Here is a 55,787-nt window from a genome sequence, read left to right as displayed (position 1 = left end):
GGCCCCGCTGGCAACCCCGCATGAAATTATGCCCAAATTCGGCTTGACGCCCCGCGTCACCACAATTATTCCCCTCCCACGCCGAATGGCTCGGCGGGCGACGTGCTGCAAGGTGCGGCAGCGGACTGTAACTCCGCCGGGGAGACCCATGCCTGGTTCGATTCCAGGGTCGCCCACCATCTCCAGCAAAAACAGCATCCTGAACAGATTTGCCGCCGGTGCGCCACATGAGTGAGCCACAGGATGCGTCTTGCCGCCTATCTGAGCCGTTCCCGTCACGGGGTGTATTACTTCCGCTGGCCGATCCCGAATCGTCTGCATCCAGAGCGTAAGCGCACGCATGTACGGCTGTCCCTGCGCACCAGAAGCCCTGACACAGCTAGGCGCTTGTCGCAGCGGCTTGTTGTGACTGGACAATCCGCCGTGGCTTCGGCAACAGCTACCGCCATGCGATACGATGAAGTCAGACAGCTTGTGCGCGAGGCAATCAATGACTCGCTGGAACGGTTCAGAGGCAAGGTCGCCGAGAATGGCCCGCCTACAGGGGCCGAATATGATGGTCTGACAAACACACTGGGCATAGCTGAGGAAGACTTTGAAAATTGGTTGAGCTTTCAACAGGGTGGAAAGGATGCCCTCATAAGCCATTTCTGCGGCTTTCGGGGCATCTCTGAGGAACGCCTGACCGCAGAGAGCCGCGAGTGGCTGGTGCGTGAGTTGCAGAAGGGCTACCGGGCTTATGCCGTCAAGGCGTTTGAACATCTCGCGACGTTGGACAATCTTGAGCTTGAACCGGACCCGCTGCCCGAACCTGCAAAAAAAGCAGGTGAGCCGGAACAAGCAACTGATCTGCCTGACTTTGACGATACAGTTGAACTCTACTTCAATGAGCTAAACCATTCAGAACAACTTGCGGCGAAGACAATGGCGTCCAAGCGTGAAGCACTGGAACTGCTGAGCGAGATCACAGACAAGAAGCCTATTGCTGCCATGACCAAGGCAGATGCGCAGGAAGTCAAAAGAGTGCTCATGAAGATGCCCAAGAACCGGAATAAGCTGGCGGCAACCAAGGGCAAGTCAATACACGAGATACTCGACATACCGGGTTTAGAGCCAATCGCAGCACGAACACTGAACGTTTATAACGGCAACTTGCAGAGCTTCTTTAGTTGGGCTGTGTCAAACGGACATGCAGACTCGAACATCTTTGAGGGAATGCGCGTCAAGCTCTCCAAGAATAAAAAAGATGATGAACGACCGGCCTTCACTTCTGCACAGCTTCAAACAATGCTCCGGCATATCACTGACGAAAAAGCCCGTATTAAACCTGACCACAAGTGGATCGCGCTTATCGGCATGTTCACAGGCATGCGGCTGAATGAGATCGCTCAGCTTGACCTTGCGGATGTGCAGCAAGACAGCGCAGGCTACGCCATCAATGTGACGAAAGAAGGTGGCGAGCATAAGAGCCTCAAAAACCACTCGTCTGCGCGGCTCGTGCCGGTTCACGAACGCCTGCTGGCGCTCGGCTTCGCGGACTTCGTGGAGGAACGCCGTAAAGGGCGATCTACGCGGCTGTTCCCTGATCTGCCCTACTGTACGAAGAACGGCTTTGGCCGGAACCCCGGACGCTGGTTCAACGAATGGCTTTTGCCCCAGCTAGGACTGGGTGATACCGGCCATGTGTTTCACAGCTTGCGCCATACAATGGCGACAGTGTTCGCTCAGGCTGATGTTCCCGCTCCACAGATCAGTGCTATCTTGGGGCATGGGCAAGTCGGTGTGACCTTCGGCACCTATGTCCACGGCTTCAAGATGGAACAGCTCAGGAAAGCTATCAATAGGTTCGACTTCTAGCCGTCATTCGAGAACCGGGCTTTACTGCGCTGTTATCTACCTTATCCGGTAGTATAGTCCCGGCCTGATAACCTATCAGTGCATGGTAGCATTGGAGCCTGTTGGTATGAACTTAATATGCCAATAGCAATTAATATACTGCATCAAGAGTTCCTACATTATGCATATGAGTTGATGCCTACAGAATAAACAATCACTGCATTACACTTAGTGGAAGATTACTGAGCATATATACTGTGATTATCAGGTATAGATACCCGTATGGACTTACCATCAACTACTAAGCTAAACACTTAGCAAGATAGTTAGACTATTAGGCCAATAGTATATAGTGGGTATGATCTACAGTATTGATATCTGATACTCGACTACAGTGTATCTATAGATATTGCACAATTAGTAACTACTAATAATATGTCTAGTCTTAGCATTCAGTTAATATACCCCAGGCCTACTATTAATAGTAACTGTTAGCATTCTATTCAGTATCTTCCTGTAATTTACTTGCACAGTATATACCCAGTGATGATCCGGAATCATTACTCAGATATTACTTATCTGTCTATATACTCAGTTATATATACTTAGTGTCTATATTCAGGGTATCTATTCAGTATTGATACTCTGGTATTCACTCAGCCTTGCACTCAGTCTGTCTACGTAGTGCTCTATTACTGTATGCAATCAGTTTGTTCTAACTGTATATATACTCAGGTGTATCTATTCAGGGTAAGTGTACAGGGTATCTATACAAGGTAGCTATTCCGTCTCTTCTATCCGGTATGTATTCGGTGCTGATACTCCAAGTATTTATCTGTCCGGTATGCACTACCAAGTATAACTGGGATAATCCTACAGGGGTAAACAGATACGACATATGCAGACATACAATCCGGTGTTTCTTGTTCTATGTACGCAGGGTTTAGCAATCCGGCTTATAAAAGTCATTCAAAAGCAAATAGATACACACAAAGACACATACCCCGGTTGGATAATCTAGCTATGCACTAGGCGCATACCTAATGCTGATAGCCATGCAATTCATGCCCGATCTGCCCTATCCGGTCTGCCATATCCGGTATGAATCCTCACACAGCCGCTGGAAGGCCCCTCACAGCGCGATCTCTGGCTCAGGCTAGGCAAGGACATAGACCGGCTTAAGTGCGCCTGTACGGGCCGCTCTGCGGCGCTAAGATGCAGGCAAAAGCAATATGCCGGGAACACCTAGGCCCAGCGTTCAAGGACAGCCTCTGCCGCTGCCGGGTCGCCCTTAATCCGTAAGACAGTTTGCCGGGAAAGGCCAGTGGCCCTTGCTATCACGCTTGTCCCGGCCCCCTCTGCCGACATGCTCAGCACCTGCGCCAGCTTAGCATGATCATAGCTTGGCTTCTTGCCAAGATACTTGCGTGGCTCAGCTTTCGCCGCCTCAATACCCGCCTTCTGCGCCGCCTTTGTTGCCTCTGCCTGAGCCTGTGCAGTTGCCGCCATGAAAGCGATAAGGGCATCTCTCACGGCCTGCTGCACCGGGTCAGTTGTGGCACCGTTAAATGTCATGCCGTTGATGACAGTGCGCACTACGACACCGCGCCGCATGAAGTGCCTTATGCAGTCAGTAACGTCGCGGTAGTCTCTGCCCAGTCGGTCTACCCAACGCACAACCAAAGTGTCGCCTGTGCGTAGCTTGTCGAACAGTCGCCTGCCCTCTGGTCGGTCTGCCAGCCTGCTTGTCACACCCGAGACACCGTGATCTGCGATCACTTCGTCAATGCGAAAGCCTGCCGCCTCTGCTTGCGTAAGTTGATGCTCTATCGTCTGATCTGCTGTGCTGACACGGGCATAGAGTATAGTTTGGGACATCGCTTGTGTTATCCTGCTGGGGTGGACATGCACTCAGCAGTGTCCATTAAGGTGATGTCCGCTGATAGGCGTGTCCGTTGATTGATGTCAACCCTTACGGACAAACGTAAGGGGGCGTCTATCGGTGTCCGTTTGGGTATACTCTTGCGGACACGTGATGCGCTGCTGGATTGCGATAAGTCCACGTCCAGTATTATCAAACCGTCCGGTGCGACAGTTGGGCAGTGCAGTGTTCAGCATCATCTAACCGATGGTTTCAGCGTTGAGTCGGTTTTGTTCCTAAGGGGGTATGGGGGGATACGGCGGGCGCGGAACAGCGAAGATGCTCCTTCGAAAAAATCTGCCGCAATTTTTCGGTTCGATTACGCCTTCAACATACTCTCAGCGCCGAGGCGGGTGGCGGGCGTTCAAAGATCAAAAAAGCTCAGGTCGACGGTGGAAGCCAATAGGCAAAGAAGTAACGTTAGCCACAGGATTTAACGGTGGCGATCTCGCCGCTTGGCCCAGATTCTCACTTGCTCAGGGGACCAGCACAGGTCTAGGGTAGCGAGAACTAGAGCATATCCCCACATTCGCCGAAGCGGAACAAGTAATTGAATTACGTTGAGCATGTTGAAATCGAGGGCTTCTGGGGGCGAAAAAAATGTATCGCTTAAGTTCCGTGAAGATTTAAATTTCCTTATCGGACCAAATGGCAGCGGCAAGACAACGATTATCAACCTTATCTCCGCAGTCTTAAGAGCAGACATTCCAGCTCTTTACTCCGTCCAATTTGAGAAGGTTGTAATCCGACTTAAAACCATCGGCGCCAATCGAAAGCCGGTAATTGAAGTAGCCAAGGTTGTTGACAGAAAGATGGGCAGCTTCGAGCTACGCTACACGGTGAAAGAAAAGTCTGGCGATAAAGGCCAGTCCTATGGTGTGGAAGGCCCGCATGATGAGAGAATCTATAAAGACTACAAATACACACGATTTTCCCGATACATGGAAGAAGGCGCAAGGTTAAGTAAAATTCTGTCCAACTTGGTCGAAGTCAACTGGCTATCGATTAATCGATCCAGTTCCGCAATCGATCGTCGAAACCGTCGAGATGAGGGCTACGAATCTTCGGTTGACCAAAAACTACACGATATATCACAAGCATTTTCGCAATACTTCTCCCTTCTGACATCAAAGGCCGAAGCCGAAAGTAAGAACTTCCAAGAGCATGTTTTTCTTTCGCTTCTAGATCAGAATCAGAGAGGTGAAGACGTACTTAATCAAGTTGTAGCGGAACCCGAAGATAAAGTTACAGTCGTTGGTGTCCTCAGAGACTTAGGCGTAAGCAATCAAAAGGCGACAAAGAGCGTGAACACGCACTTTTCCAGACTTGATGAAGCAAAGAAACGTTTCCAAGAGGACAGAGCTTTCACGCTAGAGGACGCGATCACGCTGTCAGATGCAAGGCGTGTAAGTGAGATGATCGACGAGTGGAGAGATCTTCAATCGAAGCGGCAATCAATTTTTGAACCTCGCATACAGTTCGAGCGTATCATAAACACGCTACTTTCCGGGAAAGAGCTTCACTTCGATGCAAGGAACAACCCAAAAGTTCATCTTGAGTCTGGTGACATAGTAGACATCGACGTGTTTTCGTCGGGTGAGAAGCAACTTTTTATTCTGTTAGGGGAAGCGTTGCTTCAGGAGGAACGTGCTGTAATCTTTATTTCAGATGAACCTGAATTGTCTCTGCATGTAAGTTGGCAGAGCTCACTATTCGAGAACATCCGTAGCCTCAACGGATCCTGTCAGATAATCTCGGCCACACATTCGCCAGATATTGTTGGCGCTTTTCAAGATCGAGTCATACGAATTGAGCAGTGCATGTCAGATGTTCACTAGGTCCAAACAAGGAATAGAGAACGAACACCTATTCTACAACGTAGACTTCGTTGTCTACTGCGAAGGTAAGAAGGTAGACGGCGAAGGCTCATCTTTAGACGAAGTTTTTTGGCAGCGGGTGTTTTCAGAGAACGGCTTATCCGTTCATTGTAGAAGCTACGGCAGCAAATCAGAGGTTATGCCTTTGGCTGAGAAAATTATCTCAGAAGAGATATCGCACGTCTTGGTCGCGATGGACCGCGACTACGACGATATGCGCGGCATCTCAATCAACCATCCTAAAGTTTTTTATACCTATGGATACAGCTGGGAGTCCGATGTTATCGCGGATTTTCAGTTCGCGGCAGCATTGTCTCTTTTTGCAACAACGAATAGGCGGCAAATTATCAAGAATGAGCTCCATGTGTTTCGGAATAATTTATCGCACAAGCTGAAGCGCGTTTGCGCGTTAGACTTTAAGTATATTGGACATAAGGATAAGTTGTTTGATCGACTTAAACCGATGTCGATAATTTCAACATCCGCGAATCAGGAACCGCATGTTAAAACTAGCGCCCTGCTCGATAAGGCGAAAAAAATGGGCTCGTTCCAGACTGGTGCCCTTCCAGCAGCTACTTATCGCGCACTTTGCGGCGTGCGGACTTTTTTCGGCAAAGTTGTCTCAAGGCTTATATTCCACTGGTTTGCATATCGTACAAAGCGGATCAATGGCTCTCGGAAGGTTAAATACGAAATGTTCATGAATTTGCTTTCAAGCACATTGGATATGAAGTCATTGAACGTTCCACGCAATCAATATTACTCTGCCTTAGTTTCAAGACTGTGATATTGGTGGCGAGAATAAAGCCACGATAACTTTCTGGACTGAAGATAGTCTCTCATATTCACCTCAGATGCAAACCGACATCCATCGAGCTATGCGGCACACCAATTATCGAGATGCTACCCTCAAACTCGACATAGAAGATCAGATGACTTCCCTCTGGAAAGCACCTGTAGCCCCTAGCAACATCATCCCTGCGCTTCCCAAGCTCCGGCGATGCCGCCAGCAATGCCATACGATCTGTCAAGCCTTTTAGATACTTCCGGGTCCGCACCCGACCCCATCGGTCCAGCGAGTATTCCGCAATAGCATCAAGATCAGCAAGCGCGCGAGGTGTGAGCCTGTAGCTACCCAAGCCGCTTCTCAGCACGGCTCAGGATATCGTCAACGCTCCAATCCTCGACATGGATGCCCTTCGCAGCCTGATCCGCACCTTCTGCAAGATGCGCCCGCAGCGCCTCTAGGGATTTCGACTTGTCTTCGAGTTGCCGCAGTGCTGCCCTCACGACCTCACTGGCTGAGGCATAGCGACCGCTGTCTATCTCTGATCTGATAAAGCTCTCCCAGTGCGGGCCAAGTGTCATGCTGGTTGTTGCCATAACTGCCTCCATATTCAATATGAATATACATGAAAGCAGGGCGACGACAATATCCGGTCTTGAACAGGCTTGATTTCAGCCGCATCCGATGCGACGCAGCGATGTGCCATATTGCAGCCCGCGTTCCGGCAAGGTTTAATGGTTTCAGGTATTTGCGATGTAAGTGGCCGATCCCAATCGTCTGCATCCAGAGCGTAAGCCCGCCCAGCCGAAGCACGGCGTTCCGGTTTAGTCACAAATCTTGGTTATCACGCACAAAGCGGCACAATCGGGCGGGACCGGCGCGCGCGCCCGGCTGACCCTGCCCGATCCCTGCCAATCACTAAAACGGCCCCGCAGCACAAACTGCGGAGCCGTCGAGCGGCATAAGAAGACCGCAGTGCTCAGACTGCCAAGACGCGGGCCTCGATTTCGCGCTGCACCTCACCCGTCAGCCGCCCGGAAATCGCGATTGCGGTCCGGCGGGAGAGGAGGTCGTCCAAAGACCCGACACGCTCGTTCTCAACCAGCCAGCGAAGCTCTTCGACGCTGTAGTCGGGCAGCGTCTCAAGCGGCGCCTCGCCCGCCAGAGCGTCGGCCATCAGGGCGGCGCGGGTGCCGTAGCGGTCCAGCAACTCACCCATGCGCGCCTCGGACAGATTGGTCCGGCGGGCATGATCGGCGATCCAGCCAGCACGGGCGTCGGCATCGGGGTAGCCCTTGCCGCCGCCGATCTGCATGTTTTCGGTGCCGGTCTTGCGCTGCCCGCCGACCATCGGCAGGATCTTGTCGGTCGTCTCTGCCGAGAAACCGCGGAACGTCGTCCATTTGCCGCCGATCAGACACAGGACCGGCGTGCCTTCCGGCAAGGCCAGTTCGGCGATCGAGTGATCGCGCGTGACCATGCCTATATCGCCCTCCGCATCCGGCAGGGGGCGCACACCGCTGAAACGATGCCGGACCTGATCTTCGGTGACGGGAATATCGGGGAAGATTTCAGCCACGACATTGCGCAGATAGGTCGCTTCCTCGTCCGAACAGACCGCCTCATCCGGGTCGTCGATCTTGATGTCGGTCGAACCGATCAGCACCCGGTTCATGAATGGATAGACCAGATTGACCCGCCCGTCCGCCGTGCCGAAATAGACCATGTGCCCATTCAGCACCTGATAAAGCCGGTCATTCTCCACCACCAGATGCGCGCCTTTGGAGCCGCCCATCAGTTTCGTCTCCAGTCCGATGGCGGCATTGACGCTGTCGATCCATGCGCCCCCGGCATTGACGACGACTTTCGGGCGCACATGGTGGGTCTCGCCGTTATGGCGATAGGCGATCACGCCGCCCTCCTGCCCTTCTATGGTGACGTGGTTCAGCCCTTTCGAGCCGGGGTTCAGCGCCTCCCCGTCAAGGATCAGCTCCAGCCCCAGCCGTTCGGCATGGCTGATCTGGCCTTCATAATACAGCCCCGCCCCGATGATGCCCGCGTCGAGACCGGCAACCGTCCGGTCCAGCTTCGCGCGCGATAGCATGCTGTGCGTGGGCATGGCGCGGAAGTTCCGGCCATAGATATCGTAAAGCGTCAGCCCCAGCCGCGTAATGACCGTGCCGCGATCATTCATCTTCGCCTTCAGCCGGAAGAAACGGAGCATCGAGGGGACGATCCCGCCAAGCCTGCTGCGCAGCGGCAGGATGGAGGGGAGCGGGCTGACATAATGCGCCGCGTTCTTCAGCAGCCGGTTCCGCTCCTCGGCGCTTTCGCGGACCAGCCGGAATTCGCCGGTCTCCAGATATTTCAGCCCGCCATGCATCAGCCGGGAAGAGGCAGCAGAGGCCCCGGCGCAGAAATCCGTGCGTTCCAGCAGCAGGCAGTCGACCCCCTGCGCCGACAGATCGCGAAATGTGCCGCAGCCATTGATGCCGCCGCCAAGGATCAGGACGTCCGTTTCGGCAATCTCACTCATCGAGGACCGCCACCTTGATCGCCGAGCCATCCTCGGCCGTGCCAAGCGCCTCGCCAATATCGTCGAGGGCGAAGCGATGCGTGATCATCGGCTTCACGTCCATCCGCCCGCTCGCGATCATGTCGAAAGCGTGGTCGAAGTCTTTGCGCGACAGGCCGAACGCGCCGGTCACCGTCAATTCGCGGTAGTGGATGCCGTTCACGTCCATCTCGGCAAACACGCCCTTGGAGAAACCGGCGAACAGGCTCACCCGTCCGCTGAACGCGGCGAGATCGGTTGCCTGCCGTGCGAGTGCCGGGATGCCGATGGCACAGATGACCACATCCGCCCCGTGACCGCCGGTCTCAGCCTTGACGCGCTCCACCAGATCCTCGGCTGTCGGGTCGATGGCGACATCCGCCCCGGCCTCCAGCGCCGCCGCGCGACGCTGCGCATTGGGGTCCGAGGCGATGATCCGCCGCGCGCCACGCAGTCGGGCCAGTTTGACATGCAGCAGGCCGATAGGCCCGACGCCCAGCACGACCACGCTGTCCGCGCTCGACACATCCAGCTTGTTCTGACCGTTGATGACACAGGACAGCGGCTCGACGAGTGCCGCCTCCTCATAGCTCATATGGTCCGGCAGATGACGCAGGTTTCCGGCCTCGACCGCCTGAGCGGGGATGCGGATGACCTCGGCGAAGGCACCGTCGATTTCGTAACCGACAGCGGTGCCCTGGGTGCAAAGATTCTCGTGTCCGGTCTTGCAAAGGCGGCAATGACCGCAGGCGATGAACGGACACAGACCGACGCGGTCACCGATCTTCAGTGAATCGTGGCCGCCATTATCCAGCACCTCGCCGGCGAATTCATGTCCCAGCACCGAAGGGTAGCGGACCCCCGCCGTCTTGCGCCCGCGATAGATGCGGATATCGGTGCCGCAGATCGTCGCAGCACGCACACGGATCAGAACATCGCCCTGATTCGTGTTTGGCATCTCAATATCGCTGAGCGAGATTTCATTGGGGGCGGTCAGGATAGCAGCTTTCACGATTATCACCTTTCGCGAACATATGTTCATGCAGAATTAGCACATAATGTGGAGAATATCTAGATGCGACAAATAAAATTACAGAATACAGTGTATATAGCCGAAAAATGCCGAGCATTGGACCAAACAAATCGCATCTGATCGAATCATTTGTATTGACGCCGCGCCTCTTGTTCGGGCAGGATGGCCGGAAGATCAGGGAGAGAGGCTTTGAAATACGATTATTCCTCAATGGGGTTCTACACCTTCGATTGTCTGGGTTGGCCGTTTGCAAGCGTTCCGCCGGGCGGAGGCACCGTATTGCTGGACGAGATCGCGATGGCTGTATCCGGCGCCGCCGGGGTGGCCACGATTGTCGCCGCGAAGATGGGGCTTTCCACCAAGGCGGTCGGCGGTCTGGGCCATGACCTGATGGGTGACTGGGTGCATGAGCGGCTGGCGCATTTCGGTGCCGATATGGAGGACCTGCGTCGCCTGGCGGACGTGCCAACCTCCAGCTCCATCGTGCTGACGCGCGATGACGGCTCGCGCCCTGCCCTGCATATGAAAGGTGCCACGGGCGCTTTCGTGGTCGAGCCTGACCGTTTCGATGCCGTCACTGACGCGACCGTCTTCCATCTCGGCGGTGTCGGGCTGATGGACGCGATGGACGGGGATCGCAACGCCGCGCTGATGAAGCACGCGAAATCCCGCGGCTGCATCACCACGGTCGATATCTTCGCCGGCTCCAAGGAAGACCTTGCCGACGTGCAGGCGGTGCTGCCGCATACCGATTACTTCATCCCCTCGGTCGAAGAGGCCGAGGCGCTGACCGGCATGACCGATCTGACCGATATGGCGACGTTCTTCCTCGACCTCGGCGCGCAATGCTGCGTGTTCACGCTGGGCGAGAACGGCGCATACTATCATCATCGCGACGGAACCGTGATCCGCGTGCCCGCGTTCCGGGTTCAGGTCAAGGACACCTGCGGATGCGGCGATGCATTCAATGCCGGGTTCGCAACCGGGCTGATCCGCGGAATGGAGGCGGAGGACGCCATCCGTTTCGCACAGGGCTGTTCGGCACTCAACGCAACCGGGCTCGGCTCTCAGGCCGGGGTCCGCGATTTTGCGCAGGTATCCGAATTCGTCAGGACGACGCCGATCCTCACCCCCGGGGCGGCATAAAAACCGGCGCGCAGACGGGCAGAACGCCCGCGCCGGACCAGTTTCAATTTTTCAAGACTTCTGAGGAGGAGAACCAGATGAAACTCAACGTCAAGAACGCCATTACCGCGACCTCATTCGCAGCACTCATGCTGCCGATGGCGGCAGCCGCGCAGGATCAGGCCGACCTGATCACGCCGATCGAAGACAAGCTGACCTTCGTGTTCATCCCGAAAGTCATCCACCCGTGGTATGACGTCGTGGCCGAGGGCGCGAAATTCGCCGCCGAAGAACTGTCGCAGCGCGGCATCGAGGTGGAAGTGATCTGGGACCAGCCGCCGCAGGCTGACGTTGTCGACCAGAACCAGAGGATCGAGGCGAATATCGGCCGCCAGCCGGACGGTCTTGCCGTGGCCTGCCTTGACCAGGCAACGAATGTGCAGCTTCTGAACGAGGCGGTTGAGGCAGGCGTGAACGTCGTCACCTTCAACTCCTTCTGCGACGACGCCTTCCCCTTCATCGGTCCGAAAAGCAGCGTCGAGGACGGCTATGATCTGGGCGTCTATCTGGCCGAGCAACTCGGCGGCGAAGGCAAGATCGCCATTCTGTCGGGCAGCCTGACCGCGACCGACCACACCCAGCGTATTCAGGGCTTCAAGGAAGCACTGGCCGATCATCCGGGCATGGAAATCGTCTTCGAACAGCCCGATGACGACATTCTGGAAAAAGCGGTCGAGCTGACCGAAAGCGTGCTTTCCGCGCACCCGGATCTGGACGGCATCTTCGCCTCGAACGCCTCCAACCCGATCGGTGCTGCCCGCGCGGTCGAAAACGCTGGCAAGGCCGGTGAGGTCAAGATCGTCGGCATGGACGACCTGCCCGAAGCCGTGGACTTCGTCTGTTCCGGCGTGATCGACGCGCTCAAGGCGCAGCGTCAGTGGGATATGGGTTACTGGGCGGTCAACTACATGGTCGCGATGAACGAAAACCACACCATCCCGATGTTCCACAACACCGGCTCGCGTCTGCTGACGAAGGAAGACTGCGAATAAGCTTCTCCCTGCCGGGCGCGCGCAACATCGCGCCCGGTTCCCCGAGGCTCCGGGTTCCTGACGGGATCCGGAGCCCCATATAGAGGCCGTTTTCATGAACAGCTCAGTTCCCGTTTTCGAAGCCCGGAACATTACCAAATCATTCGGTCCCGTGACCGCTTTGTCCGATGTCTCCGTCTCGCTCTACCCCGGCGAGATCCATTCGATCATCGGTGAGAACGGCGCGGGCAAGTCGACGCTGATGAATGTCATCTGCGGCAGGCTGGCACCCACGGAAGGCAGATTATTTGTCGACGGGCAGGAGGTGCGGTTCCAGCGCCCCAAGGATGCCCAGGCGCAAGGCATCGCCATTGCCCCGCAGGAAATCAACCTCGTCCCGCATCTGAGCGTGGCGGAAAACATCATGCTGGGCGCGCATTGCGGCCCGGCTGCGGCAATCGACTGGCGCAAGACGCGCGCGGAAGGCACCCGGCACCTGCACGAGGTCGATAACTCCATCGACCCTCGCGCCCGTGTCGGCGATCTGTCCAAGGCGCAGCAGCAGCTTGTCCAGATCGCCCGCGCCGCCGCCAGCGAAGCCCGTATCATCATTTTCGACGAACCGACCGCAACGCTGACCTATCGCGAGGAAGAGGTGCTGCTGTCCTATATCGAGAACCTTGCGAAGGAAGGCCGTTCCGCCTTCTACATCTCGCACCGTCTGGACGAGGTCCGGCGGCTTTCGCACCGGATCACGGCGCTGCGCGACGGTATTCATGTCGGAGAGATCACGCCGGAAGAGGCCACGCGCGAGCGTATGGTCACGATGATGGCGGGCCGCCCGCCGAAAACCGGCGCACAGGACTTGCGCGACATCGAGACGACCGAAACCATGCTTGAGGTTGCCGGGCTGACACGCAGCGGCGAGTTCAGCGATGTTTCGTTCAACCTGCGCAAGGGAGAGATCCTCGGCGTTTCCGGCCTGATCGGATCGGGACGCACGGAGATGGCGAAATGCATCTACGGCCTCACCCGCGCCGATTCCGGCAAAATCCGGCTGAACGGCGAGGAGGTCCGCTTCAGCGGCCCGCTCGACGCCATTCAGGCCGGGCTGATCTACCTGCCGGAGGAGCGCAAGCAGGAGGGGATTTTCCCGCTTCTGTCGATTGCCGAAAACACCGCCCTGCCGACGCTGGAACGATTCACCGGCCTGCTGCATCTGCGCAACCGCGAGATGCTGGCCGAGGTGGAGAAGCTGGCGCAGCAGATGAAGGCCAAATACAACTCGCTCAAAGACCCGATCACCACGCTGTCGGGCGGCAACCAGCAGAAATTCATCATTGCCCGCTGGCTGATGCGCGACGCCCATGTACTGATCATGGACGAGCCGACCCGCGGCATCGACGTCAACGCGAAATTTGAAATTCAATCCGTGCTGCGCCGCCTGACGGAAGAGCGCGGCCTGTCGATCATCGTGATCTCATCGGAAATGGAAGAGCTGCTCGACGTGGCTGACCGGATCATGGTCATGCATGAGGGCCATGTGAAAGGCGTCGTGAACCGGCGCGAAGCAACGCAGGAAGGCCTGCTTCAACTGGCGATGAGCTAAAGATCAGAAAGTGAGCTGACCAAATGAACACTGTGAACAACACTGAATCGGCCACGCAATCCCCGCGCAAGGGGCCGTCCCTTCTGAACCGTTTCTGGACGTGGGAAGGCAGCGGGGTGCTGATCGCGCTCGTCGTGCTGACGACGCTGCTGGCCTTCGCGACGGATAACTTCCTGTCGTCCTACAATGTCTCCGTGGTGATGCGGCAGGCGGCGTTTGTCGGCCTCGTCGCACTCGGGCAGACGCTGGTGCTGCTGGTCGGGGGCATCGACCTGTCGGTCGGCGCGGCGGCAGGGCTGTCATCCATCATCGGCGCGCTTGCCCTGACGCAATGGGGCATTCACCCCTATCTTATCATTCCGTTCACGATGGCCTTCGGCTTCCTTCTCGGCTCGATCAACGGGGTGTTCGTGGCGTGGCTCAGGCTGAACCCGTTCATCGTGACGCTGGCAACCTGGGAGATTTTTGCCGGTCTGACGCTGGTGATAACCAAAGGCTACCCGATCCGGCCGCTCGGCGATCAGTTCGGGGTCTTCGGCAAGGGCGAGATCTTTGGCATCCCGGTGCCGGTCATCACCTTCTTCGCCGTCGCGCTGATCCTGATCTGGATGCTCAGCCAGACGCGGCTCGGCCGGAACATCTTCGCCGTGGGCGGCAACCGCGACGCCGCCGTGCTGGCCGGTATCCGCGCCCGCTGGGTGGAGTTCGTGGCCTTCGGCATGGCCGGGATGCTGTCGGCGCTGGCGGGTATCCTGTTCGCCAGCCGGATGGATGCGGGCCAGCCCTCGGTCGGGGAAGGCTGGCTGATGGGCGCGATCACGGCAGCCATTCTGGGCGGCACCTCGCTGCGCGGCGGACAGGGTTCGATCATCGGCACGGTGCTCGGCGCCTTGCTGCTGGCGGTGCTGGCAAACGGCACGGTTCTGATGAACGTCTCCGGCTTCTGGCAGCGCGTCATCGTCGGCTGTGTTGTCCTGGTTGCCATTCTGGTTGACCTTCTGCGCAGAAGGGCCTGACGACACACCACGTTTGATGCTACAAGCAATCGGGCGTCCCTGATCGGGGCGCCCGATAAGGCAAAGGAAAGCACCAGTGGCTGACGTCGATATTGATGAGGATCTGAAGACCCGGATTGCATGGCTCTACTATATGGAGGGCATGACACAGGACGAGGTCGCTCAGTCGGTCGGCCTGACCCGCGCCCGGGTTCTGCGCATATTGGCCAACGCCCGCAACGACGGCTCCGTCCAGATCAGGGTGACCACGAAGCTGTCGGCCTGCGTGGAGCTGGAGCGGCGGCTGGAACGTCTCGGCGGGCTGGAACGCGCCATCGTGGTGCCGACACCCAGCGGCGGGGCAGACATCAATCCGATCATCGGCAAGGAGCTGGCGCGCTATCTCAACACCGCTGTCGGCGCCGATATGTCCATCGGTCTCGGCTGGGGATCGACCCTGACAAGCGGCGTTCCGACCATCGAGCAGCGCTCGCCCAACGGGCTGAAAGTGATCTCGCTGCTTGGCGGGCTGACGCGGGTCTCGCAGGTCAACCCGTCCGAATTCGCCTGGCGCGTCGCAGATAAGCTGTCGGCAGAATGCTTCCTGATGGCCGGCCCCGTATTCGCCCCGGATTCCGCCACGCGCGACGCGCTTCTGGCCCATAGCGGCATTGTCGAGCTGCTGGCGCGGGCGCGGTCGCTCGACATCGCCATCCTGTCCGTCGGTGACCTGACCCCGCATTCGATCTTCGTTCAGTACGGGCTGCTGACCCCGGACGAGATCATATCGCTGGAGCGTGCGGGCGCGGTCGGCGATGTGCTGTGCCGTTTCGTGAACGCGGAAGGGGAAATCGTAGATCACCCGGTGAATGACCGGGTGTTTGCCGCGCATCCGCATGATCTGCGGAAATCGCGCAAGCTGGTTCTGGCCTCGGGCGGGTGGCACAAATACACCATCATCCGCGCCGCGATGAAGATGATGAACCCCGCCGTTCTGGTCACCGATGAGGACGTGGCGCGGCGGCTTTGCGACGATCTGGAAAACGGCTGAGCAAAAGAAAAGGCCCGCATCCCTGACGGGTACGGGCCTGCAAGATCTCCTGACGCGGGACTACAGCTGCGAGCGGAGGATTTTTCCGACCTCTTCCGCCGCCTCAAGCTGCGGCATATGCCCGACCCCGTCGAACAGATGCAGCCCGACGCGTCCCGGTGCCCGCAAAGCGTGTTTCCACGGGATGATCTCATCCTGCCGCCCCCAGATCAGCCGGGTCGGCATCTGCACCCCGTCAAGGGCCGCGCGAAGATCGAAGGACTGGACCCCGTCGGGGAACAACGCATCCGACATCGCCGCCTGCGCCGCGCGCAGATTGGCATCGCTGCGGGCGGTCATGGCAAGGCGGACATAGCTGTCGGTCACGATCCGGTCATCCGCGACCAGCGATTTCAGCCACGGGCCAAGGCTCTCTGCCCGGCTGGCCTTGCAAATCCCGCCAAGCGCCGCGCCGTTCATATCCGGGCCAAGCCCAGCCGGCGCGATCAGTGTAAGCGAGGCGATATTGCGCGGCCGCGTATCGGCAAGCGCCAGACAGACCGCGCCGCCAAGGCTGTGCCCGACAAGATGCATCTCGTCGAGTTGCAGATCGTCGACCGCACGGCGTACCTCTTTCAGCAGGGTGACGAAATTCGGGATCCGCAGCTTGGGCGACTTCCCATGACCCGGCAGATCGATGCGGATGATCGGCCGGTCGCGGAACTGCGCCTCCAGCGGCGCCCAGGAGGTCGCGTCGCTGGCAAATCCGTGGATCAGCACCAGCGGCGCGCCCTTGCCACCCTTGGAGCGGCTGACGGCGAGCGGGCCGGTCTCCGGCGAGAAGCGGACCGGGGTGCTGGCCGCAAAGCCGCCTTTCAGGGCATTGCGCACATCCTCGGCCTGCACGCGACCGCGCGGGCCGGTGCCGGGAATATCCGCGACATCCATGCCGCCATCACGCGCCAGCGCCCGCGCCTTCGGGGTCGCGCGCGTCTTGTCGCCGGAAACCGCGACCGCTGCCAGAGGCTCCGGCTCGTCTGCGGTCTCCTGCGGTTCGGGCCGGTCTTCCCCGGCGGCAGGCGGCGTGTCGGCCGCGGGCGCGCCCGGCGCATCACCAATCGTCTCGAATGGCTGCGGCGGATCGCCCACCTCCTCGCCCTCGGCATAAAGCCAGGCGACGGGTTTGCCGATTGGGATCTCCGATCCTTCCGGCGCGGGATGGTGCAGGATGCCGCTATCGGGTGCCTCGACCTCCATCGCGGCCTTGTCGGTCTCAATGTCGAACAGCGGCTCGCCCTTCTGGACGGACTCGCCCGGTGCGATATGCCAGACGGCGATTTTGCCGCTGGCCATATCCATATCGACCTTTGGCATAATGACTTCTGTGGGCATCAGACGCGCCCTTCGGTCAGTTTGCGCAGCCCGTCGACAATATCGGGGATCTGCGGCACCGCGGCCTTTTCCAGTTCCGGGTTATAGGGGATCGGGCATTCCGCCCCGCCAAGCCGCAGGATCGGCGCGTCGAGGAAATCGAACGCATCGCTTTCCGCCACCATGGCCGAGATCTCCGCGCCGACGCCGAGCGTCTTGACGCCCTCATAGACGCAGAGCAGCTTGCCGGTCTTGCGCACCGACTCCAGCACCGTGTCACGGTCCAGCGGACGGACGGTGCGCAGGTCGATCACCTCAACCTCGACGCCGTTCTTCGCCAGTTCCTCTGCCGCGCTCATCGCCTTGTGCACCATCAGCGAGGAGGCCACCACGGTCACATCCTTGCCCTCGCGCCGGATCGCCGCCTTGCCGATCGGGGTGGTATAATACCCCTCCGGCACCGGGCCTTTCATCTTGTACAGGATCTTGTGTTCAAAGATCATCACCGGATCGGGATCTTCAAGCGCCGCCAGCAACATGCCCTTCATATCCTCGGGCGTGGAGGGCTGGATGACCTTCAGCCCCGGCACATGACCCAGCCATGCCTCGATGCTCTGCGAATGCTGCGCCGCTGCCCCCGTGCCGGAACCGGCGGGGAAGCGCATCACCAGCGGGACGGAAACCGCACCGCCCAGCATATAGCGGACCTTCGCGGCCTGATTGACGATCTGCTCCATCGCCAGCGCGGCGAAATCGGAGAACTGAAATTCAAAGATCGGGCGCAATCCGGTCAGCGCGGCCCCGACGGCAACCCCGGCCCCCCCGAGTTCGGAGATCGGCGTATCCATCACCCGGTCGGTGCCGTATTTATGCACCAGATCGCCGGTCACCTGAAAGGCGCCGCCATAGACGCCGATATCCTCGCCCATCAGGATCACGCGGTCATCGCGCTCAAGCGCGATATCCATCGCCTCGCGGATCGCCTCGGCATAGGACAGCTCGCGCGGTTCGGTCTTGGTCTGGGCGTTCATGCTGCGTCCTCTTCGGTGTAAACGTCGCGCGTCACGTCGCCGATTTTCGGGTCCGGCCCGCCAGCGGCAAACTCAATCGCCTCGGCAATGGTCTTCGTGGCGTCTTCCTCGACAGCGGCGACCTCGGCCTCGGTCAGGATGTTGTGGTCGACCAGCAGTTTCGACATGGCGACAATCGGATCGCGTTCCATCCACTCGCTGATCTCTTCCTTGGTGCGGTAACGGTTGCGGTCAGACTTGGAATGACCGCGCCAGCGATAGGTCAGGTTTTCCACCAGGCTCGGCCCCTCGCCCGCCCGCGCACGCGCCACGGCGGCGTCAACGGCTTCGGTCACGGCTGAGAAATCATTGCCATCGACCGTCACGCCCGGCATCGAATAGGCAACCGCACGATCGGCGATATTCTTCACCGCCGTGGACCGCTCCGTCGAGGTCGACATGCCGTATTTGTTGTTCTCGCACACGAACACGACCGGCAGCTTCCAGACCGCCGCCATATTCAGCGCCTCGTGAAACGCGCCTTCATTATTCGCGCCGTCGCCAAAGAAGCAGATCGTGACCGCGCCGGTTCCCAGCCGTTTGGCCGACAGCGCCGCACCGACCGCAATCGGCAACCCGCCGCCCACGATCCCGTTCGCGCCGAGATTGCCCTTGCTCGGGTCCGCAATATGCATCGAGCCGCCGCGCCCCCGGCAATACCCGGTTTCCTTGCCGAAGAACTCCGCGAACATCTTGCCCAGATCGGCACCTTTCGCCACGCAATGACCGTGGCCCCGATGGGTCGAGGTGATCTTGTCCTCATCGGTCAGCGACATGCAGGAGCCGACGGCAGACGCCTCCTGCCCGATGGACAGGTGCATCGTGCCGTGGATCAGGCCGCGCATATAGCTGTCCTCCGCCCCTTCCTCGAATTTGCGGATCAGGAACATCTTGCTGAGCGCGTCTTTCAACTGCTCCGCACTGTAATTGCGGATCGCGTAGGGAACATTGGTATCTGTCGCCGTATCAGCCATTGAGCAGGTCTTTCCCGTAAAGCATTTCATCCTGACGCCGGCGCAGCTCGACAATGCGGCTGGCGGGCAGCTTGGTGTTATGCGTGGTGATCAGCTCACCCTTTTTGATCGGCGCCGTCACCGTCGCGCCGGTCAGCATGCCAGCCGGAATCGCCTGTGCATCCTGCGCGCGCGACACCTCCATCGCCCAGGCGCGGTAGGTGTATTCCCCGATCTGGTCCAGCGTATCGCCAACCGCCAGATCCCGCTTCGCCACGGCGCAGACCTCTGCGACCGGCTTGTCCAGCGGGACCATGTCGGCCTTGCCATAGAGCACGGCACGGGCGCAGGTCAGCGGCACCTCCAGCGAGGTCAGGTGATAGGGGCGGATGAATTCGTAATACGGCCCGTCACCCATTTTCAGATCCGCCATACGCTCATGGATGCGGGGATGTTCCGCCTCGGCGATCACGAAAACCCCCGGCGAGACGCCCTTGCCGATGGAGTAATCGACGCGGCCGATATCGTTCAGAATGCCGCCATCCTTTTTCGGGATCAGCACCTTCGCCAGCTCCTTCGGGCCAGCGGCGGGGCCGTGCATGCCGTCGCAATCCGGGATCAGCCCGGTCGCGTTGCCGATGGCCGACATCTCAACGGCGGTTTTCGATCCGTCGACGAACTCCACCAGCAGGCGCGGGTTCATGTGACGCGCCTTCGCCTCCGCCGCATAGGCATCCGGCGTAGCGTCGATATTCAGCGGGTTGTTCTTGCCCTTGCCGGCGCAGACGATCTTGTGACCCATGGCCGAGACGAACTCGATCAGTTCCATGCAGGATGACGGCTCATCCCCGGCACCAAGGCTGTAGACCACGCCCAGCCGCTCCGCCTCGCGCCGCAGATATGAACCGATGGTGACGTCGGCCTCGACATTCATCATGACCAGATGCTTGCCGCGCTCCATAGCCTTCAGGCCCAGCTCCGCACCGACCGCCGGAACCCCGGTCGCGTCGATCACCACGTCGATCAGACCGGATTCGAACAGGGCTTCGGCATTATCGGTGATCGCGGTCTTGCCACTTTCAATCGCCGCATTCAGCTCATCAGCGCTTTTCGCGTCTTTGCTGTGGCCATCCTCCTGATGGGCGATGCTCACGGCCTTATGCGCGTTCGGCACGTTGATTTCGGAAATCGCAGCCACATCGACGCCGTCCATCATCGCGGCACGGGTGACGATATCGGTTCCCATTTCCCCCGATCCGATCAGACCGATCCGTACAGGTTTTCCGGTTTCAGCGCGGGCGGCCAGATCCTTGGCCAATCCGGTCAGTGCAATATTGGACGACATGTCGCGAGCCCCTCCAGCATGATGTTGGACTTATGGTGATGAACTTATGTGTTTGTGTCAATACTAATGTGTGGCAAACATGCGTAGTCTTTGACCGGCAAGGAGAGTTCGCAGCCCGCCACCCCGCCAAGGCGCCCGGAAAGCGTCAACAACCCGCTCCGCAGACCCGACATATGTCGAATCGAACTGACATCAGCCCGTGACCTTGCGCGAAAACCGTGGCAACTCAGCGGGCGAGCGATTAGAATAAACTGTGACCGACAGGAACCCGCGATGAAAAAACCGCCCCGCCCCAGCCCCTTGCACGGCCTTCCCATGCCACTTCGCGATGCGCTGCGCGGGATGTCGGGCTTTGCCGAAGCGGCGGAAGAGGCCCTCGCCCCGGCTGCAAGCATCTTGCCCGAACCGATCCGCTCGCGCTTCCGCGACGCGCTGAGATCGCTGGAGCGGCGCGGAAAGGGTCTCATCAACACGGCGATCTCCGCCGAACAGATTGTCATCGCTGGGAATTTCATCTCCGGCACGGCGCGCGGCGCAGATGCGGCGGCAAGCTGTGCGGCTGTGTTCTGCTTCGCATGGGACCACCTCGCGGAAAGCCGTCCCGGCCAGACATATCTGATCAGCGAGACGCTTCTGTCCGCCGCCATGCAGGAACATGCGCCCCCGCCGGATCAGCTGCCCTCCCTGTCCGCGGCTGCGCTGTATGACCGCATCCGCGCCTCTGCCGCGATCGGCAATATGCCGGGCTTCATTGCCACGCTGAGTGCGCAGTCCCAGCAGGAGATTGACCTGTCGCTTCTGGCCATCATCGTCTGGTTGCTGTCGGATCGCGCCGCAACCCTGGCGGAGGAGGAAAACCTGCTTGAGCTTTCGCTGGCACTTGTCACCGCGATTCAGACCGATGTTTCCGCCGCTCTTGGCAATTCCGAAAAATTGGCGCAAATAATCGAGAGTTCTTCCGAACATCTGTAAGGAGAAATTTCCTGATGTTGCCCGAACCGCCCGCCAACGAGCCGCCGCTCCATAAATCGGCCCAGCGGCTGCGCTGGTTTGTCGGTGCGTTCGAAAAACAGGTCGGGGCGACCGAGGCAGAGACCGGCAATCGCTTCCGCGTCGATACCGTCGCACTGGCAGAGGTGTTTGCTGAATGGATCCACGCCTTCGAAGCGCAAAAACCGATGCATGCCGAAGATAATCAGGCCTATGTCGGTTTTGCCGCCGGGCTGATGTTGCGGACGCTGATCAAGCGCAAGCCGGTCACGCTTCTCGACAAGCCGGACGATGCGGACGACACCAACCCGGCCTATTTCTGGCCCGAAGGCTATCTTTATGTCGCCTTCTGCCTGAATGTCCGCGGTCTGGTGCTGGAGCGTGACTATCACGCCGAACAGCAGCCCGCATCGGCCCTGTCGGCGGCCCGCAGTTGGTGGAGCTTCCGCGAAAACGTCGCAAAAGACCCATCCCTCGCCATCGCCTTTCTCGATCTTTTCGCAGGCGATGAACCCGAATGGTCCATGCCCGACCTGTTCCGCACCGGCAGGGTCCACGAGATCGCGGGCCGGTTCTACGCGAAGGATTTGATCGGGTCCTGAGGCGGGCAATCAGCATCCTGATGTGACCCTGCTTCACTTGCACGGATGATCGCGATGACCGGCGGGATATATCTCCGCCGGTTTTTTGACGATGATCCGTCAGCCCGATCACGGCCCCGGATTGACCTCACCCAGAAACACCAGAAAATCCGACCAGCTTCGCTGATCCGCGTCCTCGCGGTAGCGGTCGGAACCGAAGACGGTGAAGGCGTGGGGCGCACCGGCATAGACCTCCGCCTTGTAGGGGGTGCCGGCTTCTTCCAGTTCCGTCACGAAGGCGGCGAAGGTCGCCATGTCCGGCCCGGTATCCGCGCCGCCGTGATAGATGCGGATCGGGGCTGTCGCGGCGGAATAATCCTGCCCGTCCGGCGTTTCCAGCCCGCCGTGGAAGGTCGCATAGCCCGCCACGCCCTCCGGTGCCATCCGCGCCACTTCAAGCGCCACGGCCCCGCCGAAGCAATAGCCTGCCACGACCGGCGCGGTCACGTCCTGCCCCGCTGCCGCCTCAAGGCTTACGGTCATCAGCGCCCGCATCGTCTCGCGGTCGCTATAGAGCTTTTCCGTCTCGGCCCGGTTCTCCTCCATCGAGCCGGGGCGCACCCCCTTGCCGTACAGATCCACGGCAAAGGCGTTATAGCCCTGCTCGGCCAGCATATCGGCGCGTTGTTTCTCGTAATCGGTCAGCCCGTCCCAGTCATGGATCAGGATGACGGAGCCTTTGGGGTTGTCCGCCTTGGCGACATAGCCCTCGAATGTACGGTCGCCGGATGTGTAATCGACCGCCTCGCCTGCGAAAGCGGAACCGGCCATCGAAATCAGTGCAACAGATATCGTGAGTTTCATGGTGAATCTCCCTTCCCGGTGAAAGCGCAACTGGCGGGGATCAGGCCGGGTTCCGGCGCGTCAGGACTTTCCGCCGATCTTCGGCTCGTCTCCGCTGACAAGACGCGCGATATTCGCCTTGTGCCGCCAGAAAATCAGCGCCGCCATGAACAATGCGGCAGCCGCAATGCCGGGACGCCCCATCAGCAGCGCCAGCACCGGCGACAGCCCCGCCGCGACAAGCGCGGAGAGCGAGCTGATGCGGAAAATCGCGGCCATCACCGCCCATGTCGCACAGGCGGCCAAGCCGACCGGCCAGTAAAGCGCCAGCAGCGTGCCAAGGAAGGTTGCCACCCCCTTGCCGCCCCTGAAGCCCAGCCAGACCGGGAAACAATGCCCGAGGAACGCCGCGGCACCGGCGGCAATCGCGGCACCCTCCCCGCCCAGCCAGCGGGCCAGCAGAACCGCAATCGCGCCCTTGCCGCTGTCCAGCAACAGCGTCGCAAGTGCCGCGCCCTTATGCCCGGTGCGCAGCACATTCGTCGCCCCGATATTGCCCGAACCGATCTGGCGCAGATCGCCCAGACCAAGGGCCCGCGTGATGACGATGCCGAACGGCACCGAGCCCAGCAGATACCCCAGAACCGCCCAGATGATCGCGCTCATCCGAAAACCCTCTCGCCGCCGATCCATGTCCCGATGACACGGCCCTGCATCCGCGCCTCGTCATAAGGCGTGTTCTTGGATTTCGACTCCAGCTTGAAGCGGTCCATGATGAACGGCGCATCCGGATCGAACAGCACCAGATCGGCAGGCGCGCCCCTGGCGATCCGCCCCGTCTCCAGCCCAAGACGTTTGGACGGGTTCAGCGACATGGCGCGGAACAGCAGTGGCAGATCCAGCCCGCCCTGATGATAAAGCCGCATCGCCGCAGGCAGCAGCGTCTGCAACCCGACCGCCCCCGGCGCGGCCTCGGCAAAGGGCAGGCGCTTGGATTCCTCGTCCTGCGGGGTGTGGAAGGAGGCGATGACGTCGATCTCCCCGTCCGCGACGGCCTGCACCATCGCCAGCCGGTCATCCTCCGACCGCAGGGGCGGGGTGAAGCGGAAGAAGGTGCGGTAATCACCCACATCAAACTCGTTCAGCGTCAGATGGTGGATGGAGATCCCCGCCGTCACATCCAGCCCCGCAGCCCGCGCCCGGCCAAGCGCAGGAAGCGCGCCCGCCGTGGTGATCTGATCGGCGTGATAACGTGCCCCGGTCATCTCCACCAAGGCCAGATCGCGCTGAAGCCCGATCACCTCCGCCATGGGCGAGACGTCCGGGATCCCGTAAAGCGAGGCGAATTTCCCCTTCGTCGCCGCCGCCCCCTTCGACAGCGCCGGCTCCTGCGGATGGCCGACGATCAGCGCACCAAGCCCCCGCGCATAGGTCAGGCAGCGGGTCATCAGCCGCGTGTCGGACACCACCCGCACCCCGTCGGTAAAGGCGACCGCGCCTGCGTCATGCAGAAATGTCATCTCGACCATCTCCGCCCCGGCGCGCCCCTTGGTCAGCGCCGCCATGTGGCGAACCCGGACCGGCGCGTCCGCCGCCCGCTTGATGACGAAATCGAGGCTTTCGGGGCTGTCGACTGGCGGCAGCGTATCGGGCCGCACGATCATCGTGGTCACCCCGCCCGCAGCCGCCGCGCGACCGGCGCTGGCATAGGATTCCTTGTGCCGCTCCCCCGGTTCGCCGATCTTCACGCCCCAATCGACGATGCCGGGGGCCAGACATTTGCCCTTGCAGTCGATCACCTTTGCCCCCTCGGGCGCGGCGGCATCGCGGGCCGTGATCACACCATCCGCGACCGTCAGACTGCCCGGCGCATCGCTGCCGGTTTCCGGGTCGATCAGACGCGCGCCCTCGAAATGCAGCATCATGGGTTCCAGTCCTCCTGTTCGGGCAGTTCGCCGCGTTGAATGCCGCGGATCAGCGCCAGCACTTTCTCGGCCTCGGGGATGAAGGTGAACGCAGCGTCGTCGCTGCCACCGAAGCGGATCGAGGGCGGATCGCCGGCCACCAGTTCAATCGGCGTGGTGCTGTCGATGGGATAGCTGACCAGCCGCCGCCCCCTGACCGGAATATCGGTCGCGACAATCGCCCGCCGGTCGGTCAGCGTGTACCAGCTGCGCGAGCGGATATAGGCGGGCATGATCGCCGGTTTGAGAAGCTGGCGAATGCCGATGAACAGAAAGAACAGGCCGAACAGCGAAAACGCAATGCTCGCCTGCGCAGCCTGATACATCCAGAACAGCGAGAAGCAGACGAAGAACAGCCCCGGAAACGCCTTCGACAGATCGCCCGGCTCGAACCTCACGCGGCGATCCGGCTGGCCCTGCCACAGGATCCGCTCGCCATCGTCCAGAATGCCCTGCCAGCCGCCATAGCTCTCGGCCTTCCCGGCACGGGGGTGCTGCGCATCAGCCATTGCCGTTCTCTGCCGCGCGCGCGCCGCGCTCCGCCCGCAGATTGCGCGCCAGCAGATCCATCGCCGCCATGCGCACCGCCACGCCCATCTCCACCTGATCCTGAATGACCGAGCGGTTGATGTCGTCGGCGATGGTCCCGTCGATCTCCACCCCGCGATTCATCGGGCCGGGATGCATGACGATGGCGTCGGGCTTGGCATAGGACAGCTTTTCCGCATCCAGCCCCCAACGATGGTAATATTCCCGCTCCGACGGGATGAAACCGCCATCCATCCGCTCCCGCTGAAGGCGCAGCATCATGACGACATCGGCGTCGCGCAGCCCCTCGCGCATATCCTCATAGACCTCGACACCCAGATCGGCGGCCCCGGCGGGCATCAGCGTCGCAGGCCCGACCAGCCGGACGCGGTTTTCCATCTTACCGAGCAGGATCAGGTTGGAGCGCGCCACGCGGCTATGCGCAATATCCCCGCAAATCGCCACTGTCAGCCGCTGCAACCGCCCCCGGCTGCGGCGGATGGTCAGCGCGTCCAGCAGCGCCTGCGTCGGATGCTCGTGCCGACCGTCACCGGCATTGATGACCGCGCAATTGACCTTTTCGGCCAGCAGATTGACCGCGCCAGACTGCCCGTGCCGCACCACCAGCAGATCGGGATGCATCGCGTTCAGCGTCAGCGCCGTGTCGATCAGCGTCTCGCCCTTCTTCACGCTGGACTGGGCGACGGCCATATTCATCACATCCGCGCCAAGCCGCTTGCCCGCCAGCTCGAAACTGGACTGCGTTCGGGTGGAATTCTCGAAGAACATATTGATCTGCGTCATCCCCTCCAGCGCATCGCCATGCTTGATGGTACGCCGGTTCAGATCGACATAGGTCTCGGCAAGATCCAGAACTGTGGTGATTTCCTGCGGCGACAGGGGCTCGATCCCCAGCAGGTGGCGGGCACGGAACGACATTTCTAACCCCCATTCGGTCTTGCGCCCTTCTATCGCAAACCGGGGCCGTCCGGGCAAGGGCCGGGCTTGCCGGTTTCGCCCGCGAGCCATAGTTTCAGCGATAATGGAATCGGATGTGACATGGCGCGGCGTCGGAATCGACGGCTGGACGGCCCTTGCCCTGCTCGAATGGCAGGGCGAGATGGGCGTGGATGAGGCGATACTGGATGCGCCCATTGACCGCACCGACCTGCCCGCCCCGAAACCCTCAGCGCCCCCTGCAACCGTCACGGCAAAGGCTCCGCCACAAGCCGCCAAACCCGCAAGCGCGCTCGACCTGCGAGGCGAAGCCGTGGCGGCGGCGCGTTCGCTGGCGGAGGCGGCGCAATCCCTCGACGATCTGGCAGAGGCGCAGCAGGGTTTCGACGGGCTCGACCTGAAACGCGGGGCGCGGAATTTCGTCTTCTCCGACGGCAACCCGGCGGCGCGCGTCATGATCATCGGCGAAGCCCCGGGGGAGGAGGAGGACGCGCGCGGCAAACCCTTCGTCGGCCGTGCCGGGCAATTGCTGGACCAGATGCTTGCCGCCATCGGCATGGGCCGCGATCTGCCGGATGCGACACGCGCGGTCTATATCGGCAATGTGCTGAAATGGCGGCCACCGGGGAACCGCAAGCCGACCCCGGACGAGATTGCCCTGTCGCTGCCATTCCTGCAACGACAGGTGGAACTTGCCGATCCGGAGATCATCGTTCTGATGGGCAACACCCCTTGCGCGGCGGCGCTGAACCGGGAAGGCATTCTGCGCCTGCGTGGCAACTGGACAGAGGCGTTTGGCCGCCCCGCCCTGCCGATGACCCACCCGGCCTATCTGCTGCGCAATCCGATTGCCAAGCGGGAGGCATGGGCGGACCTGCTGTCGCTGGCCGACCGGCTGAAGCTCTAGACCGCCGGACCCAGACGGCGCTGACTGGCCTGCGATGACGCCGCATCTGCAACTTGCGTGACCGACGGGGCTGTCACCGGCGCAGGCGCGGCGGCAGGCTGCGGCGCCATATATTGCGGCATCACCGGATCGGGCTGCAGCTTCACCGGCTGGACCTGCGGCGCGGCCCCCTGCTCCGCCCGGCTCACACCCTGAAGGCGGCGCACACTGCCCGCGCCCTGACGCGCCAGCCGGTCGAGCGCATCGGCGTGGCGGCGCGTGTTGTGATAAATGCCGATCAAAACGATCAGAACCGCCATCCCGGCCCCGATCCCCAGCAGCCCCGGCGCGGCCATGTTCAGCATCGCCCGCCAGCCCTGCCCCTGCATCGCCCAGAGCCGCATGCCAAGCAGCACCAGCCCGGCAAAAGCGCCAAGCCAGAGGATGATTTCGAGGATCTGAATCAGGCGGTATCGGATATTCACGGTCATGCCGCGATCAATACGAATACTCGTCATAGATGCGAGTCAAATCTCCGTGCCATTCGCCGTGATACTTCTCCAGCAACTCATCCGCCGGAACCCGCCCGCTCTCGACGCTTTCCTGTAGCGCGTTGAGGAAATGCGTTTCATCCGGCACCAGACCGCCGGCACCGGGACGGGCGCGGTTCTTCAGTCCGGTTTCGGCAATCGCCACCGCCTCGCGCGCCAGATCGTGCAGCTTCACGCCGCCCGCCTCGCCCTGCAAAGCGTCGCGGGCGGCGGCCACCCGCAGCCCCTCCCGCGTCTCGGCGTCAAAACCCTTGACCAGATCCCATGCCGCATCCAGCGCGGTCTGGTCGTAAAGCAGCCCGACCCACAGCGCCGGCAGCGCACAAAGCCTGCGCCACGGCCCGCCATCGGCACCGCGCATCTCGATGAATTTCTTGACCCGCGCCTCGGGGAACACGGTCGTCAGATGGTCGGCCCAGTCCGACAGCGTCGGCACCTCTCCGGGCAGGGCGGGCAGCTTGCCCTCCATGAAATCGCGGAAACTCTGGCCGAGCGCGTCGATATATTTGCCGTCGCGATAGACGAAATACATCGGCACATCGAGCACATAGTCCACCCATGCGTCATAGCCGAACCCGTCCTCAAAGACGAAAGGCAGCATGCCCGTCCGCGCGGCGTCGAGATTCTGCCAGATATGGCTGCGCCACGACTTCATCCCGTTGGGTTTGCCGTCGAGGAAAGGCGAGTTGGCAAACAGCGCCGTCGCCACCGGCTGCAACGCCAGCGAGACGCGCAGCTTCCGGACCATATCCGCCTCGGACCCGAAATCGAGATTCACCTGAACCGTGCAGGTCCGGTACATCATCTGCGTGCCAAGCGTGCCGACCTTCTGCATATAGGGCGTCATCAGCGCATAACGGCCCTTGGGCATCATCGGCATCTGTTCCTGCGACCAGATCGGCGCGGCCCCCAGCCCGATAAAGCCCGCACCGATGTCGTCGGCCACCGATTTCACCTCGGCCAGATGCTGATTCACCTCGTCACAGGTCTGGTGAATGGTTTCAAGCGCCGCGCCCGAAAGCTCCAACTGCCCGCCCGGTTCAAGGCTGACATTGGCCCCGTCCCGCTCCAGCCCGATGATATTATCGCCCTCAAGCACCGGCTCCCAGCCGAAACGCGCGCGCAGACCATTCAGCATCGACTGGATGGAACAATCGCCCGCGTAAGGCAGCGGCAGGCGCTGCGCCTTGCAATAGCCGAATTTCTCATGCTCGGTGCCGATGCGCCACGCATTGCGCGGCTTCTCGCCCGCTGCGATATATTCGGCCAGTTGCTCGCGCCGTTCGATCGGGCCGCCGCCCTGCTGGGGAATGGACATCTCGGCCCCTTATGTTGCTTTGAATCACAGGTGGCGCGGCTGGCCGGGCAAGTCAACCCGGCTTCGCTGCCGCCCAGACGATCCTGAGCGAGGGCCCGTCCTTCTGCATCAGCGCGGCAGAGACCCGGCCCATATCCAACCCCGGCAGCGCCGCGAAGGCATTGGCCAGCCCCTCTGCCCCTTTCGCCTCCACCGGGATCAGCAGCGCCTGACCGTCCCGCGTCTTCAACCGCCAGTGGTCATGCCCGTTCAGCCGCAGCAGACGGATTTCGGTCAGATCGCGCAGCGCAATCGCCCCACCGAGACCACGCGCCGCGAAATAGCTGATCTGCCCCTCGATCACCTCCACCACGCCGGGTGCCGCAACGTCATGGCGAAACGCCAGCCTGCGCCAGCTTCCGACCGCAAGTGCCGCACAGACCGCCGCGATCAGCACCCCGAGGCCAAGGAAGAACCAACCGCCCCAAGTCGCCACCCAGATGCCGAACAGAACCCCGGCGAGGGATGCCAGAAATTCCCGCCGCGACCCGATCCACGCGGAAAGCTCCGGCCGGATCAGTCCCATCTCGTCAGCGCATCCTCATCCGCCGCCTTCGCCGCGACCCAGTCGCCCGGACCGGCAGGGCCGATTTCGCGCTTCCAGAACGGCGCACGGGATTTCAGGTAATCCATCAGATATTCCGCCGCCGCAAACGCCTCCGCCCGGTGACGTGCGGCGGTTGCAACCGCCATGATCGGCTCACCCACGGACAGCCTGCCGTGACGGTGAACCACGGCCAGATCAATCAGGTGCCAGCGGTCCCGCGCCTTCTCGGCAATGGCCCGCACGGCTTTTTCGGTCATGCCCGGATAATGCTCCAGCTCAAGCGCCGTCATCTGCCCGGTATCGTCGCGCACGATGCCGGAAAACGTCACCACAGCCCCGGCACCGGCGCCGAAACCGTCCAGCAAATTTGCCAGATCGAACGGCGCGGACTGAATGGCGATGCGCATCAGCCGCCGGTCATGGGCGGGAAAAACGCAACCTCGCGCACCCCGGCCAGCGTCGCGTCAAGATCGGCCAGTTCCTGATCCACAGCCACCCGCACCGCCGACAGATCCGACAGCGCGGCGGCGTGTCGTTCATCCTTCGCGGCCAGCTCCGCCACGAGATCGCGCACCGTCGCGGCCGAGGTCTCGACCCGCTCCTTCGGCTCCCCGATCCGCTCGCGCAGCCACGCGAAATACAGCACGTCCAGCGTCATTTCGGCCCCCTCAGATATGGCATCGCCTTGCGGAAATAATCCCAGCCCGTCCATGCGGTCAGCGCAGCGGCGATCCAGATCAGCAGCAGCCCAAAGATCGTGACCAGATGCGACCAGCTGGCCCCGCCGGGCATTTCCCCCTCACCGACCAGCGGCGCGCGGCCATGTTCGACATAGGCCAGCCCGGTGCCCAGAAACAGCACCGCAATCGCCACCATCTGCGTCGTGGTTTTCCATTTCGCAACCTTTGTCACCGCCAGCGTCGTCGCCTTGTCACCCAGCGATTCGCGCAGGCCGGAGACGAAGACCTCACGGAACAGGATCACCGTCGCGGGCAGGATCAGCCACGGGTTCATGCCGGAATATCCCGTGATCACAACCAGCGCGATGACCACCATCGCCTTGTCGGCAATCGGGTCCATCGCCGCGCCGAACCGGCTCTGCTGGTTCCACGCCCGCGCCAGATAGCCGTCGAACCAGTCCGTGACCGCCGCCAGCATAAACAACGTCAATGCCGCCCAATCCGCCCAGGGCCGGGCGAAATACAAGAACATCAACGGCACGCCCGGCGCCGCAAAGAGCCGCAGGATTGTCAGAATATTCGGAACGGTCCATGTCATGACAGCAAACTAATCCCTCCGATGCCGGTCGGAAAGAGGTTAAAAACCGTGACCATGCGCCACGCCGCCGCGTCCTTTATTCGTGGCCGCGACAATGCACGATGCAGCGCCAACCCATGTGCCGCCAGACAGGTCAGGGCCTGATTTCGACCACCGTGCCAAGCGGCGTGAACGGAAACATCTCGTCAATCTGCTGATTGCCGATGGCGATGCAGCCCGCCGTCCAGTCGCCCTGCACCCGGTATCCGTGCCCAAGCCGATTGGGCTGACCATGAATATAAATATCGCCGCCGGGATCGTATCCGCCTTCCGCAGCACGCGCGATATCCTCGGGCCTTGGATAATTCAGCCGCAACGACCTGTGGAAACGGCTGCCCTCATTGCGCCGGTCGATAACGAACAACCCCTCGGGCGTCCTGCCGTCATCCTCCATCACCTTGTCGCCCTCCGGCTCGAAACCAAGCGCGACCCGGTAGCGGCGAACAAGAGCGCCATCCTGATATACGCTCAACTGCCGCAACGATTTGTGAATGACGATCCGGTCTATATAGCCATTCAGCGGCTGTCCAATCGTCGGCACCACCATATCGTCCGGCCGCTCGACCGGCCGCGGGATCGGCGAGGGCTCAAAGCCCCGCCACTCCAGACGACCGCCCGCCATCACCCATCCTCCCAAAACCACCACGATTGCAAGGAATAGATAAAGCGGCAATCGCCATGCGAGTTTCATTGCAGATCAGCAAAGGCGGATCGCAAGCGGGTCACCGCCTCCTCCACATTGCAACGCGGCGTTGCGAGGTTGAAGCGCATGTAGCTTTCCCCGCCCAGCCCGAAGGTCTCTCCGGCATTCGCGGCAATTCTGGCGTCACTGGCAATTCTTTTCTTCACCTCGGCAGGCTCCATTCCGGTACCGGCAAAATCGACCCACGACAGATAGGTCGCCTCCAGCGGCATCGAGGCAAGGCCGGGGATCGAATTGATACCATCATCGAATAGCTTCCGATTATTGTCCAGATATGCCACGAGAGCATCAACCCAGCGCGCGCCTTCGGGCGAATAGGCCGCTGCGACCATATCCGTGCCGAACATCCCCGTTGAAAGCCCCAGCCCCGCAAGCTGTGCCTTATATGCAGCCCGAAGTTTGGGATCGGAAATGATTGCATTTCCGATATGCGCACCGGCGATATTGAAGGTCTTGGTCGCGGCCGTCAGCGTGATCAGCCGGTCGGCAATATCGGGCGCGGCCTTCGCCATGACGCTATGCTTATGGCCCGGCATGACAAGATCGTGATGAATCTCGTCGCTGACCAGAATCAGGTCATGCGCCTGACAGAACGCCGCAACCTCCTGCAACTCCGCCTCCGTCCAGACGCGACCGCCCGGATTATGCGGGCTGCACAGGATCAGGATTTTCTCGCGCCCGGTCAGCAGCGTCTCCCACGCCGCCCAGTCCATGACATAGCGGCCATCCTGCGTGGCCAGCGGGAACTCCGCCACCTCGCGCCCCTGCCCCCGGATGACGCGGGCGAAAGCGTGATAAACCGGCGTCATCAGAATGACCCTGTCGCCCGGTTCCGAAAACGCCGAAACCGCCAGCGCCGTGCCGTTGACCAGCCCCAATGCGGTCAGGATCCAGTCCTGCTCGATCCGCCAGCCGTGACGTTCTTCCATCCACCACTGAATGCCCGGCAAATAGCCGGGATGACCCGCCGGATAGCCATAAACCCCATGCGCGGCCAGCTTCTCAACCGCAGCCTGCACCGTCTCCGGCGGACGGAAATCCATGTCCGCCACCCACATCGCCAGCCCGTCATCGGACGAGACGCCATAAGTCGCCTCCATATCGTCCCATTTGTTGCAATTGGTGCCGCGACGCTCAATGATCTCGTCAAAATCGTATTTCTGCATGACTGCCTCCTGTTGAGCGCATGATTAAGCGGGATATTGCGCCGCGCCAAGCCTTGTCCTAGATCACCCCCATGACACTTCGCCCCATCCTCATTCACCCCGATCCGCGCCTGAAAAAGCAATGCGAGCCCGTGGCCCGCATCACCCCGGACGTGGAAACCCTGGCCGCCGACATGCTGGCGACCATGTATGACGCACCGGGCATCGGTCTCGCCGCCCCGCAGGTCGGCGTGCTGAGCCGCATCTTCGTGATGGACGCTCAGCGCGACCCGGAGGCAGAGCCGCGCCCGATGGTGCTGATCAACCCGGAGGTGACCTGGGAATCGGAGGAGCCGAATGTCTATGACGAAGGCTGCCTGTCGATCCCCGACCAATATGCCGAAGTCACCCGGCCCGCGCAGGTCAAAATGAGCTGGCTCGGTCTGGACGGAAAGCAGCATGAGGAAGACTTCGACGGTCTCTGGGCCACCTGCGCCCAGCATGAGCTGGATCACCTGAACGGTGTCCTGTTCATCGACCATATCAGCGCCATGCGCCGCCAGATGATCACCCGCAAAATGGTCAAGCTGAAACGCGAACGGGCGCGGGAAAAAGCCTGACATGCGGATCGCAACGACACCACAGGCGGGCAACGCAAGATGACGGCCCGACCCTTCCTGCCCTATACCGACAGGCGGCTGCACATCCCGGCCGACCCTGTGGAGGCGGTGGGCGAATCCATCCGCATGATCTGGGACGACATGGTCGACACGATGGAGGCGATGCCGGGCGTCGGCCTCGCCGCGCCGCAGATCGGGATCATGCTGCGGCTGGCCGTCGTCGACGCCTCCGACAAGCGCGGACAGGCTGTGCGCATGGCCAACCCCGAGATCCTGCACGCATCGGTAAAAATGCGCGACCATGATGAGGCGAGCCCGAACCTGCCCGGCGTCTTCGCCCGAATCTCGCGCCCCCGCGCCGTCACCGTTCGGTTTCTGAACGAGGAAAACGAGACCGAGGACCGCGATTTCGTCGGCCTCTGGGCGACCTCGGTTCAGCACCAGATCGACCATCTGAACGGCAAGCTTTATGTCGACCACCTGTCGCCGCTGCGCCGCAAGATGCTGGTGGCGAAATCGGCCAAGCTCGGCAAACGAAGATAACCCGATCGCTGCGGCATTGGCTGCCGCATGATGGATATTTGAGCCAGGATGAAGGAGCGCGCGATGAAAGTGATTTTCATGGGAACGCCGGAGTTTTCTGTCGCCCCGCTGCGCAAGCTCGCCGCCGCGCATGACATCGTCGCCGTCTACACCCAGCCCCCGCGCGAGGCGGGCCGGGGCCAGAAACCGCGCCCCTCCGCCGTGCATCGCGCAGCGGAAGAACTCGGGCTGGAAATCCGCCACCCCGCCACATTGCGGAACACCGATGCACAGGCCGATTTCGCTGCGCTCGATGCCGATGTGGCCGTCGTCGTCGCCTATGGGCTGATCCTGCCCCAGCCGGTTCTGGATGCGCCCCGGCTGGGATGCGTGAACATCCACGCCTCGCTTCTGCCGCGCTGGCGGGGGGCCGCGCCGATCCATCGCGCGATCCTGGAAGGCGACAGCGAAACCGGCATCGCGATCATGCAGATGGAAGCCGGTCTCGACACCGGCCCGGTTCTGGCCGAAGCCCGCACCGACATCGGCCCGGAGGAAACGACCGCCGATCTGCATAACCGCCTGTCACAGATGGGCGCCGATCTGGTCGCCGATACCCTGCCCCGCCTGCCGATGCAGGCCAAGGCTCAGCCCGAGGACGGCGTCACCTACGCCGCCAAGATCGACAAGGCCGAAGCCAGAATCGACTGGACCCGCCCAGCCGACGCGGTCGACCGCAAGATCCGCGGCCTCTCCCCCTTCCCCGGCGCATGGTGCGAGATCGCGGGCGAGCGGGTGAAGCTGCTGCGGTCCCGTCTGGTCGAGGGCGAAGGCGCACCGGGCGAGGTGCTGGCCGGTTTCCGCATCGCCTGCGGCACCGGCGCCGTCGAGGTGCTGGAAGCCCAGCGAGCAGGCAAACGCCCGATGAAAAGCGACGAAATCCTGCGCGGCCTGACCCTGCCCGCCAGCCTGACCTGAACCACGATCAGACCCTTGCACGCCCCGCCCGCCATGCTTAAAAGGGTCGGGACGCGGGTGTAGCTCAATGGTAGAGCAGCAGCCTTCCAAGCTGAATACGTGGGTTCGATTCCCATCACCCGCTCCACTGTGCTTTTTGCACATCCATATATTTCAATGATTTCTGCGACTTGCGTTCCTTTTCGGAGCGTATTCGCGTTCCTACGCCGTCGCCGTGGCATTTAACCGAAGCTCAACTCGCAGATCAGACAGCCTTTAGCGTCGCCGCGGCATTCCCAAACATATTTCCACCTGACGTCAGAAATACCCCCCGCGCCAGTTCAGCGCAGCAATGCTCCCGTTCCCCGCAACCCCGGCAAAACGATCCTGACCCACTCTCCGGTCAAGCATTGGCGGCCATATTAACACCAGACGCCGCCGACCAACAGGCCAGCGGCGTCCTTTGTGATCCGGGTTCCGACTTCACCTTCGGCCTGAAACAGCCTCAATGGCTCCAAAAACCGGCATTCCTTAAATGACCAATTCGGTCCGGTGCCCGCTGACGGCAGGCACCAACTTAGTACAGGAAGGTAAACCCATCCAGCACCAGTTCCGGCGCAGACAATCCTTCAAAATCGGTCAGACCATCCGTGGAAATTTCGAGTGTATCGATCGGACCAAGTATATCCGTACCAGCGACAGAATTGGCGTCGAAGACGACCGGCTCGTCCATCGCATCTGGGTCCGGAAGTTCAACCGTGCCCTCGTAAATCACCCGACCATCGCGCATACCACGGATCGTCGCAGTTGCCGTCCCGTCGCTTGCAGGAGAGAAGAGTGTGGCCATCTCCACCGATTTGAACCAGAACAGATCGCCGCCATTCGAGAGCGTGAATTCCGCGCCGGCATCAATCCCAATTGCGCCCTCCTGATCCGTTTCAGGATTTTCGTCGCCCAATAAATCCAGAAGGTCTTTACCTTCGCCCGAATATGCGAGGAATTTATCCAGCGTTTCAGGATAAGAAAGCAGCTGCCGAACATTAGGATACGCGTCAAGAAATTCAAGCGCTTCGGGTGCTTCCGGATCGCCAAGCAGGGCATTCGATATGGCCGTAGCGATATTCTTGCCGATCGCCGCAAGCGCTGAGAACTGCGCCATAGAGTTTTGTGTCACCACACCGGTAGGAACACCGTAGAGATGATCGGAATCCACCGACATTTCGAAATTCTCTGAGCCTGCCTGAGATTCGAAAACCTCCGACGGCTCTTCGGTAAGCTCATACCAGAACTCTGATGGCAGGGTGGGGCCGCTGTTCACGAGCCTATCTTCAAGTTCTTGAAACCATTCAAGAGGATCGTCCTGACTGCCTCCACTAGGTCGTGTTGACAAAAGGGATTCACATCAGGCTTTGAGCATGATTCAAGCTGGCATCTGCGATGGAGACCAGCTTGGCACGAGACCTTATGTCGGACGAGGAATGGACGTTCTTTGAGCGCTTCATCCTCGCCGTCCGCGCCCCGAACGGGCGTAAACCCACCAACCACCGCCTCGTTCTTGATGGGATTTTCTGGATTGCCCGAACCGGGGCGCCTTGGCGCGATCTTCCCGGGGAGTTCGGCAAGTGGTCGAGCGTCTATCGGCAATTCCGGCGCTGGACGTTGGCCGGGCTCTGGGAGGACATCATGGAGGCACTGAACCAGAGCGGAGCTGTGCCAAGCGCCCTGCAGATGATCGACAGCACCGTAATCCGCGCCCACCATCAGGCAGCGGGCGCTAAAGGGGGACTCCACGACAGGGTTTCGGCCGTTCTCGAGGTGGCTTTACGACCAAGATCCACCTCCTCGTCAATGCACACGGGCTTCCCATGAGGACAGAGATCACGCCAGGCCAGACGTCGGACTATCTCGGCTTCGATCTGGTGATGGCGGATAATCTGCCCCGCCCGAGCGTGCTGCTCGCGGATCGCGGCTACGATGCAGACAAGATCAGAGACGGCATGGAAGCGCGCAACGTCCTGCCCGTGATCCCGATGCGAAAGTCCCGCAAGAAGCGGATTGGTGTCGATCGCTCGCTGTATCGCCTGCGTAATCTGGTCGAACGCTGCTTCAACAAGCTCAAGAACGCCAGGCGTGTCGCGACCCGCTACGACAAGACGGCGGAAAGCTTCCTCGGCTTCATTGACATCACGTCGATCCGTCTCTGGATCCGCCATTTGTCAACATGACCTAACAAGCCCGTTTGCAAATTCAATCAGAGTATTCTGATAGTCTACCAGATTGGAGGTCAACTCTGCGACATGATTTTGGACGGTGACTTCGACATCGGCAAACTCCATATACCTCTCATTCTCGGGCAGAACCGGATTGGACGTGTTGCCCAGGCTCTCAAGCGATTGCCAGCCAGAGGTGATATTGACCCATTGTTCTCCGTTCAGCGCGATATTGTCGGCGTTGAACGCGGCGAAATCCTGGTTGGATTCGAAATAGACGGTGATGAACTCGTCATTCGCGCCGGACTTGTCGTCGTCTTTTTCCAGACCCAGCTTCTCGGTGTCGATGACAACATAACCACCGGCAGCGGCATAGCCCGGGACGTTATAGATAAATTTGATCGCCCCCTCGTCGACAGCGTCCTGGAACTCGCCGCCATAATTTGCCGTGCTGAGGTCGATCAGGTCTTCGCGGCTCTCCCAGTCGCGATTGCCGCCCTCGGACCATTCACCAGCGTCGAAGCCGATGATCGTGTCGTTGCCGTGGCCCTTGATGAAACCGAGCGTATCGGTCTCATTGTCATCGCCCGGACGCAGCGTATCGTTGCCGGTGCCACCCCAGATGGTGTCGGCGCCAGCGCGGCCGTGGATCCAGTCATCGCCGTCGCCGCCGTAGATTTCGTCATCGCCGTTGTGGTTGTCATCATTCGACACCCACTGGAGACCATCCAGATAATCAACCAGCAGATGCGGGGCTTCGGTGTTGCCCGGCGCAACATTCTTATCGTCGATGTTGTAAAGCTTGCCCTTGCGCGGCGTCTCGTCGCCATCGATGACATCGTTGCCGGCACCACCGAAGAGCAGGTCGTCTTCATCGCCGCCCAGAACGACATCCTTGCCCTGGTAACCATAAATCGTGTCATTGTCGCGGTTGCCGACCAGCAGGTCGCTGCCATAACCGCCGCCGATAAGGTCGTCGCCCCAGCCGCCGAAGATCATGTCCCGGCCGCTATTGCCCCACATCGTGTCATTGCCCGATTCTTCCTGCCGGAAAGAGTTCAGGTAGTTGTCATCTATGCCGACATGGTCGAGCAGGCCCAGCCAGCTCGCCAGTGGCCCCTGAGTGCCGGTATTGCCGGTATATTGGCTGATCTTCTCGGCATAGGGATCGAAGCTGCGCACGCCGCTTTCACCGAACATCAGGTCGTTGCCAGTGCCGCCGCCCATATAGTCGCTGCCCGCGCCGCCATCCATCAGATCGCCGCCGCCGCCGCCATAAGCGGTATCATTGCCGTCGCCGCCCGACACGATGTCGAGATCGCTGTCATTCTCGCCCGCGAAGATCTGGTCGTCGCCGGTATTGCCGATCAGGAAGTCAGCCCCGTCGTGACCGACAATGGTGTCGTTCCCACCCAGACCGTCGATCCAGTCAGCCGAATACTGGCCGCCCTCAAGGCGCTCCCCAAGATGACTGCTGGTGGTGATTACGTTGAATGCCATGGTTACCTATTCCACTTGGCGCCTTTTTTCGGGGATCGAGGCGCATGTTAAAAACGGACGTATTCACAGCGTTAACATGTATTAAAACCCAGAAAACCTGTACAAAAATATAGGGTTATAATGATAAGCTAGAGCAAATCATGCATATCGAAGATTGAAGGCTTGGGCAGAGGCAGCCACAAATTCAAAACCGAAAAATGCAGCAGGTCGTGTCAGTCTGTTATCAAGTTTTGCAGGGACCGAGGACATCTTCGTTACGAAGACCTTAGTTCTATCTATGTTAAAATATTAAAAATGAGCGCCCCGATGCCGTAAACACCGATGCGGATTCCTCACATCTCTATTTTCCGTTGTTTCTTAATATTTTCTCAGCCACCCGCGCCAACCATCGGCAGATAACCTACTGCACCAGCTCTCGTCATATTAATATCTTGCTATAACAACTATGGCCGCGCCAGCCTGCTGCCTCGCACCACCGAACAACCACATCCCCCCGGAAGCACGGACATAACAGTCGCGACAGCCCGACCAGACATACCGAATGCCGCGGGGATCGGCGCCACCCACAGCGACCACACCTGGATCATGCGAATAACTTCTGGCTTTCCTGCGACAAAATGTCAGCGGTATTTACCGCGATGCGACAGCTCCTCTCCCCCACCAAAAGGCTGGACATCACGGCCGTTCCCGCGCCTTTTCACGCGGATCGGATAGCAGATTGATTCGCGTCGACCAGGGCCGCATCAACCACAGGTTCAAAACTTGCGCTTGACCGCGACTACCAAATATAGTGCCAGTTAACCAATCCGACGCCAGTGATCGACACAGGCATTTGTTGAGATGTTAACCGCTTTTTAGTAGCTTATTAAGTAAGGTTGTTGCAGTTTCACAACCCGTCAAAAGCCGAAAAGGCAGATCAGGCAGACCCGAGGAGACATTGATGAACCGCATCCTAATCGCCGCCGCGGCGATCGTCATGACCGCGCCGCTGGCCGTTGCAGGCCCGATCGACAGCGCCTGCGTCCGGTCCGACCGTGGCGCCCGCCAACCAGCCCTGTGCGGCTGCGTCCAGCAGGTGGCCGACCAGACCTTGTCACGCGCCGATCAGCGCCGCGCCGCGCGCTTCTTCCGCGACCCGCAAGAAGCACAAGTTGTCCGCATGTCAAAACGCGACGCAGACAACGCCTTCTGGGCCCGCTACAAGCGTTTCGCCGGCACGGCCGAGGCATACTGCCGCTGACATGCGCATCGTCGTCCTGACCGGCGCAGGAATATCCGCCGAAAGCGGCTTGCGCACATTTCGCGCCGGGGACGGCCTGTGGGAAGAGCACCGGCTGGAGGATGTCGCAACACCCGAAGCCTATGCAAGCGATCCGTCGCTCGTCCATCGCTTCTACAACGCCCGCCGTTCGGCTACCTCGCAGGCACAACCAAACGCTGCACATCACGCCCTCGCGGCACTCCAACAGCAGCACGATCTGACACTGGTCACACAGAATGTCGACGATCTACACGAGCGGGCAGGATCGACGCAACTTATCCACATGCACGGCGAATTGGCGCAGGCCCTCTGCGCCTCATGCGGTCATCGCTGGTCCAGCCCGGCAGAGATGGACGTCACCACCACCTGCCCCTCCTGCCGGAAAGCGACCGCCCGACCCGACATCGTCTGGTTCGGGGAAATGCCATATCACATGGAAAACATCTGGAAAGCCCTAGAAAACGCAGAGATTTTCGCTGCCATCGGCACATCTGGCCAGGTCTATCCCGCCGCCGGTTTCGTCCAGCACGCCAGACGCAACGGCGCGCATTGCATCGAACTCAACATCGATCCAACCGCCGTCAGCCGCGACTTCCATGAACACATCATCGGCCCGGCAACGGAGACCGTGCCGGAATGGGTAAAAGAACTATAGCTTTACTTTATTCTGCAGCCTCGTCCATTCCGGTCACCTTGATCAGGTGATCCATTGCGAAGGCCGGGTCCGTGCAGCCCGCATCACCAACGATCTGCGCAGGCACGCCGGCCACCGTTTTGCAGGGCGGCACCTCGTCCAGCACCACCGACCCGGCGGCAATCCGGCTGCACCGGCCGACGGTGATGTTGCCCAGCACCTTCGCGCCCGCACCGATCAGGACACCGTTCCCGATCTTGGGATGCCGGTCGCCATCGGCCTTGCCGGTCCCGCCAAGCGTCACCGAATGCAGCATCGAGACATTGTCCCCGACCACGGCGGTTTCCCCGATCACGATGGAATGCGCGTGATCCATCATGATGCCGCTGCCAACCCGCGCCGCCGGATGGATATCTACACCAAACGCTTCAGAGCAGCGCATTTGCACAAAATACGCCATGTCCCGGCGCCCCTCGCTCCACAGCCAATGGCCGACGCGATAGCATTGCAGCGCCTGAAAACCCTTGAAAAACAGCAGCGGTTGAATGAGTCTATGCGTCGCCGGGTCGCGCTCATACACGGCACGCAGATCCGCCTCCGCCGCCGCAACCAGCTCCGGATGAGAGGCATAAGCGACATCCGCAATCTCGCGCAGAAGTTGCTGACTCATCTCACCCGAGGCCAGCTTCAACGCGAAGCGATAGGCCAATGCAGAGGCAAGGTTGTCATGATGCAACAACCCGCCATGAACAAGCGCCCCCAAAAGCGGTTCGGTCGCAATCGCATCACGCGCCTCGTCACAGATCTGCGCCCAAAGCGCCTTCCCTGACAGCGGCGTGGCAATGACATTTTCAGCGTTCGCGAGGCTGTTCATGGCCGTCTCCTTTTGTGCGGAACCTAACCCAAAGCACTGGCACAGAAAACCCGCGATTGGCCGGGTGGCAACAGCGCGCGAAACTCAGCGCGGCACCGTCAGTTCCAGCCAATGCGCAGCAATCCTGACCTTGCCACTGATGAAGCTGCCGCCTGTCGCGCTCAGGATGACAGGCGCGGGCTCCCAATAAGTAAAAGGTTGCGACAGCATCCCCCGCGCCCAGCTTTGCGCCTGCACGCCAAGACCGGAACCAAACCGATCTGCCGCGCCCGCCGTTCCCATCCGCCAGCTCGCCATCGAACCGCGAATTTCCTCGGCAACCCGCGCCGTCGCGCCAATCACCAAAGAGGCCGCAGGAATCGTCAGATCCGTCACAATCTCCGTCCCTGGCGACAGCGAAACCTCTGCCTCCGCCGTGCGGGCACACAGCGCAGACCCGAAACCGCCAAGGCTCAGCGCACCCGGCACCCAGGCGTCACCGTCATAAATTGCCTGCATCCCCTGATCGGCAACAAAGGCGCGCATCCCGGCCTGCGGCGCGGCGAAAATCCAGCCATTATTGCTGGCGATCGCGATCTGCCCATCCTGCCCGGCCCAATCGCCACCCGCCCCGGCGGGGACCGCGAAACAGGCACCATCAATGGCCGAACCCGGCGGATTTTTGCGCGACAAGCTGACCAGAACAAGGTTAACCAGCCCGTCGAGTCGCGCGAGCGACTCGTTCACCGTCACATGTTTCTGCGACTGCGCCTGTTGCACCAGCGGCAGGGAAAGGCGGGTCGTCATATGCTCTGTCATCAGAAACTCCTCGTGGTAAACGGGCCCGGCCCGTAATCGTCGGAAAGCTGGGCAACGGCGATTTGTAATCCGCCATTGCCCGCCTCATTCACAAATTCATCGGGCAGATCGAACGCCGGGCGCGTGACCTCGAACTCGCGGGTTACAACCGCTGTGGTTGCGCGAACCAGATAAGCCTCCCGAGCCTCTGCCAAGGGCACCTCCCGCAAATCCCATCGGTCGCCGGATTTCCGCGTCCGCCGGATCCAACTCAACCGCCGACCGATCAACCTCAGATGGCACGGCGACAAGGGTCGCATGCCCGCCCCACGCGTCACCGTCTCCCGCAGCCGGTAGCTGGCATCGTCCACTGCCCGCGTCGCCGGCCCGATGCGCCAAAATCGCCGCTGACCCAGCGAAGCGGGATCGAAGTCGAGTTGCCTCAACGCCCCATTCAACAAGACAACAACTGATCCTTCCGGCCAGAGATCCGGCATCAGCGCATCGGTTCCGAACTGCCCGCGCAGCCGGTCCCGCAACAGCCAGCTTCCATCCGTCTGCGGCACGGCACAGGCGAATTGCAGCACCTCCCAGCGTTCGGGAGAGCCGTCCCCGATGGCCAGAAAATTGCCGCCCTGAAGCAGCGCGTCATGCGTCAGACCGCCCAGCCGCCCCGACGCGAAACGCACCCTCAGACCGTGCCCCCGATCCAGCAGCCCAGCCCGCGCCCACCGCAGCGGTGTCAGGCTGCGGCCAATCATGGCAGGCTGTGTCAGCATCTGGTTCAGCGCAAAATCGCCCTCCGCCATGTCGGACCCGTAAACCACCACCGAGCCGGGCCAGGGCCGCGCCGCGACCGCGAGATGCGGCGCATGCGGCAGCTCCGTCCCTCGCATAAGTGGAAGGTCTAGAACCACTGGCCAAACCGGCAAGGGCGGGCGGTAGCGCGGCACGGCGATCCCGTCATCCTGCATATCCGCCGGCACATACACCCCCGGCTCGCAACGCACCGCATCGACGATGACCGCCCCGGCGCGCTCCACCCGCTCAATCCGCCAACGGCAGGGTTTGGCATCACCGACAGGCGCGACGGCAACCACATCGCCCGGTCCCAGACCGGCCCGGGACGGCGGCAATGAAAATCTCAGGCGATCCCGGTTAACCCCGGATTCCGCCAACCATCGCTGGACGATCCCGCGCGCCTCCGCCGCCGTCAGCAGCAGCGGCAACTCGCTCTCCGACATCGCGGCAGAGACGTCACCCGGCAAAGACGCCTCCGCCGTCGCCGCCGCATAACCGTCACCAACGGCGATATAGTTCAGCCGCACGCGCCCCGCCGTCTCGGCCTCCGCCGCGCGCACGGCCTCTTCCGCGCCGTCCTCCAGCAACGCGAGTTCCGCCGCCGCCAAATCAGCCGTCACCCGCGCATCGCGCATAAGGAACCGCAAGACACCGTCTCGTTCCACCGCATCGAACCCATAGGCCAGCATCAACGGTTGCAACGCCGCGCGCGGCGTATCCCCGGCGGCGGCGACATAGCCGCGCACCACCCCCGAAAGCCCGCTGATATCCACCCCGCGCACCCCGGCAGCCTCACAAATATCGGCGACGACCGCCGCCAGCGGCACCGCGCCTGCGCGCCCGTTCAGCCAGTGCCCACGCACCCAGGCCGGCCCGTCCGACCACAGATCGCCGCGCCCCGGAAACGCCGGATAGGGCCGCGCGTCCCAGCACCAGACATGCGTCCGCGACAGATCCACCATCGGCCCGCCATAGCTGCCGTCAGGGTTGTTCGCCGGATCCCCCCAATACCGCGTCACGGCCCTGATATAGGCCGCCTGAACCGCATCATCGCGCCGCCCGGTCGAGTAATGGGGCAAACGCGACTCCGAACTCTGCGCGTCCAGAAATTTGTTAGGCTGGTTCGTCGCCTTGTCCAGCGCCGCACAGCCCATCTCGGTGAACCAGATCGGCTTGGAACGCGGCACCCATGCGGTCGGCTGAACCATTTTTTCGCCGCCGATCCGCTCGTGATGCCGCCGCCCCCACCAGTTCAGCAAATCCTTATAGCGCCAGACCCAGGGCTCACCATAAGCGCCATCTGTAATCTCGGTGCGAATCTGGGCGTCACGATGGGCCGGATCGGCGTAATACCAATCATACCCCTCGCCGCCCGCGACATTCCCCTCCAGATAGCCGGGCGCGTCGATCCGGGCCCAATGCGCGTCCAGATGCGCCTCACCCTCGCGCCAGTCGGACAGCGGCATGTAGTTGTCGATGCCGATGAAATCGATATTCCTGTCCGCCCAGAGCGGATCGAGATGGTAATACAGCTCCCCGCCACCCGGATGATGGCCGAAATATTCCGACCAGTCGGCAGCATAGCTAATCTTTATATCCGGCCCCAGAATGCCGCGCACATCCGCCGCCAGACGGCGCAGCTCCTCCACGGCCGGGAAATGATCCCCCGGCCCGCGAAGCTGGGTCAGACCCCGCATTTCGGAGCCGATCAGGAACGCGTCGACACCACCCGCGAGCGCACAAAGATGGGCGTAATGCAGGATGAACCGCCGATAGGACCACTCCGCCGGGCCGGAATAGGTGATCCGCCCGTCCGAGACCGCGAAATCATCGGCCGAGGCGGCACCAAAGAACCGCCGCACCGCCGCGCTGTTCGCCGCCGTGCCATCCGGGCTGCCCTCGCGCCCCGGTGCAATCTCCGCCGTGATGCGCCCACGCCACGGCAGGACCGGCTGATCCGCCGCCCCGCTCCACGGATCGGGCAGGCCATTCCCGGTCAGTTGCTCCATCAGGATAAACGGATAGAACACCGCACGGCGACCAGATTTCGCAATCGCGGTTAACGCCTCGATCACCGCGTCATCGGCGGGCGTGCCACCATAGATCGAACGCCCCTCCTGCCGCGCGATCTCCTCCGCCTGATCGCGCCCGATCCCGCCCGCGCGCCACGCCATTTCGGCACCGTCGCGCGCCTTGTCCTCCACCTTCGGACGCAGGCGGCAATGGCCCACGCGCAGATCGTCCCCGAACCACGACACCACCAGCGAGACGGAGCCGACATTCGGCAATTCCCGCCCCAGAATATCCATCGAGGCGGCAAAATCCGTCGCAGCAAGCGGCGTGGCGCTGTTCGCCGCCACCACCTCCCCAAGGCCCAGATCATAGCTGACCGGCGTCGTCGCCAGCGCATATTCGCCGGTGCCGGGGATCATCGCCACCGCCCGCACCTGTTCCGACAGGCCACCGCCGGACCGCGCCGGAAATGTCACCTCGAACGATAATTGCGGCAGGCGGTTGCCCCAGGGGCCAAGATCCAGATCCTCCAGCACCACATAGGCCGTGCCGCGATAGGCCGGGGCACCCGCGCCCTCATGCGCGGCAATGCAACAATCCGGCAGTTGATCCGCCGCGCCAGTGTGAACGCTCATGTTCAGATCGGCGGGCGTGATCTCGCGGCCATCGGCCCAGACCCGCCCGACACCGGCAATCTCGCCCTGACACAGCGCCAGCGCCACGCTCAGCCGATAGCTCACATGGCGGGTCTGCGGGCCGGAGCCTTTGCCGCCGCCGCCCGTCTCGCGCGCGATCTCGGTCAGGGGCGAGGCCCAGATGACATGGCCCGGCACCCGCATCTGCCCCCAGATGCGCGGGATCGGCGCGCCCTCGCCCGCGCTTTGCAGACGCAGCCGGTCGATGCGCCCGGTCTCCACCAGATTCGAGCCCGCACCCAGCAAACGCTGGTCGATCACCCGGCCCAGAGTCGCCCCCGCCGCGCGCCCGATGACAGCGCCGCTCAGCCCCAGAACCGTGCCGCCAAAGCCGGAGCCGATCGCGGCCCCGGCGGCGGAGAGTAATATCGTTGCCATGAAAATCTCCTCTCAATCGGGAAAGCGGAACCGCGCCGCAATCCGCCGCCGCCACGGTACGGGCAGCGGGCTTTCGACGACGCCGTGCCGGTCATAGGCGTGAATGAAGGTCGGGGCGTCACCCGCCGCCGACACAATCCCAAGATGTTTCGCCACAGCGCGCGGGCGCATCCGGAACAACAGCACCTGCCCCGGATGCAGCCCCGCATCATCCGGCAACAAATGCCGCGCCAGCCCGTTCATCAGCGCCTCATCGCCCGAATAATCGCCCCAGTCGGGCCGATAATCCGGCAACGTCGCAGGTTCTTCCCCGTAAACCTCGCGCCACACACCGCGCAAAAGCCCAAGGCAATCGCAGCCCGCGCCCCGCAGACTCGCCCGGTGCAGATATGGCGTGCCGATCCAGCCCCGCGCGATCCGCACGATCTCCGCGCTGCGCACCGTCACCGCGCCGGGCATTCATGCGCCCCGGATTGGTCGTCACCCGTGCCGTTGCGATCCGGCGCGATCAGCCAATCCTCATCCGGCAGATGCGGGAAGCCGCGGAAATTCAGGAAATTGGCGAATTTCGCCCGGCAGGTCGCCGGTGATCTGTCGCAACCCGCATATAGCCGGACCGGATCGCCCGCTGCGGGCGCAATCCCAGGCTCCGTCCACAGATCGACCTCGCGCGCACCACCCGGCCTGGCACGGTCATTCTTGATCTGACAGGCCAGCCCCTCCGCCGCGCCGCCGGTAAAGACCAGCCGCCCATGCTCGAACCAGCGGTCATCATGGCCCGCCAGCCCGGAAAGCTGCACCCGCGCGCCCGCGACCGCCGCGATCCGCGCCCCGGCAGAGAGGCCGGGCCGGTCCAGATCGACGCCACAATCGCCATCGCCCAGCACCGCCGCACAGCGCCGCTGATACACTTTCCCGTTCGGCTGGTTCAGCCGCTCCGACAGGCCGCGCAGCTCCGCCCGGAACGCCCCGCCCGACCGCGAGACCTCGCCCAGATGCCCGCGAAACACCAGCCTCCGCGCATCCGGGTCGCGCCAGTCCAGCTCCCATTGCCGCAATTCCGCCCCGTCCCAGCGACCGGCGAGAATATCGCGCTCCGCAATCGCGCCGCTGCTCAGCGCACCGATGACCTCGCTGTTATCAACCGAGAGGCCAGCGCCCTGCACCACGGCCTGCGCGGTCATCCCCGCCTCGGGCCGGAATTCGATCCCCTCGAAGGTCAAAGGCTCATCGTGGTCGGTGAACCCCAGCACCAGCCCATCGGCCCGCGTGATCGCCCAGGCCCGCGCATATGTCGTGATCGTCATAGCCGCACCTCGATCACAGGCACCTGCGGCACCTCACCGGCCCGAAACGTCGCCACCGATACCGCGATCCGGTCGGTGTCGAAACGCACCGGCACGTCGAACTCGAACCCGGCGGTGATCTCCGCCCCGTCGCCCGGCGCATGGGTCAGCGTGACGATGCCGGTCGTCGTGTCGACCTCGTAATCCACGCCCTCGCGCATCTCGTCGCCGCCAACGCCCAGCCGCACCGTCCCCCTGACCGGCTTCACCACCGGACGCACATAAGAGGACGGGCCAGAGCTATAGCGCTTCACAAGCTGAAACCGCGTCTCCCGCCCGTCCCCGGTGCCGATCACCTGATCCCGCCACGCCGGTTCGCGCCCCGGCAGGCAGCTTTTGTAATCGGCCCAATCCTTCCAGCGGAACCCGTGCATCTGGCCGCCGCGCGCCTCGAAAAACGCGATAAGCGCCGCGATGTCGTCCAGTGACCGCAGCCCGAGCCCGGCGTCGTAATGCCGCCGCGAATGCGCCCAAGGGGAGTTGCGCTCCTCGTGACCATTGCTCAGCGCCACGATCTCCGTGCGCCGCTCCGGCCCGCCAACGGACCCGAAGGAGAGATTGGCCGGAAACCTGATTTCATGAAACATATCGACCCTCACATATTGCGTTCGCCGCGCGCCAGCAGCCGCCCCATCTGCGCGGCAATCTGGCTTTGGGACCGGGCAAACCCCGCGACATCGGGCGTGTTCACGGTGATGCTGACATTCACCGGCCGCGCCGAACCGCCCGCCGCGGCAACGCCCAGACGCCCGTCCGGGCCGCGCGACAGCGGCATGATCGCCTCCGGCCCCGCCTCGCCCATCAGCCCGGTCCCGCCGCGCATCGGAAAGCGGACCGGCTGGCTGACCACGCCGCCCTTCGCGAATGCCGTGACCCGCCCGGCACTGAACGCCGCCCCTTGGGCAAAGGGCGACACGGCACCGTTGATCCCCCGCGCCAGCGCACCGGAGACAGCATCGCGCACAGGCTTCATCGCAATGTCATACGCCGTGTCCGACATGGATCGCGCCACGCCCTTCAACGCATCGCTCAGCTTCACGCCGTCGAACACGACACCGTCAAACGCCTTTTGCAGCCCCGAGCCGATGCCCTTCGCAAAGCGATCCACCTCGCGCCCCGCCAGCCACATATTGCGCTGCATCCTGCCCAGCTCGTCGCTGAAGGCACCCGTCACCTCGGCGGATTTCTCCATCTCGCGGCCCGGATCGCCGCCGCCCGCATCCATCTCAGCCATTCTCTGTCTCCTCTGCCGCATCCTGGTCCGGCCAGTCGCGCGCCAGCGCCTCCAGCCGCGACCGTGTCATCGGGGCCGCACAAGGCGCGACGCCCAGCATCAGCGCCAGCTCGGCAGGGGTCAGCGCCCAGAACTGATCCGGCGTCAGCCGCAGCCCCGCCATCCCGGCCCGCATCAGCCCGGCCCAATCCATCGCGCTCACCCCTCCGGCAGGGCGAAGGCCCGCGCCAGCAATTGCGCCGCCACCCGCGCCGCCGCCACCGGCCCGCCCGCAATATCCGCCGCCAGCAGATCGGCACGCCCGCCCTGCCAGCCACCGCCGCGCAGACCGGCCACGACAACCGCCATCACATCCACAGCCGAGAACCGCCGCCCCTCGAACCGCGCCGCGAGTTCCGTCAGCGCGCCGGTCCCCAACTCCGCCTCCAGCTCCGCCAGCGCCCCAAGCGTCAGCCGCGCCCGATGCGCCACGCCGTCCAGCGTGATCTCCACCTCGCCCCGCATCGGATTGACCATCACAGCGCCACGAAGCTCAGCGCACCGGCACTCGCCAGCGCGATTTCATAGGTCGCCTCGCCATTATGGCTGCCGGCATATTCCAGCGACGTGATCTGGAACGGCCCCTCGATGATCCCGAAATCCGGGATAATGACCTGACAGCGCGTCACCTCGCCGTCGAAAAACACCTGCCGCGCACGCCCATCCGTCGCCGCATCCCGGAACACGCCGGAGCCGGAGACAGAGGCGGATCGCACCCCCGCGCCCCCCAGCAATTCACGCCACTGCCCCTCGCTCTCAAGGCTGGTGACATCCACCGTCTCGGCGTTGAACCCGATCCGCGTCGCCCGCAGACCGGCCACCGTCTCGAACGTACCAGCGCCGCTCATATCCATTTTGATCAGCAGATCGCGCCCATTCTGAACCGCCATGTAAACCTCCTCAGACCAGATCAATCAGCGCGCGGAAGGTCAGATCGACCCGCCGTTTCGCGCCCTTTTCCGCCCGCGCCGCACGGGCGCGCAAAAACCACAGCCCGGCCACCGGACCGGCCCCTGTCACCAGATCGGCACCCTCAAGCGCCGCCGTCACCGCCGCCCCGGCCCGTTTCAGCGCCGCAAACCCCGCCGGAGCCGCGCCGCCCGCCAGAACGGAGACGGTGAAATCATGCCGCGAGACACTGCCGCCGCTATCCGCAACCCCCCGGACCTCCTCGGCCCCAAGCGCCAGATAAACCCCGCCCGGCGCCGTCACCGGCACGGCATCGAACACCGCATCCCCCACCTCGGCGGCGACGCCCGCATCGCTGCGCAAACAGTCGTAGACGGCCGCCTGCAACGCCGCCGATGCGCCATAACTCATGTTCTTGCCTCCTCTGCCGTGATCCGCAGAAACCGCGCCGCCGCGCCGGTCTCCGCCACTGCCTCAATCAGGAACACACGCTGCCCGATCCGCAGTCGCTGCCCCGCCACCGGCCTGCGCGGATCGCCCGGCGGACACGCCCGCAGCGTGATCGTCCAGCGGACCACGCTCGCCATACCGGCACCGCCGCCGCGCAAACCGCCCGCGCCCGGCTTCATCTGCCCGTAAACCAACCCGATCGCGCGCCACGCGACCGCGTGACCGCCCATCCCATCGGGCTGCGGCGCGCCGGTCTCCAGCACCAGCGGCACGCTCAATCGCACCCCCCTCATCGCGCCGCCCGACCGCATAGCAGCCTGACCGCGCGCCACGGCTCGATCAGCGCACTCACCGCCAGGGGCAGCGCCTGCCGCGCCCGCTCGTCGCTGCGATCCTCGTAATAGCGGGCAGCCAGCATCATCACCGCCTGCGCCAGATCGGCAGGGACATCCTCCCAGCCCGCCGCGAACCCTGCGGCAAAGCGGATCACCACACGCCCGCCCGCAGGCACCTCCGGCAATCGCCCCGCACAAGGCCGGATCACCGGACGCATCGCATCCGCAACCAGCCGCCAGCGATCCGCCGCAACCGCGCGCACGGCGCCTTCCGCATCCTCCAGCACCACCGAATGCACCACGCTCACCGGGGCCAGGGGCAGCGCCTGCACGCCCGCATCGCGCCAGCCCTCCAGCACCAGCCGATAGTCACGGCGCAGCAGAACCTTGCCGGTGCGCCCCTCGATCGCCGCCATCGCCGCGCGCAGAAACCCGGCCAGCGCCCGGTCCTCCTCGGCTGTCGCAGGCAGCTCGAAGCCCGAGCCCAGCCGCAAATGCGCGCGCAACCGCGCCACCGGCAGCGCCGCATCGGGCGGTGCCGTCTCTTCGACAAGTATCATCCCAAACCTCCCGTCCGGGCCGGCCCTCCCGGCCGGTCGCTCTCAAGGAAATGCCGCGCCGGCGCATCGCCCCTGGCATGCGCGGACAGTTGCTGAGCCGGCGGCACGATCCACCGGCGCGGCGCTCAACCGCCTGAAATCGTCAGGCGGAGAACCTCAGAGCCTTCAGCGCCCGGCCATCGACCAGCCCGCCGCCGACGCGCTTGGTGGCATAGAACAGCACATGCGGCTTGGCCGAGAACGGATCGCGCAGCACCCGCAATTCGGGACGCTCGACAATCGTGTAGGCGGCGCGGAAATCGCCGAACAGCACCGACAGGCTGCCCGGCGCCATCTCCGGCATATCCTCGGCCAGCATCACCGGATAACCCAGCAGCCGCGCCGGTTCGCCCGCCGCAAGGCTGTCGGCCCAGATGAAGCGCCCGTCCCCATCCTTCAGCTTGCGAAGCGTCGCAGCCATCCGCGAGCTCATCAGGAAAGTCGCATTGGCCCGGTGCTGCGCGTGCAGCGCATAGACCAGATCAATCAACACCTCCGCCGCCTTACCGCTGGCAAACGCCCCGTCAGCGCCGGTCCTTATCTCCCCAATGGAATCGATGGCACCGACCCCGGTCGGATCGGTCAGACCGGCAACCAGACCCTGCGGCTTTTCGATCCCGTCGCCGCGCAGGAACGCATAAGCCTCCGCACGGGTGAATTTCTCGGCAATCCGCCCGGCCAGCCACGCCTCGACATCGAATGCCGCATCGTCCAGCAGCCGCTGGCTCACCTTCGGCATGGCGGAAAGCTCGTGAACGGGGATGGAGATCCGCTGAACCGCGCCCGTATCCGTCTCCACCTGATCGCCCTCGCCCGACCAGCCGCTGACCAGCTCGTCCCGCTCGACCAGCACGTCATAGCTCGCCGCCTCGACCGTCACCACATTGCACAGCGCACGCAGCGAGACCGCACCCGTCAGCGCCGTCCTGACGGTGTCAGCCACCTGCGGCGCGGCCAGAAACCCGCCATCCGACGCCGCCGCCATCCCCTTCTCCTCAATCGCCAGCCCGCGCATACCGGCATCGTCGCCGCTGCGCAGATAGGCGTTGAACGCCTTGCCATGCGGCACCTCCGGCGCAGCCTCGGTCGACAAAGGGCTGCGGTTACGAAAAGCGGTCTTGCGTTCAAACATGCTCATACGGTCATCCTGTGCTTCGAGTTTCTTCTGAACATCCTCGCGAAAGCCCTTGAGTTCTTCGACAAACCCCATCAGCGCAGCCTTCAGCTCGCCGGGCGCGTGCGGCGCCCCGGTTCCGGTCCCGGTCATCAACCTCTCCTTGTCAGTCAATCGTCAGTAAATCGGGGCATCGCCCCGTCCGTGCGGACCGCCACGCGGCCCGAACCTCTCGCCCTGCGGGGCCTACCCCCGCAGCGCCGCCGTCGCCGCCATCAGCGCGGCGGCAACCTCCCGGTCGTCTTCCTGCTTGGCGGCCAGCCGCGCCCCCGGCAGCATCGGAAATGTCACCAGCGAGACCTCCCACAACGCCACCTCGCGCAGCACCCGCCGGCCCTTGCCATCCTTCCCGGCCCTGAGCGTCCGGTAGCCGATGGACAGCCCATCCATCGCCCCCGCCTCGATCAGCGCCGCCGCCTCCCGTGCCAGCCCGATCTCCGGCAGCAGCCGCCCCCGGACCCGCAGCCCGGTCGCGTCCTCGCAAACCTCGTCCCAGACACCGACAGGCCGCGCCGGATCGTGCTGCCACAGCATCCGCACCCGCTCCCCCCGCGCCGCCAGCCGCGCCAGAGAGGCGCTGAATGCCCCCGCCGCAACAATATCGCCGCCCTGATCCGGCACGCCGAACAGGCTCGCATAGCCCCCGATCTCAGCGCCATCGCAGCGCAGCGACCCGCCGCCCGCGAATTTCACCTCCAGACCATGTCCCATCTCACCCCCCATTCGCAGACAGCCCGATCAGCGATTGCATGGCCTGCGTCAGAATGACGGCCACCACCCCGTAAACCGTCATCCACAAGCGCCGCTCCAACCGCTCGATCAGCGCCTCGATCCGCTCCAGCCGCTTGTCCACGGCACCGAATTGCAACGCCATCACCCGCTCCTGCGCCTCGATACGCAGATGATGCGGATCGAAGCTCTCCCGTCCGCCATCCATCTCAACCCCCTTCCGATGCCAGAGGCGGCAGACCCAGCGCCGCCCGCTTCTCCGCATCGCTCAGAAACGAGGCCGCACCGATGCGCCGCCACTGCTGATCCCGCTCCTCCGACAGCGCCGGGATCTGGTCGGGGTCCGGCCTCAAGCCGACCTCCGCGCCCAGATGCTCCGACAGAAACCACGCCACCGAAGCCGCCACCCGCGTCACCAGCGGCAACACCGTCAGCCGGTAAAGCGCCCGGTTCGCCTCGGCATAATTGGCGTAAGTCGCATCGCCCGGGATCCCGATCAGCATCGGCGGCACGCCAAAGGCCTGCGCAATCTCACGCGCCGCCGCCTGCTTAGTCTGGTGAAACTCCATATCCGATGGCGAGAACCCCATCGGTTTCCAGTCCAGCCCCCCTTCCAGCAGCATCGGACGGCCCGCATTGCGCGCGCCCTGATGATGCATCTCCATCTCCACGGTCAGCCGCTCATATTGCTCGGCCGACAGGTTTCCCTGCCCATCCGGCCCCTGATAGACAATCGCGCCCGAGGGCCGCGCCGCATTGTCCAGAAGCGCCTTCGACCAGGCAGAGGCGCTGTTATGGACATCCACCGCCACCGCCGCCGCCTGCAAGGGCGACAGACCGTAATGGTCATCGCAGGGGTGAAAACTGCGGATATGACAGACCGGATCAGGACTGCCGGTCATGTCAAACCGATGCTTGCGCCCGCCCAGCGCATATTCATAGGCCACCGGCCAGCCATCCGGCCCCGGCACCACGCTCATCCGGTCGGATCGCAACACATGCAACTCCACCGGCAACCCCTCGCCCGCGCCGACCGCCTCCAGATAGCCATTCCCGCTTAGCAGGATCTGCCCGAACAACGCCTCGAACAGCTCCGCCCGCCCTTGCGCCGGGTTAGGCCTGCGCAGCAATTCCAGCACCGGGTGGGCGTCATAGCGCCGTGTTTCATCCTGACAGATCAGCGGCACCGCCGCCGCAGCCTCGGCAATCAGCCGCACGGCGCGAAACCCGACCAGATTGCCGATGAACCCGCCCCGCGTCAGCGTCCCCGTATCCCGCGCCGACCAGACCACCCGCCCCGTCGCCGCCGCGATCGAGGCGACCCGCCCCGCCGCACTCGCCTTTTTCTCCATGACCGGCGCAGCCTCTGCCCGCCGGGAAAACAATCGAAACGCCATACCGCGCCTCCCTATCACCCCATGAAAAAAGGCCGCCCAGAAGGACGACCCACACCACTCTCAGCCCAAAACCGCACCCTCACAGCACGGCTTTCATCTTTCATCCTGGCCCAAATATCCCGGGGGCACGGGGCAGCGCCCCGGAGAACTTGCAAACCGGGCCCGGATTCAAGGGGCGCAGCCCCGCCGGGCCAGCGTCCGACCGCCCGTCATGTCATCGACATGCAAAGCATGGTGGGCGAACGCTTCGCCACCGCTCCACACCAAACATCTGTTCAGCGGGACTGCACCATAAAGCGCCACGCTCAACCCACTGAAGCGTCCCCCCGCGGTCTCCCGCCGCCCCTCTGTCGCGCTCAAGACCCGCCGGGCCATCTCACAACCCCCGCATCCGAGGCCGCCGATACGCCCCAGCCGGTTCGATCATCAGCGCGTGAACCGCCCAGACCAGCGCGTCCAGCCGGTCGGGCGAGCCCTTCCCCTCATAGCCTCGAAGCGTCATCCGGCACATCTGATCCTCCAACGCGCCCAGCGAAGCCCCGCGCAGATGCTTCACCCGCCCCTGCTCATACAGCGCCGCCACCGGCTCCGCCCGCGCCGCCTTGCCACGCCCGGCATGAAGCGCCCGGAACGGGACCAGCGGATCGACCTGCCGCAGCACCGTGCCGATCAGATCGCCGCCCTGATTGACCTCCGCCACCAGCCGCTCCGCCTTGTGCCGGTCCATCGCCGCAATCGCCGCCCGCGCCCACTCCACCGGGCTGCCCTTCACGCTCGCATCCTCGATCACATAGGCCCGCCAATCCTGCGGCGCGCCCCGCGCCACGACCCCCGCCACCACGATCCCGCATTCATCCGACCGAGCACCCGAGGACACCGCCGGATCAAGCGCCACCACCACCCGATCCAGCTCCGGCAGCGCATCGACACGGGCGCCCTCGACCGAGGCCGTGGTCCACAGCGCACCCTCGACATCCTCCAGCAGCACGCCCTCCAGCTCCTGCCGCCCCAGCCGCGTGCCGCCATAACGCGCGCCCACCTCGGCCAGAAAACTCTCGGCCAGATAGGCCCGGTTGGCATCGGTCGGCGCATGGGTCGTCACGGTCGAGGCGCTTTGCAAAATCCGCTTCAGCACCTCGACATTCTTCGGCGTGGTGGTGACGACCTGCTGCGGATGCGCGCCCAACCGCAGGGCGAATTGCAGCATATCCCATGTCTCCTCCCCCTTCTTCCACTTCGCCAGCTCATCGACCCAGGCCGCGTCGAATTGCGGCCCTCGCAGCGCCTCCGGCTCATGCGCCGAAAACGCCATCGCCACAGCCCCGTTCGGCCAGACCAGCCGCCGCCGCGTGGCCTCCCAGACCGGACGCCGGTCGGGCGGCGAACAGGCGATGATCCCGCTGTCACCGAACACCATCACCTCGCGC

59 protein-coding genes and 2 tRNA genes (1 of these 61 running past the window's edge) are annotated in these 55,787 nt (G+C 62.4%); 19 read left to right on the top strand and 42 right to left on the bottom strand.

The genetic code is table 11. From position 1 onward, the window contains the following. The first annotated feature begins 95 nt into the window (after nt 1-95). Nucleotides 96-179: transfer RNA gene (locus PAF12_RS03350), tRNA-Tyr, on the top strand. Nucleotides 180-243: 64 nt separating this feature from the next. After that, nucleotides 244-1,857 (top strand): site-specific integrase, encoded by a 1,614-nt coding sequence (locus PAF12_RS03345; protein WP_271108596.1) that lies wholly within the window; start codon nt 244-246, stop codon nt 1,855-1,857. Nucleotides 1,858-3,081: 1,224 nt separating this feature from the next. Here the strand turns inward: PAF12_RS03345 and PAF12_RS03340 are convergent. After that, the gene (locus PAF12_RS03340; RefSeq protein ID WP_271108595.1) at nt 3,082-3,714 is read right to left on the bottom strand and encodes a recombinase family protein; all 633 of its coding nucleotides are present in this window, start codon (nt 3,712-3,714) and stop codon (nt 3,082-3,084) included. Nucleotides 3,715-4,323: 609 nt separating this feature from the next. Here PAF12_RS03340 and PAF12_RS03335 point away from each other — a divergent pair. Further along, the gene (locus PAF12_RS03335; protein ID WP_271109639.1) at nt 4,324-5,595 is read left to right on the top strand and encodes an AAA family ATPase; all 1,272 of its coding nucleotides are present in this window, start codon (nt 4,324-4,326) and stop codon (nt 5,593-5,595) included. Then, a complete protein-coding gene (locus tag PAF12_RS03330; RefSeq protein WP_271108594.1) occupies nt 5,585-6,421 on the top strand; it encodes a DUF4435 domain-containing protein in 837 nt (278 codons plus the stop codon). The genes PAF12_RS03335 and PAF12_RS03330 overlap by 11 nt, the downstream gene beginning before the upstream one ends. 58 nt (nt 6,422-6,479) lie before the next feature. Here the strand turns inward: PAF12_RS03330 and PAF12_RS18965 are convergent, their stop codons facing one another. From PAF12_RS18965 to PAF12_RS03315, 4 genes are all read right to left on the bottom strand, one after another. Then, nucleotides 6,480-6,788, bottom strand: a complete 309-nt coding sequence (locus tag PAF12_RS18965; RefSeq protein ID WP_368045157.1) for a type II toxin-antitoxin system RelE/ParE family toxin — start codon at nt 6,786-6,788, stop codon at nt 6,480-6,482. Beyond that, nucleotides 6,766-7,017, bottom strand: coding sequence for a type II toxin-antitoxin system ParD family antitoxin (locus tag PAF12_RS03325; protein ID WP_271108593.1), 252 nt, complete (start codon nt 7,015-7,017; stop codon nt 6,766-6,768). Before PAF12_RS03325 ends, PAF12_RS18965 begins: the two co-directional genes overlap by 23 nt. Before the next feature lie 383 nt (nt 7,018-7,400). Then, the gene (locus PAF12_RS03320) at nt 7,401-8,957 is read right to left on the bottom strand and encodes a glycerol-3-phosphate dehydrogenase/oxidase (protein WP_271108592.1); all 1,557 of its coding nucleotides are present in this window, start codon (nt 8,955-8,957) and stop codon (nt 7,401-7,403) included. Next, on the bottom strand, nt 8,950-9,987 hold the full coding sequence (locus PAF12_RS03315) for a zinc-dependent dehydrogenase (protein ID WP_271108591.1): 1,038 nt from the start codon (nt 9,985-9,987) through the stop codon (nt 8,950-8,952). Before PAF12_RS03315 ends, PAF12_RS03320 begins: the two co-directional genes overlap by 8 nt. Before the next feature lie 210 nt (nt 9,988-10,197). Between PAF12_RS03315 and PAF12_RS03310 the strand changes: the two genes are divergently transcribed. The 5 genes from PAF12_RS03310 (at nt 10,198) to PAF12_RS03290 (ending at nt 15,819) form a co-directional block, all read left to right on the top strand. Continuing rightward, the gene (locus PAF12_RS03310) at nt 10,198-11,154 is read left to right on the top strand and encodes a carbohydrate kinase family protein (protein WP_271108590.1); all 957 of its coding nucleotides are present in this window, start codon (nt 10,198-10,200) and stop codon (nt 11,152-11,154) included. 77 nt (nt 11,155-11,231) lie between these two features. Then, a complete protein-coding gene (locus PAF12_RS03305) occupies nt 11,232-12,185 on the top strand; it encodes a substrate-binding domain-containing protein (RefSeq protein WP_271108589.1) in 954 nt (317 codons plus the stop codon). Between the two features lie 151 nt (nt 12,186-12,336). Beyond that, on the top strand, nt 12,337-13,773 hold the full coding sequence (locus PAF12_RS03300) for a sugar ABC transporter ATP-binding protein (protein WP_271108588.1): 1,437 nt from the start codon (nt 12,337-12,339) through the stop codon (nt 13,771-13,773). 23 nt (nt 13,774-13,796) lie between these two features. Beyond that, the gene (locus tag PAF12_RS03295; RefSeq protein WP_271108587.1) at nt 13,797-14,789 is read left to right on the top strand and encodes an ABC transporter permease; all 993 of its coding nucleotides are present in this window, start codon (nt 13,797-13,799) and stop codon (nt 14,787-14,789) included. A 76-nt stretch (nt 14,790-14,865) separates the two neighbouring features. After that, on the top strand, nt 14,866-15,819 hold the full coding sequence (locus PAF12_RS03290) for a sugar-binding transcriptional regulator (RefSeq protein ID WP_271108586.1): 954 nt from the start codon (nt 14,866-14,868) through the stop codon (nt 15,817-15,819). A gap of 60 nt (nt 15,820-15,879) precedes the next feature. Here the strand turns inward: PAF12_RS03290 and PAF12_RS03285 are convergent, their stop codons facing one another. Genes PAF12_RS03285 through PAF12_RS03270 form a run of 4 tightly spaced genes read right to left on the bottom strand, consistent with a single transcriptional unit; the run spans nt 15,880 to nt 20,537 of the window. Further along, nucleotides 15,880-17,190 carry an acetoin dehydrogenase dihydrolipoyllysine-residue acetyltransferase subunit gene (locus PAF12_RS03285; RefSeq protein ID WP_271108585.1) on the bottom strand — a complete coding sequence of 437 codons (1,311 nt, stop codon included), beginning with the start codon at nt 17,188-17,190 and terminating at the stop codon, nt 15,880-15,882. After that, complete coding sequence (locus PAF12_RS03280) at nt 17,190-18,200, bottom strand: alpha-ketoacid dehydrogenase subunit beta (RefSeq protein ID WP_271108584.1); 1,011 nt, start codon at nt 18,198-18,200, stop codon at nt 17,190-17,192. Before PAF12_RS03280 ends, PAF12_RS03285 begins: the two co-directional genes overlap by 1 nt. Further along, entirely contained in the window at nt 18,197-19,213 is a 1,017-nt protein-coding gene (locus tag PAF12_RS03275; RefSeq protein WP_271108583.1) for a thiamine pyrophosphate-dependent dehydrogenase E1 component subunit alpha, read from the bottom strand. The genes PAF12_RS03280 and PAF12_RS03275 overlap by 4 nt, the downstream gene beginning before the upstream one ends. Further along, complete coding sequence (locus PAF12_RS03270; RefSeq protein ID WP_271108582.1) at nt 19,206-20,537, bottom strand: NAD(P)H-dependent oxidoreductase; 1,332 nt, start codon at nt 20,535-20,537, stop codon at nt 19,206-19,208. The genes PAF12_RS03275 and PAF12_RS03270 overlap by 8 nt, the downstream gene beginning before the upstream one ends. Nucleotides 20,538-20,810: 273 nt before the next feature. Between PAF12_RS03270 and PAF12_RS03265 the strand changes: the two genes are divergently transcribed. Together PAF12_RS03265 and PAF12_RS03260 are read left to right on the top strand one after the other, a co-directional pair. Further along, a complete protein-coding gene (locus tag PAF12_RS03265; protein ID WP_271108581.1) occupies nt 20,811-21,509 on the top strand; it encodes a hypothetical protein in 699 nt (232 codons plus the stop codon). A 14-nt stretch (nt 21,510-21,523) separates the two neighbouring features. Continuing rightward, nucleotides 21,524-22,129: a hypothetical protein gene (locus PAF12_RS03260; RefSeq protein WP_271108580.1), complete on the top strand. Its 606-nt coding sequence runs from the start codon at nt 21,524-21,526 to the stop codon at nt 22,127-22,129. 108 nt (nt 22,130-22,237) lie between these two features. On the opposite strand, the gene PAF12_RS03255 is transcribed toward PAF12_RS03260, so the two are convergent. The 5 genes from PAF12_RS03255 to PAF12_RS03235 are packed head-to-tail and all read right to left on the bottom strand — an operon-like array spanning nt 22,238 to nt 26,382. Next, the gene (locus PAF12_RS03255; protein ID WP_271108579.1) at nt 22,238-22,972 is read right to left on the bottom strand and encodes a dienelactone hydrolase family protein; all 735 of its coding nucleotides are present in this window, start codon (nt 22,970-22,972) and stop codon (nt 22,238-22,240) included. 60 nt (nt 22,973-23,032) lie between these two features. Further along, the gene (gene plsY / locus PAF12_RS03250) at nt 23,033-23,617 is read right to left on the bottom strand and encodes a glycerol-3-phosphate 1-O-acyltransferase PlsY (RefSeq protein ID WP_271108578.1); all 585 of its coding nucleotides are present in this window, start codon (nt 23,615-23,617) and stop codon (nt 23,033-23,035) included. Then, complete coding sequence (pyrC, locus tag PAF12_RS03245) at nt 23,614-24,876, bottom strand: dihydroorotase (protein WP_271108577.1); 1,263 nt, start codon at nt 24,874-24,876, stop codon at nt 23,614-23,616. Before pyrC ends, plsY begins: the two co-directional genes overlap by 4 nt. Further along, the gene (locus PAF12_RS03240; protein WP_271108576.1) at nt 24,873-25,424 is read right to left on the bottom strand and encodes an aspartate carbamoyltransferase catalytic subunit; all 552 of its coding nucleotides are present in this window, start codon (nt 25,422-25,424) and stop codon (nt 24,873-24,875) included. The genes pyrC and PAF12_RS03240 overlap by 4 nt, the downstream gene beginning before the upstream one ends. Continuing rightward, nucleotides 25,417-26,382: an aspartate carbamoyltransferase catalytic subunit gene (locus tag PAF12_RS03235; protein ID WP_271108575.1), complete on the bottom strand. Its 966-nt coding sequence runs from the start codon at nt 26,380-26,382 to the stop codon at nt 25,417-25,419. The genes PAF12_RS03240 and PAF12_RS03235 overlap by 8 nt, the downstream gene beginning before the upstream one ends. A gap of 103 nt (nt 26,383-26,485) precedes the next feature. On the opposite strand from PAF12_RS03235, the gene PAF12_RS03230 reads away from it, so the two are divergent. After that, a complete protein-coding gene (locus PAF12_RS03230; protein ID WP_271108574.1) occupies nt 26,486-27,307 on the top strand; it encodes a uracil-DNA glycosylase family protein in 822 nt (273 codons plus the stop codon). Here the strand turns inward: PAF12_RS03230 and PAF12_RS03225 are convergent. From PAF12_RS03225 to PAF12_RS03190, 8 genes are all read right to left on the bottom strand, one after another. Further along, nucleotides 27,304-27,777 carry a hypothetical protein gene (locus tag PAF12_RS03225; protein ID WP_271108573.1) on the bottom strand — a complete coding sequence of 158 codons (474 nt, stop codon included), beginning with the start codon at nt 27,775-27,777 and terminating at the stop codon, nt 27,304-27,306. The two genes, PAF12_RS03230 and PAF12_RS03225, sit on opposite strands and share 4 nt — an antisense overlap. Before the next feature lie 7 nt (nt 27,778-27,784). Beyond that, complete coding sequence (locus tag PAF12_RS03220) at nt 27,785-29,155, bottom strand: glutamate--cysteine ligase (RefSeq protein ID WP_271108572.1); 1,371 nt, start codon at nt 29,153-29,155, stop codon at nt 27,785-27,787. A gap of 52 nt (nt 29,156-29,207) precedes the next feature. Then, on the bottom strand, nt 29,208-29,720 hold the full coding sequence (locus tag PAF12_RS03215) for a hypothetical protein (protein ID WP_271108571.1): 513 nt from the start codon (nt 29,718-29,720) through the stop codon (nt 29,208-29,210). Further along, the gene (locus tag PAF12_RS03210; RefSeq protein WP_271108570.1) at nt 29,711-30,148 is read right to left on the bottom strand and encodes a molybdenum cofactor biosynthesis protein MoaE; all 438 of its coding nucleotides are present in this window, start codon (nt 30,146-30,148) and stop codon (nt 29,711-29,713) included. The genes PAF12_RS03215 and PAF12_RS03210 overlap by 10 nt, the downstream gene beginning before the upstream one ends. Continuing rightward, nucleotides 30,148-30,393 carry a molybdopterin converting factor subunit 1 gene (gene moaD, locus PAF12_RS03205; protein ID WP_271109638.1) on the bottom strand — a complete coding sequence of 82 codons (246 nt, stop codon included), beginning with the start codon at nt 30,391-30,393 and terminating at the stop codon, nt 30,148-30,150. The genes PAF12_RS03210 and moaD overlap by 1 nt, the downstream gene beginning before the upstream one ends. Before the next feature lie 2 nt (nt 30,394-30,395). After that, nucleotides 30,396-31,019 carry a CDP-diacylglycerol--glycerol-3-phosphate 3-phosphatidyltransferase gene (gene pgsA, locus PAF12_RS03200; RefSeq protein WP_271108569.1) on the bottom strand — a complete coding sequence of 208 codons (624 nt, stop codon included), beginning with the start codon at nt 31,017-31,019 and terminating at the stop codon, nt 30,396-30,398. 133 nt (nt 31,020-31,152) lie between these two features. Next, a complete protein-coding gene (locus tag PAF12_RS03195; RefSeq protein WP_271108568.1) occupies nt 31,153-31,731 on the bottom strand; it encodes a murein L,D-transpeptidase family protein in 579 nt (192 codons plus the stop codon). Between the two features lie 14 nt (nt 31,732-31,745). Beyond that, entirely contained in the window at nt 31,746-32,927 is a 1,182-nt protein-coding gene (locus PAF12_RS03190; RefSeq protein WP_271108567.1) for a MalY/PatB family protein, read from the bottom strand. A gap of 71 nt (nt 32,928-32,998) precedes the next feature. Here PAF12_RS03190 and def (PAF12_RS03185) point away from each other — a divergent pair, with 71 nt between their 5' ends. The 4 genes from def (PAF12_RS03185) to PAF12_RS03170 all read left to right on the top strand — a co-directional run bounded on the left by def (PAF12_RS03185) (nt 32,999) and on the right by PAF12_RS03170 (nt 35,153). Next, nucleotides 32,999-33,526, top strand: a complete 528-nt coding sequence (gene def / locus PAF12_RS03185) for a peptide deformylase (RefSeq protein ID WP_271108566.1) — start codon at nt 32,999-33,001, stop codon at nt 33,524-33,526. A gap of 39 nt (nt 33,527-33,565) precedes the next feature. After that, nucleotides 33,566-34,069: a peptide deformylase gene (gene def, locus PAF12_RS03180; protein ID WP_271108565.1), complete on the top strand. Its 504-nt coding sequence runs from the start codon at nt 33,566-33,568 to the stop codon at nt 34,067-34,069. Between the two features lie 63 nt (nt 34,070-34,132). After that, the gene (fmt, locus tag PAF12_RS03175) at nt 34,133-35,026 is read left to right on the top strand and encodes a methionyl-tRNA formyltransferase (protein ID WP_271108564.1); all 894 of its coding nucleotides are present in this window, start codon (nt 34,133-34,135) and stop codon (nt 35,024-35,026) included. Nucleotides 35,027-35,079: 53 nt separating this feature from the next. Continuing rightward, nucleotides 35,080-35,153 (top strand) — tRNA-Gly (locus PAF12_RS03170). 429 nt (nt 35,154-35,582) lie between these two features. Here the strand turns inward: PAF12_RS03170 and PAF12_RS03165 are convergent. Further along, nucleotides 35,583-36,323, bottom strand: a complete 741-nt coding sequence (locus PAF12_RS03165; RefSeq protein ID WP_271108563.1) for a hypothetical protein — start codon at nt 36,321-36,323, stop codon at nt 35,583-35,585. A 119-nt stretch (nt 36,324-36,442) separates the two neighbouring features. On the opposite strand from PAF12_RS03165, the gene PAF12_RS03160 reads away from it, so the two are divergent. Then, a protein-coding gene (locus PAF12_RS03160; RefSeq protein WP_173485039.1) for an IS5 family transposase occupies nt 36,443-37,230 on the top strand; the annotation gives its coding sequence in 2 pieces (ribosomal slippage) (nt 36,443-36,782 and nt 36,782-37,230; 789 coding nt in all). On the opposite strand, the gene PAF12_RS03155 is transcribed toward PAF12_RS03160, so the two are convergent. Further along, nucleotides 37,222-38,715: a calcium-binding protein gene (locus PAF12_RS03155; RefSeq protein WP_271108562.1), complete on the bottom strand. Its 1,494-nt coding sequence runs from the start codon at nt 38,713-38,715 to the stop codon at nt 37,222-37,224. The two genes, PAF12_RS03160 and PAF12_RS03155, sit on opposite strands and share 9 nt — an antisense overlap. A gap of 940 nt (nt 38,716-39,655) precedes the next feature. Here PAF12_RS03155 and PAF12_RS03150 point away from each other — a divergent pair. Then, the gene (locus PAF12_RS03150) at nt 39,656-39,955 is read left to right on the top strand and encodes a hypothetical protein (protein ID WP_271108561.1); all 300 of its coding nucleotides are present in this window, start codon (nt 39,656-39,658) and stop codon (nt 39,953-39,955) included. Nucleotide 39,956: 1 nt separating this feature from the next. After that, nucleotides 39,957-40,631 (top strand): NAD-dependent deacylase, encoded by a 675-nt coding sequence (locus tag PAF12_RS03145; protein ID WP_271108560.1) that lies wholly within the window; start codon nt 39,957-39,959, stop codon nt 40,629-40,631. A 7-nt stretch (nt 40,632-40,638) separates the two neighbouring features. On the opposite strand, the gene cysE is transcribed toward PAF12_RS03145, so the two are convergent. The 18 genes from cysE to PAF12_RS03055 form a co-directional block, all read right to left on the bottom strand. Then, nucleotides 40,639-41,484 carry a serine O-acetyltransferase gene (gene cysE, locus PAF12_RS03140; protein WP_271108559.1) on the bottom strand — a complete coding sequence of 282 codons (846 nt, stop codon included), beginning with the start codon at nt 41,482-41,484 and terminating at the stop codon, nt 40,639-40,641. 84 nt (nt 41,485-41,568) lie between these two features. Further along, nucleotides 41,569-42,282, bottom strand: coding sequence for a DUF2793 domain-containing protein (locus PAF12_RS03135; protein ID WP_271108558.1), 714 nt, complete (start codon nt 42,280-42,282; stop codon nt 41,569-41,571). Next, complete coding sequence (locus PAF12_RS03130) at nt 42,282-46,148, bottom strand: glycoside hydrolase TIM-barrel-like domain-containing protein (RefSeq protein ID WP_271108557.1); 3,867 nt, start codon at nt 46,146-46,148, stop codon at nt 42,282-42,284. The genes PAF12_RS03135 and PAF12_RS03130 overlap by 1 nt, the downstream gene beginning before the upstream one ends. Before the next feature lie 12 nt (nt 46,149-46,160). Continuing rightward, entirely contained in the window at nt 46,161-46,607 is a 447-nt protein-coding gene (locus PAF12_RS03125) for a peptidase (protein WP_271108556.1), read from the bottom strand. Then, the gene (locus tag PAF12_RS03120; RefSeq protein WP_271108555.1) at nt 46,592-47,455 is read right to left on the bottom strand and encodes a DUF2163 domain-containing protein; all 864 of its coding nucleotides are present in this window, start codon (nt 47,453-47,455) and stop codon (nt 46,592-46,594) included. Before PAF12_RS03120 ends, PAF12_RS03125 begins: the two co-directional genes overlap by 16 nt. Further along, nucleotides 47,452-48,081 carry a DUF2460 domain-containing protein gene (locus PAF12_RS03115; RefSeq protein WP_271108554.1) on the bottom strand — a complete coding sequence of 210 codons (630 nt, stop codon included), beginning with the start codon at nt 48,079-48,081 and terminating at the stop codon, nt 47,452-47,454. The genes PAF12_RS03120 and PAF12_RS03115 overlap by 4 nt, the downstream gene beginning before the upstream one ends. A gap of 8 nt (nt 48,082-48,089) precedes the next feature. Continuing rightward, a complete protein-coding gene (locus PAF12_RS03110) occupies nt 48,090-48,728 on the bottom strand; it encodes a phage tail tape measure protein (RefSeq protein ID WP_271108553.1) in 639 nt (212 codons plus the stop codon). Further along, on the bottom strand, nt 48,721-48,930 hold the full coding sequence (locus tag PAF12_RS03105; protein WP_271108552.1) for a rcc01693 family protein: 210 nt from the start codon (nt 48,928-48,930) through the stop codon (nt 48,721-48,723). The genes PAF12_RS03110 and PAF12_RS03105 overlap by 8 nt, the downstream gene beginning before the upstream one ends. Continuing rightward, nucleotides 48,927-49,244 carry a GTA-gp10 family protein gene (locus PAF12_RS03100; protein WP_271108551.1) on the bottom strand — a complete coding sequence of 106 codons (318 nt, stop codon included), beginning with the start codon at nt 49,242-49,244 and terminating at the stop codon, nt 48,927-48,929. Before PAF12_RS03100 ends, PAF12_RS03105 begins: the two co-directional genes overlap by 4 nt. After that, on the bottom strand, nt 49,244-49,657 hold the full coding sequence (locus PAF12_RS03095) for a phage major tail protein, TP901-1 family (protein ID WP_271108550.1): 414 nt from the start codon (nt 49,655-49,657) through the stop codon (nt 49,244-49,246). The genes PAF12_RS03100 and PAF12_RS03095 overlap by 1 nt, the downstream gene beginning before the upstream one ends. Before the next feature lie 10 nt (nt 49,658-49,667). After that, on the bottom strand, nt 49,668-50,087 hold the full coding sequence (locus PAF12_RS03090) for a DUF3168 domain-containing protein (protein WP_271108549.1): 420 nt from the start codon (nt 50,085-50,087) through the stop codon (nt 49,668-49,670). Then, nucleotides 50,084-50,398, bottom strand: a complete 315-nt coding sequence (locus PAF12_RS03085) for a head-tail adaptor protein (protein WP_271109637.1) — start codon at nt 50,396-50,398, stop codon at nt 50,084-50,086. Before PAF12_RS03085 ends, PAF12_RS03090 begins: the two co-directional genes overlap by 4 nt. Nucleotides 50,399-50,415: 17 nt before the next feature. Further along, nucleotides 50,416-51,021: a head-tail connector protein gene (locus tag PAF12_RS03080; protein ID WP_271108548.1), complete on the bottom strand. Its 606-nt coding sequence runs from the start codon at nt 51,019-51,021 to the stop codon at nt 50,416-50,418. Between the two features lie 142 nt (nt 51,022-51,163). Beyond that, nucleotides 51,164-52,327 carry a phage major capsid protein gene (locus PAF12_RS03075; RefSeq protein ID WP_271108547.1) on the bottom strand — a complete coding sequence of 388 codons (1,164 nt, stop codon included), beginning with the start codon at nt 52,325-52,327 and terminating at the stop codon, nt 51,164-51,166. Between the two features lie 93 nt (nt 52,328-52,420). Then, nucleotides 52,421-52,945, bottom strand: coding sequence for an HK97 family phage prohead protease (locus tag PAF12_RS03070; protein ID WP_271108546.1), 525 nt, complete (start codon nt 52,943-52,945; stop codon nt 52,421-52,423). 1 nt (nt 52,946) lies between these two features. Continuing rightward, nucleotides 52,947-53,171, bottom strand: coding sequence for a hypothetical protein (locus tag PAF12_RS03065; RefSeq protein ID WP_271108545.1), 225 nt, complete (start codon nt 53,169-53,171; stop codon nt 52,947-52,949). Nucleotide 53,172: 1 nt separating this feature from the next. Further along, entirely contained in the window at nt 53,173-54,360 is a 1,188-nt protein-coding gene (locus PAF12_RS03060; protein WP_271108544.1) for a phage portal protein, read from the bottom strand. A 376-nt stretch (nt 54,361-54,736) separates the two neighbouring features. Further along, nucleotides 54,737-55,787 carry the 3' portion of a DNA-packaging protein gene (locus PAF12_RS03055; protein ID WP_271108543.1) on the bottom strand. Its footprint extends 296 nt past the window's final position, so 1,051 of the gene's 1,347 nt are visible here — the last part of the coding sequence; its start codon lies beyond the right edge, outside the window; the stop codon is at nt 54,737-54,739.

Source organism: Paracoccus sp. SCSIO 75233, from assembly GCF_027912675.1.
Classification (GTDB): domain Bacteria; phylum Pseudomonadota; class Alphaproteobacteria; order Rhodobacterales; family Rhodobacteraceae; genus Paracoccus.
This window is presented reverse-complemented; position numbering and strand designations above follow the sequence as displayed.

Excerpts from the sequence above, each read along its gene's own strand:
- PAF12_RS03240 (WP_271108576.1), bottom strand. The coding sequence starts at position 25,424 with ATGGCTGATGCGCAGCACCCCCGTGCCGGGAAGGCCGAGAGCTATGGC.
- PAF12_RS03125 (WP_271108556.1), bottom strand. The coding sequence starts at position 46,607 with ATGCCCGGCGCGGTGACGGTGCGCAGCGCGGAGATCGTGCGGATCGCG.
- PAF12_RS03270 (WP_271108582.1), bottom strand. The coding sequence starts at position 20,537 with ATGTCGTCCAATATTGCACTGACCGGATTGGCCAAGGATCTGGCCGCC.
- PAF12_RS03115 (WP_271108554.1), bottom strand. The coding sequence starts at position 48,081 with ATGTTTCATGAAATCAGGTTTCCGGCCAATCTCTCCTTCGGGTCCGTT.
- PAF12_RS03145 (WP_271108560.1), top strand. The coding sequence starts at position 39,957 with ATGCGCATCGTCGTCCTGACCGGCGCAGGAATATCCGCCGAAAGCGGC.
- def (WP_271108565.1), top strand. The coding sequence starts at position 33,566 with ATGACGGCCCGACCCTTCCTGCCCTATACCGACAGGCGGCTGCACATC.
- pgsA (WP_271108569.1), bottom strand. The coding sequence starts at position 31,019 with ATGACATGGACCGTTCCGAATATTCTGACAATCCTGCGGCTCTTTGCG.
- PAF12_RS03135 (WP_271108558.1), bottom strand. The coding sequence starts at position 42,282 with ATGACAGAGCATATGACGACCCGCCTTTCCCTGCCGCTGGTGCAACAG.
- PAF12_RS03330 (WP_271108594.1), top strand. The coding sequence starts at position 5,585 with ATGTTCACTAGGTCCAAACAAGGAATAGAGAACGAACACCTATTCTAC.
- PAF12_RS03275 (WP_271108583.1), bottom strand. The coding sequence starts at position 19,213 with ATGGCTGATACGGCGACAGATACCAATGTTCCCTACGCGATCCGCAAT.
- PAF12_RS03305 (WP_271108589.1), top strand. The coding sequence starts at position 11,232 with ATGAAACTCAACGTCAAGAACGCCATTACCGCGACCTCATTCGCAGCA.
- cysE (WP_271108559.1), bottom strand. The coding sequence starts at position 41,484 with ATGAACAGCCTCGCGAACGCTGAAAATGTCATTGCCACGCCGCTGTCA.
- PAF12_RS03095 (WP_271108550.1), bottom strand. The coding sequence starts at position 49,657 with ATGGCGGTTCAGAATGGGCGCGATCTGCTGATCAAAATGGATATGAGC.
- PAF12_RS03260 (WP_271108580.1), top strand. The coding sequence starts at position 21,524 with ATGTTGCCCGAACCGCCCGCCAACGAGCCGCCGCTCCATAAATCGGCC.
- plsY (WP_271108578.1), bottom strand. The coding sequence starts at position 23,617 with ATGAGCGCGATCATCTGGGCGGTTCTGGGGTATCTGCTGGGCTCGGTG.
- PAF12_RS03230 (WP_271108574.1), top strand. The coding sequence starts at position 26,486 with ATGGAATCGGATGTGACATGGCGCGGCGTCGGAATCGACGGCTGGACG.
- PAF12_RS03070 (WP_271108546.1), bottom strand. The coding sequence starts at position 52,945 with ATGGGACATGGTCTGGAGGTGAAATTCGCGGGCGGCGGGTCGCTGCGC.
- PAF12_RS03060 (WP_271108544.1), bottom strand. The coding sequence starts at position 54,360 with ATGGCGTTTCGATTGTTTTCCCGGCGGGCAGAGGCTGCGCCGGTCATG.
- PAF12_RS03280 (WP_271108584.1), bottom strand. The coding sequence starts at position 18,200 with ATGAACGCCCAGACCAAGACCGAACCGCGCGAGCTGTCCTATGCCGAG.
- PAF12_RS03345 (WP_271108596.1), top strand. The coding sequence starts at position 244 with ATGCGTCTTGCCGCCTATCTGAGCCGTTCCCGTCACGGGGTGTATTAC.
- pyrC (WP_271108577.1), bottom strand. The coding sequence starts at position 24,876 with ATGATGCTGCATTTCGAGGGCGCGCGTCTGATCGACCCGGAAACCGGC.
- PAF12_RS03335 (WP_271109639.1), top strand. The coding sequence starts at position 4,324 with ATGTTGAAATCGAGGGCTTCTGGGGGCGAAAAAAATGTATCGCTTAAG.
- PAF12_RS03285 (WP_271108585.1), bottom strand. The coding sequence starts at position 17,190 with ATGCCCACAGAAGTCATTATGCCAAAGGTCGATATGGATATGGCCAGC.
- PAF12_RS03150 (WP_271108561.1), top strand. The coding sequence starts at position 39,656 with ATGAACCGCATCCTAATCGCCGCCGCGGCGATCGTCATGACCGCGCCG.
- PAF12_RS03080 (WP_271108548.1), bottom strand. The coding sequence starts at position 51,021 with ATGATACTTGTCGAAGAGACGGCACCGCCCGATGCGGCGCTGCCGGTG.
- PAF12_RS03110 (WP_271108553.1), bottom strand. The coding sequence starts at position 48,728 with ATGGCTGAGATGGATGCGGGCGGCGGCGATCCGGGCCGCGAGATGGAG.
- PAF12_RS03190 (WP_271108567.1), bottom strand. The coding sequence starts at position 32,927 with ATGCAGAAATACGATTTTGACGAGATCATTGAGCGTCGCGGCACCAAT.
- PAF12_RS03220 (WP_271108572.1), bottom strand. The coding sequence starts at position 29,155 with ATGTCCATTCCCCAGCAGGGCGGCGGCCCGATCGAACGGCGCGAGCAA.
- PAF12_RS03295 (WP_271108587.1), top strand. The coding sequence starts at position 13,797 with ATGAACACTGTGAACAACACTGAATCGGCCACGCAATCCCCGCGCAAG.
- PAF12_RS03130 (WP_271108557.1), bottom strand. The coding sequence starts at position 46,148 with ATGGCAACGATATTACTCTCCGCCGCCGGGGCCGCGATCGGCTCCGGC.
- PAF12_RS03265 (WP_271108581.1), top strand. The coding sequence starts at position 20,811 with ATGAAAAAACCGCCCCGCCCCAGCCCCTTGCACGGCCTTCCCATGCCA.
- PAF12_RS03320 (WP_271108592.1), bottom strand. The coding sequence starts at position 8,957 with ATGAGTGAGATTGCCGAAACGGACGTCCTGATCCTTGGCGGCGGCATC.
- PAF12_RS03120 (WP_271108555.1), bottom strand. The coding sequence starts at position 47,455 with ATGACGATCACGACATATGCGCGGGCCTGGGCGATCACGCGGGCCGAT.
- PAF12_RS03235 (WP_271108575.1), bottom strand. The coding sequence starts at position 26,382 with ATGTCGTTCCGTGCCCGCCACCTGCTGGGGATCGAGCCCCTGTCGCCG.
- PAF12_RS03255 (WP_271108579.1), bottom strand. The coding sequence starts at position 22,972 with ATGAAACTCACGATATCTGTTGCACTGATTTCGATGGCCGGTTCCGCT.
- PAF12_RS03215 (WP_271108571.1), bottom strand. The coding sequence starts at position 29,720 with ATGGGACTGATCCGGCCGGAGCTTTCCGCGTGGATCGGGTCGCGGCGG.
- PAF12_RS03065 (WP_271108545.1), bottom strand. The coding sequence starts at position 53,171 with ATGGATGGCGGACGGGAGAGCTTCGATCCGCATCATCTGCGTATCGAG.
- def (WP_271108566.1), top strand. The coding sequence starts at position 32,999 with ATGACACTTCGCCCCATCCTCATTCACCCCGATCCGCGCCTGAAAAAG.
- PAF12_RS03210 (WP_271108570.1), bottom strand. The coding sequence starts at position 30,148 with ATGCGCATCGCCATTCAGTCCGCGCCGTTCGATCTGGCAAATTTGCTG.
- PAF12_RS03075 (WP_271108547.1), bottom strand. The coding sequence starts at position 52,327 with ATGACCGGGACCGGAACCGGGGCGCCGCACGCGCCCGGCGAGCTGAAG.
- fmt (WP_271108564.1), top strand. The coding sequence starts at position 34,133 with ATGAAAGTGATTTTCATGGGAACGCCGGAGTTTTCTGTCGCCCCGCTG.
- PAF12_RS03340 (WP_271108595.1), bottom strand. The coding sequence starts at position 3,714 with ATGTCCCAAACTATACTCTATGCCCGTGTCAGCACAGCAGATCAGACG.
- PAF12_RS03100 (WP_271108551.1), bottom strand. The coding sequence starts at position 49,244 with ATGGTCAATCCGATGCGGGGCGAGGTGGAGATCACGCTGGACGGCGTG.
- PAF12_RS03155 (WP_271108562.1), bottom strand. The coding sequence starts at position 38,715 with ATGGCATTCAACGTAATCACCACCAGCAGTCATCTTGGGGAGCGCCTT.
- PAF12_RS03090 (WP_271108549.1), bottom strand. The coding sequence starts at position 50,087 with ATGAGTTATGGCGCATCGGCGGCGTTGCAGGCGGCCGTCTACGACTGT.
- PAF12_RS03225 (WP_271108573.1), bottom strand. The coding sequence starts at position 27,777 with ATGACCGTGAATATCCGATACCGCCTGATTCAGATCCTCGAAATCATC.
- PAF12_RS03325 (WP_271108593.1), bottom strand. The coding sequence starts at position 7,017 with ATGGCAACAACCAGCATGACACTTGGCCCGCACTGGGAGAGCTTTATC.